Source organism: Crossiella cryophila, from assembly GCF_014204915.1.
Classification (GTDB): Bacteria; Actinomycetota; Actinomycetes; order Mycobacteriales; family Pseudonocardiaceae; genus Crossiella; species Crossiella cryophila.
In genome coordinates this window covers 3,506,395-3,564,065 of the sequence record NZ_JACHMH010000001.1, presented here as the reverse complement: position 1 = coordinate 3,564,065, position 57,671 = coordinate 3,506,395, and the positions used below count along the sequence as shown (strand labels likewise).

Sequence of the window (57,671 nt, the reverse complement as noted above, 5' to 3'; positions counted from 1 at the left end):
ACATTAGCGGTCAGCCAAGCGCCTGATACCCATTCTCCGGAGTTCCGGGTCTTCCTCGTGGATCCGCAGCCGATCGTGGCCGAGGGATTGCGCGCGGTGTTCCGGAATCAGGCGGACATCGACCTCGTCGGCTGGGCCGATGGCTGGGAGCAGGCCCTGCACGGGCTGACCGCCGAGGCGCCGGATGTGTTGCTGGTCGAGGTGGCGGCCGAGGGGCCTGGTGGGGATGGGGTCGAGGTCATCCGGCGGGCGTCGCGGACGTTGCCGGACGTGCCGCTGCTGGTGTTCTCCAATGCGCGTAACCAGGTGGTCAGGGCGCTGGAGGCGGGGGCGCGGGGGTTCATTCTGAAGTCCTCCAGCAGTGAGTACCTGGTCAGCGCCGTGCGCGGGGCGTGCACGGGTGGCACGCCGATCTCCGCTGATCTGCTGCCCCAGTTGGTGGCGCGGGTCCAGGACGGCGGGGGCACGCCGCGGCTGTCCGCGCGGGAGCTGCAGGTGCTGCGGCTGGTCGCCACCGGGAATCGGACTCCGGAGATCGCGCAGCGGCTTTCGGTGACCGAACCGACGGTGAAGACCTATTTGCAGCGATTGTTCGGCAAGCTCAAGGTGAGCGATCGGGCCGAGGCCGTGCTCGCGGCCCGCGCGGCGGGTTTGCTGCCTTAGCGGGTTTGCTGCCATAGGCAGGGGATCGCGGGACTGGCGACTCCGGGTTTGCTTGGCAATGCATGTGGATTCCGGGTGAGTCCACCGGCTGGCCAGTCCCGATCGAGGTCATCGATTGCGCGTCTCCACTCAGGAGAAAGAAATTCGGGGCTGCCGGCTAACTGCGGGCACGCTGCTTCTCGGCGGACTTCATTGAAAAACTGATAGCCAGCAGGGCCACGCCCGCGATCGCGCAGACCACCGCGGCACCGGGCTGGTACTCGGCCAGCGGGCGCATCAGGAAGCCCCAGTCCTGGCCGTTCATCATCCGGTTCAGCAGCGAACCCACCCCGTTGACCAGGGCGATCCACCCGAAGACCTCTAGCGTGATGCGCATGTGCACTCCCTAGCCGTTCCGCTTGTTGTCGCGGCCAACGCTAGGCAGCGCGGGGGTACGCCCGAGTCCACAGCGAGGTGGATTCGGGCGTCATCTGCCAGGCGTACGCCGGGCAGCCCCCGGTACGACTACGCGTCCTGCTTGCGCAGCACCTCGAAGGTGCTGGCGAACCCCACCTTGCCGTGGCCCGCCTCGACCGTGCGGCGGAAGACATCCGCCACCGCGGCCGGCAGCGTGGTGTCCACCCCGGACTCGGCCGCGGTGTGCAGCACGTGGTCGGTGCTGGCCGAGTTCATCAGCATGTTGGCCAGCTCGCCCGGATACGTGCTGGTGTCGACCTCCACGGCGGTCTCCGGCATGAACATGGTCGCGATCGCGACGGACCGCTGCGCGTAGGGCAGGAACTCCGCCGCGCTGATGCCGTTGGCCTCGGCCATGGCCAGGGCCTGGAGGTAGGCGAGGTTGTTCGTCCAGAAGATGGTCATGCCGAGCTGGTAGTACAGCGCGGCCAGGCCCTGGTCCTCGCCCCGGTGGTCAGCACTGGTGATGACCTCCAGGGTTTCCCGGTGCTGCTCGAAGACCGCGAGCGGGCCGCTGTAATAGGTGCCGGACTCCGGGGAGCCGATCATGGTGGGCGGGACCTGCACACCGCCGCTGAGGTAGTCCGCGCCGTGGCCGATGGCCCACTCGGCCGCCGCACGCGAGCGCGACGGGGTGTCCGAGCTGAGGTTGACCAGGGTGCGGCCGGGCAGCGCGCCCACCGCGGGCTCCAGGATCTTGTACATGATCTCGACGTCGGTGAGGCTGAGGATGATCGGCCCGCCGGCGCCCAGTGCCTCGGCCACCGTCTCCGCGCGGTGCGCGCCCTTGGCGACCAGCGCGTCCGCCTTGCTCGTGGTGCGGTTCCAGACGGTCACCTGGTAGCCGCGGTCCAGGTAGGTCGCTGCCATGGCCTGCCCCATCGGCCCGAGTCCGATGATCGTCACTGCCTTCCGCACAGGTGTACCCTCTCTAAAACGAACGTTCTACTTAGTGACCTGAACGTAGCACAGACTAGAACGAACGCTCTACTTAGTAAGCTGGGCTGGTGACAGAGGCACTGGGCACCAGGGACCGGATCGTGCACACCACGTCCAAGCTCATGCAGCGGCAGGGCTACGAGGCCACCGGCATCAAGCAGATCGCCAGGGAGGCCAGTGCGACGCTGGGCTCGGTGTACCACTTCTTCCCCGGCGGGAAGCAGGAGCTGGCGGTGGCCGCGATCCGGCACGCGGACGCGGAGTTCGCCGAGATGCTGACCGCGATCCTGGCCAAGCACCCGGATCCTGGCGAGGCGGTCTACCAGGCCGCCGCCGAGACCGGCGTCTACCTGCGGGAGACCGACTGGGCCGAGGGCTGCCCGGTCACCGCGACCGCGCTGGAGACCGCGGGGCGGGTGCCGGAGATCCAGCGGGCCTGCGTGGAGACCTTCGCCAATTGGGAACGGATTATTTTCGAGAAGTTGAACTCGTGCGGGTTCGCCGAGGAGCTGGCCCGCGAGCTGGCTGGCACGGTGCTCAGCTCGTTGAGCGGGGCCGAGGTGTCAGCGCAGGTGAACCGGGATGTGCAGCCACTGGAGACCGCCGGTCGACACATGCAGCGGCTGATCAACTCCTACCGCTGAGGGCGGCTCAGGCGTCGGCGAAGTTGGCCAGGCTGTGCACGGCTTCCCACAGCCAGCGGGCGTGGTCGTAGCGCGGGCGCAGGTCGGCGGGTGGTTCCGGCAGTTCGTCGTGCAGCAGGACCTCGGGCACCCAGGTCACCGCGTAGGCCACCCGCAGGTTGAACAGCACGGCGTTCCAGTGCCGCAACGTCTCCGGGTTGTCGTGCAGCACGATCGGCGAACCGTCGGTGGGCAGCACCCGCACCGCGTGGTCCACGCCCTCGCGCAGCCAGGCCAGGAAGTCGGGCTCCCACAGCAGTCTGGCTTCCTCGGGCAGGTCCTCCTCCAGGTTCATCCGGAGCAGGAACTCCAGCGCGGGCTCACCGCTGGGACCGGCGGGCAGCGGCAGGCCGAGTTCGGTGCCGAGCGGGTAGTCGGTGGTGTACTGGGCGGTCCGCCAGTCGATCAGGGCGGCGAACTCGGTCAGCCGCTGGCGTAGCCATTCAACCTGGTCAGCCCCACAGTATCCGATGATCGTGCCGTCGACCCGGTCCCAGAAGATCACCACAAGTCCCTCGTTCGCGCGGGTCCCCACCCCAGACTCATTCATACACCTGGCCGCCGTTCGTCGGTTCCGCGGCCACTGTGTGCATCGCCACCATGACGGTATGAAGTGGCATCTGCCCAGTTCGGCACTTGTGGTGGCGGCAGTTCTGGCCTCGCTGCTGACAGTTCCGGCATCCGCGCAACCGGTTGCCGAGGAGTGGCGCGGTCCGTTGAGCACCCGCGGGCGGTACGTCGTGGACGCCGATGGAAACCGGTTTCGGCTGCGTGCCGGGAACTGGCACGGCGCGAGCGGGACCTGGAACGGCAGCGGGGACATCAACGATCCGGCCACGCACCACGCCGGGGAGATGAGTTCGGGCATCCCGCTCGGGCTGGACCGGGCACCGCTGGCCGAGCTGATCGGCAGCTTCCAGGCGTTGGGGCTCAACAGCATCCGGCTGCCCTTCGCCAACCAGATGATCCGGGAGAGCGCGCCGGTGCCCGATCGGGCGGTGGCGGCCAACCCCGAGTTGCGGGGGAAGACCCCGTTGCAGGTCTATGACGCAGTGGTGACCGCGCTGACCTCGGCGAAGTTCGCCGTGTTCCTCAACAATCACACCACGACCTCCCGCTGGTGCTGTGCCGTGGACGGCAACGAGCGCTGGAACACCGCGCAAACGGCTCAGCAGTGGGAGGAGGACTGGCTGTTCATGGCACGCCGCTACCGGTCCAACCCCAGGGTGGTCGGCGCGGACCTCTACAACGAGGTGCGGCGCAACGTCTTCGACGATCCGAACTGGGGACTGGGCGACCCGCGCGACTGGCACGCCGCGGCGCAGCGGGCCGGGGACCGGATCCTCAGCGAGGCCAACCCGGATCTGCTGATCGTGATCGAGGGCATCAACTGGTACGGCATCCCGGTCAACGGCTTCCCGCACGGGCGGCCGACCCTGGAACCCATGCGGCTGCTGTCCAACACCCTGGTCCGGTCCGGGAAGTTGGTGTACGCGGCGCACTTCTACGGCTACACCGGGCCGAATCACAGTGGTGCCACCGGGATCGGCGAGACCAGCGACCCGCGCTACCAGGACCTGAGCCGGGCCGAACTCACCGAGGTGCTGCGGCGGCAGGCCTTCTTCGTCACCGAGCAGGGCCAGCACTTCACCGCGCCGGTGTGGATCAGCGAGTTCGGCGTGGGCGGGCGGGAGGAGAACGGGGCCAAACCGCGGGCCTGGTTCGAGAACTTCGTGGACGAGATGATCAAGGCGGACGCGGATTTCGCCTACTGGCCGCTGGTCGGCTGGCACGAGAACCGGCGCGGCAACGGCTGGGCGCTGGCGCACTGGGACGCCGCCGGGCGGCGGATGTTCCTCGACGACGGCGACGACTGGCGGGCGCCCGCGTGGCGGCGGCTGATCGCGGCAGCCGGCAAGACCGGGCCGGTTCCCGTTGCGCCGCAATGGCGACAGCTGGCCATCGACCACGGCGACCTGGTGCAGTCGGCCCGGATGCGCGGGCTGCCGGACTGGGATCCGGGCGCGCGCAAGGCGGTGTGCCCGGACGGGCAGCGGCTGATCGGGCTGAGCCACACCGGCAACCGCGGCCTGTGCACCGACACCGGCGGCGTCCTGCCCACGCCGGGCACGCACCAGGTGGTCACCGACGAGCGGTTCGTGACCGCGGACTGGGCGAGCGGGTACACCAAGTTCCAGTGCCCGCCGCAGCAGCTCGCGATCGGCTACAGCGTGCGTGGCGCGGCGGTCTCCGCACTGCTGTGCGCGCCTGCCGGACGCGGTCTGGGCGGGTCGGACCGGACGGTCTGGTTCGACCGGGGCGACAACCGGGCCAGTACGGGCGGCGGCGAGTTCGCGCACGGGCGGCACAAGGGGCAGTGCGCGGACGGCGAGCACCTGGCCGGGGTGGCCTGGACCGGTCGGGTCGGCTCGGCACGCACCCCGGACGCCCTGCTCTGCCGGGTTTTCGTACAGCCGGGCTGACAGCCGCCGACACACTTGACGTGGCTCTGACGTACCGAATATTCGATGCCGACTTAGCGTGGGATTCACGTCACGGGCTTAGGGTCGAACCTGGCAGAAACTGCCTGTTATGGTGAATTTCGGTCGTGGGCGGAGTGGCGCAGCTCTCGTCCCGCGTACCGGCTGAGTAGCCCGTCACCCAAACGGGCTATCACTGGGGACTGGGGATGGGGTGAATCCTGCATGGCTTTGGCCGAGCGGGACGGACAGCTTGACTTCCTGCGGCGATTACTGGCCGACGCCTCCGCGGCGTATGGCCGGGTGGCGATGGTCACCGGGCCCGTGGCCAGCGGAAAGACCGAGTTGCTGCACGTGTTCGGCGAGCACGCGCGCGGGGCGGGCGCCCGCGTGCTGACCGCCACCGGGACGCGTGCGGAGCGGAACATGCCACTGGGTGTGCTGCGCCAGTTGCTGCGGGGAGCGGCACTGGCGCCGGAGACCCTGGCCAGGGTGCTGGCCCTGCTCGATGAGGGCCAGGCCACCGCGACCCGCACCGAACCGGACAACGAGGTGACCGAGCGGGTCCAGGCGCGGATCGCGCACGACCTGGCCGACACCCTGCTGGCGCTGTCGGTGGAATCGGTGCTGGTGCTCACCGTCGACGATGTGGACCACGCGGACGTGGCCTCGGTGCGGGTGCTGGTGGACCTGGCCCGCAGGCTGCGCTCACACCGGGTGCTGGTGCTGTTCACCGAGCTGACCGGGGCGAGCCCGGCGCACCCGGCCTTCCGCACCGAACTGCTGCGGCAACCGCACTTCCGGCGGATCCGGCTGACCCCGCTGTCGGTGCGCGGGGTGGCCGAGATGCTGGCCCAGCAACTGGCCGACGGGGCGCACCTCGCCGCCGACTGCCACGAGCTGACCGGCGGGAACCCGTTGCTGGTGCGGGCCTTGGTGGAAGATCAGCATTCGGCGCACACCGCAGGCGGGCTGTCCGTCGGCGAGGCGTTCGGCCAGGCCGTGCTGGCCTGCCTGCACCGCAGCAACCCGCTGCTGCTGCGGGTGGCGCAGGGCATCGCGGTACTGGGCAGCACCGAGGCCGAACCGCTCAGCGGCCTGCTGGACCTGGCCCCCGAGGCGGTCACCCAGGGAGTGGACACGCTGGTCGAGGCCGGACTGGCCCGGCGCGGCGGATTCCGCCACCCGGCGGTGGGCGCCGCGGTGCTGGCCGACGTGTCCCCGGACACCAGGGCCGACCTGCACCTGCGCGCCGCCGAGCGGCTGCACCTGGAAGGCGCGCCGCCGGCCCCGATCGCCGAGCACCTGCTGGCCGCTGGCCGGATCGGCGGTCAGTGGGCGGTGCAGATGCTGTGGACCGCGGGCGAGCACGCGCTGACCGAGGACCGGGTCGAGTACGCGGTGGAATGCCTGGAACTGGCCCACCGCAGCAGCACCGACGACCAGACCAGGGCGACCATCCGGATGATGCTGGTCGGGCTGGCCCGGCGGGCCAACCCGGCGGTGGTGGCCCGGCACCTGGCCGAGCTGACCGAGGCGCTGCGCAAGGGCACGCTCAACACCAGGGACGCGCTGACCTCGGTGCGCTGCCTGCTGCTGCACGGCCGCAACACCGAGGCCGCCGAGGCGATGATCCAGCTCAGCGAGACCGTCGGGCAGACCGACAAGCAGACCGCGCTGGAGCTGGCGATCACCCGCGAGTGGATGTTCAGCATGCACCCGCCGCTGCTGTCCCAGCTGCCCGCGGCCGAGCTGGCCCCGGAATCCGGCGCGGTGCGCGATCCGCGGCTGCAGACCGGGCTGGCGCTGCGCAAGGTGATCGCGGTCGGTCCCGAGGAGACCGCGATCATGGACGCCGAGCAGGTGCTGCAGGGCTCCCGGCTGTCCGAGAAGACCTTCGACGCGCTGGTCTCCGCGCTGATGGTGCTCTACTTCGCCGACCGGCTGGACCGGGCACTGCCCTGGGCGGACGCGCTGCTGGCCGAGTCGGCCGAGCGCAACGCACCGGGCTGGCACGCCATGTTCGCCTCCGCACGGGCCGCGATGGCCCTGCGCCAGGGCGATCTGCCCGGCGCCGAAGCGCACGCCCGCGCCGCACTGCGGCACACCACCCCGCACACCTGGGGGGTCGCGGTAGGGGGTCCCCTGGGGTGCCTGATCGTGGCGCTGACCGAACTGGGCAAGCTGGCCGAGGCCGAGGAACTGCTCAACCTGCCCACCCCCGACGCCATGCTGGAATCGACCTTCGGGCTGCAGTACCTGTCCGCGCGCGGCCGGTGCCACCTGGCCGCGGACCGGTTGTACGCGGCGCTGGGCGACTTCCGGCTGTGCGGGGAACTGATGGCCGAATGGGGCATGGACCGGCCCTCGTTCGTGCCGTGGCGCAGTGACGCCGCCGAGGTGCTGATCCGGCTGGGCAAGCACCACGAGGCCAGGGCGCTGCTGGAAGAACAGCTCGCGATGGACTGCACCAACCGGCCGCGGATCCGCGGCGTCACGCTGCGCCTGCTGGCCGCGATCAGCGAACCGCACCGGCGACTGGCCCTGCTCACCGAGGCCGTCGAGCTGTCCAGGGCGGGCGGCGACCGGTTGCAGCTGGCCAGGGCACTGGGCGAGCTGAGCCAGGCCCAGGTCGAGGCGGACTCCACCCAGGCGCGGATGACCCTGCGCCGGGCCTGGCACCTGGCGCGGGAATGCCAGGCCGCGCCGCTGTGCGAGGAACTGGTGCCGGGTCAGGCCGGGGTCGAGGCCGAGGCCCCGCCCGCGCCGGTGGAGGTGGACGCGGACAAGGTGACCGCGCTCTCCGACGCCGAACAGCGGGTGGCCGCGCTGGCCGCGCAGGGGCACACCAACCGGCAGATCGCGAGCAAGCTGTGCATCACGATCAGCACGGTGGAGCAGCATCTGACCAGGGTGTACAAGAAGCTGAACGTGACCAGGCGGGCTGATCTGCCGTCGGGGCTGCACAGTCCGGACACGGCGGTAAGCGCGTAGGTCGTGTTCGGTGGGTATTGGTCGATGAGCGCCGGAGTCCAGATTGCTTCTGGTCGTGTCGCCGTGGTGGCCTCGTACCGCTGTTGTACGTGGCCGCCGCGGCGGCGCGGCCAGGGGCGATCTGGGCCCGGCGATCGCGACCAAGGTCCACCGAACACGACCTGACACGCCCCCAGGGGTGGGTGAATGGCGAATGGGTTCTTAGGGGCTCGTAGGGGTTAAAAGTAGGGGTGATCCCCGGCCTACGATTTTCCGGAACCAATTCGCCGTTCATTCGCCGTCGCATTGTGCGGCGAAGACCCTGGGGGTTTTTCATGCCCGCCTACCGAAATGATGAAGGCATTCTCGTCGGCAAGGTCGAGCCCTGCCGGATGGTCGACCTGCCCGAGCACAACGACCCGCGCGGCAACCTGTGCGTGGTGGAGGCGGGCAAGGAGATCAAGTTCGACATCAAGCGTGTGTACTACCTGTACGACCTGCCCGCGACCACGATCCGTGGCGCGCACGGGCACCGCAACCTGGAACAGCTGATCATCGCGGTGCACGGCAAGTTCGACATCACCGTCGACGACGGCCAGTACCGGGACCGTTTCCACCTGGACAATCCCAGTCGCGGTCTCTACGTCGGCCCGATGGTGTGGCGGAACCTGATTAACTTCTCCCCCGGCGCGGTCGGTCTGGTACTCGCCTCGACGCACTACGACGAGGCCGACTACTACCGCGAGTACGCCGACTTCCAGCGCGACGCCAGGAAACTCTGATGGCTGTTCCCTTTCTCGATCTGAAGGCGCCGCATGAGGAACTGCGCGCCGAACTGGATGCCGCCTACCGCCGGGTCGTGGACTCCGGCTGGTTCCTGCTCGGGCCCGAACTCGCCGCCTTCGAGGCCGAGTTCGCCGCCTACTGCGAGGCCGAGCACTGCGTGGCCGTCGGCAGTGGCTGCGACGCGCTGGAACTCATCCTGCGTGCCCTGGACATCGGTCCCGGCGACGAGGTCATCGTGCCCAGCGCCACCTTCATCGCCAGCTGGCTGGCGGTCTCGGCGGCCGGCGCCACGCCGGTGCCGGTGGAGCCGGACGAGGACACGCTGCTGATCGACCCCAAGCAGGTCGAGGCGGCCATCACCCCGCGTACCAAGGCGATCATGCCGGTGCACCTGTACGGGCAGCCGGCGGACCTGGACGCGCTGGAAGCGATCGCGGCCGAGCACGGGTTGCACGTGGTCGAGGACGCCGCCCAGGCGCACGGCGCGCGGTACAAGGGTCGCCGGGTCGGGGCGGGGTCCATCGCGGCCGCGTTCAGCTTCTACCCCGGCAAGAACCTGGGTGCGCTCGGTGACGGCGGGGCGGTGGTGACCTCCTCGGCGGAGCTGGCCGACAAGCTGCGGCTGCTGCGCAACTACGGCTCGCGGGTGAAGTACCAGCACGAGATCCAGGCGACCAACTCCCGCCTGGACGAGCTGCAGGCGGCGATGCTGCGGGTGAAGCTGCCCGCGCTGGACCGGTGGAACGACCGGCGCAAGGAGGTCGCCGACCGCTACCTGCGTGAGCTGGCCGATATCGAGGACCTGGTGCTGCCGGTGGTGCCGGTGTGGGCCGAGCCGGTGTGGCACCTGTTCGTGGTGCGCTGCGCTGAGCGGGACGCGGTGCAGGAACGCCTGGCGGGGCTGGGGATCGGCACGTTGATCCACTACCCGGTCGCGGTGCACCGCTCGCCCGCGTACGCCGACGGCTCCTGGGGGGAGCTGCCGGTGGCCGATCAGGTGGCCGAGCGGGTGCTGAGCCTGCCGATCGGGCCGCACATGTCCGAGGACGAGGTCACCGCGGTGATTTCCGGGGTGCGGGAGGCATTCGGCCGGTAGGGGATGTGGGGTGCGGGAGCCCGGGTGCGTGCTGGCACCCGGGCTTTGTGCTGTCCGAAAGTAGGGGGCCGCTTCAGCCCGGGTTGAAAGGGCTGCGATCGCCTGATGCGCCTGCCTACGATCCCGGCGATCTCCGCACCGTGCGGGGCCCAAGATCACTGGGGAGCCGATGAAGAAGCTCTTGTCCACCGCCACGGTGGCCGCCACGGTCCTGGCCGGGGTGCTCGTCGGAGCAGGCACGGCCAGTGCCGCGAACCCGACCAAGCGCTGCGAGCCGAGCGCGTCCCGGAGCTGCAGCCTGCCTTCGGGCTACTTCAAGGGCGGCACCATCTCCATCGACATCGACGCGATCCTGAAGCCGGGCGACCAGGAGACCTGGTTCACCTTCACCATCGGCAACTGCAAGGGCGGCGCCTACGCCAACGACCCGCCCCGGTCCTGGACCTGCGTGCTGCCAGCCAGCTACTACACGCTGACCGCCACGGCCAGCTTCGCCTCCCCCTACTGGGAACTCGGCCTGCGCTGGTAATCCCCCGGACATGCCAAGGAGCCCGGGTATTGCGCACCCGGGCTCCTTGACCAGCGAAATCCTTATGGCAGAACAACCACCGTCGTCTTCAGCGGCAGTTGCGCCGAGGACGGCCCGACCTGGATCGACCGGGTGCCACCCCCAGTGACCCACCGATCGGTCGTGGCGTTCCAGTACTTCAGCCGCTGCGCGTCCACCTTCACCGTCACCCGCTTGGTCTCACCGGGCAACAGCTCCACCTTGGTGTAGCCGGCCAGCGCCTTGTCCGCCTGCGCCGCGGTCACCAGCGGGCTGGCGCCCAGGTAGACCTGCGGCACCTCCTTGCCCTTGTGGATCCCGGTGTTGCGCAAGGAGAAGCTGACCTCGATGCCGTCCGCCACGGTCTTGGTGGCCAGGTCGGTGTAGGTGAAGCTGGTGTAGGACAGGCCGTGCCCGAACGGGAACAGCGGCTTGACCTTCTGCTTGTCGTACCAGCGGTAGCCGACCTGGATGCCCTCGGTGTACTTCTGCTCGTTGCCGATCCCGGGGTAGCGCTCCGGGTTGTTGGCGACGGGGTGGGTGTTCTCGTCCACCGGGAAGGTCTGGGTGAGCTTGCCGCTGGGGTTGGTGTCCCCGAACAGCAGGGCCGTGGTGGCCTCGGCGCCGGTCTGGCCCGGGTACCACATGTCCAGCACCGCGGCGGTCCGCTCCAGCCAGGGCATGGTGATCGAGGAGCCGGTGTTGAGCACGACCACCGTGTTGGAGTTGGCCTTGGCCACCTCGGTGATCAGCTTGTTCTGGCGGCCGGGCAGACCGAGGTTGGCCCGGTCGTAGCCCTCCATGCCGTCGTCGTAGGCGAAGACGACCGCGGTGCGGGCGGTCTTCGCGGCCTGGACCGCGGCGACGATGGCGGCCTCGGCTGCCTCCGGGGTGACCCAGGACAGCTTGGCCGACAAGGAAGATGCCACCGGTGCCGAGCCGGACATGGTGATCTTGTGCGTGCCCGCGGTCAGGTGCACCACGGCGCTGGTGATCTTGCCGTAGACCTCGCCCGCCTCGATCGGCGTCTGGTTGCCGATCTGCACGGTGGCGAAACCGCCGGTGGCCTCGATCGCGATCCGGTAGTCCCCAGTCACCGGAGCGGTCAGCGTGCCGTCGTAGAACTGGCCGGCGGTGCCCGGCTGGAGCAGGACGCCGGTCGGGAAGGCCGGGGTCAGCGTGCCTGCCGGGATGGGCGAGCCGACGAGTTCCTCACCCGCGGAGTAGGTGACCGTGGCACCGGCTCCGGCGCGGGCCTTGATGGTGTCCAGCGGCGCGTTGGCCTTGTCCGGCACCACGTGCGCGCTGCCCAGGCCGGTGACCTTGGGGTCCTTGGCGCGGGGGCCGATCACCGCGATGCTGGCGCCAGCGCCTGCCAGCAGCGGCAGGGCCTGGTTCTGGTTGCGCAGCAACACACCGCCGGCCTCGGCGACCTGCTGGGTGACCGCGTTGGCGGTGGCCAGGTCGCGGGTGGGCCGGGGGCGCGGGTTGGCGCCGATCAGGCCGTGCCGGTCCAGCTGGCCGACGATGCGGCTGACCGCCCTGTCCACTGTGGACACCGGGATCTGGCCGCCCTGCACGGCTTCCTTGAGCTTCTTGCCGAAGTGCAGGCCGCCGGGGATGCCGTGTTCGACGCCCTGGCTCCAGTCGATGCCCAGTTCCTGGTCCAGGCCCTTGCTGATCGAGTCGGTGCTGTGCGTGGCCAGCCAGTCCGACATCACCCAGCCCTGGAAACCCCACTGCTCGCGCAGGATCGAGGTCAGCAGCTCCTGGTGCCCGCAGGACGGGGTGCCGTTGACCTTGTTGTAGGCGCACATCACCGAGCTGACGCCGGCCTTGACCGATGCCTCGAAGGCGGGCAGCTCGATCTCGCGCAGGGTCTGCTCGTCGACGGTGACGTTGACGTTTTGCCGGTTCTGCTCCTGGTTGTTCGCCGCGTAGTGCTTGGCGGTGGCGATCAGGCCCTGGCTCTGGATGCCCTTGATCTGGGCGGCCGCGGTGCGCGCGGAGACCAGCGGGTCCTCGCTGAAGGTCTCGAAGTTCCGCCCGGCCTGCGGCACCCGGATGATGTTCATCATCGGGCCGAAGACCACATCCTGTTGCAGGGCACGGCCATCGCGGCCCATGACCTCGCCGTACTTGCGGGCCAGCTCGTCGTCGAAGGTGGCGGCGAGCGCGACCGGCGCGGGCATGGCGGTGGCCGGCTGGTTGTTCAGCCGGATGCCCGCCGGGCCGTCGGCCGAGCGGACCTCCGGGATGCCCAGTCGCGGCACGCCGGGCAGCGAGCCGACGCTGAACGGGCCGGTGAAGGCCACCGTCCAGTGCACGAACGAGAGCTTCTCGTCCAGGGTCATCTGGGCGACCAGCGGATGCACCCCGGTGCGTCCGGCGGCCGGTGCCGCGCTGGCTCCGGTGCTCGCCACCAGGGTGGTGGCGGTGACCAGGGCCAGTGCGGCCAACAGCTTCCTGCGCAGTGTCACTTCACGACTCCAACGAACAGACCGCGACCGGACGGGCCGCCCTCGACGTAGTCCACGGCGCAGCCAGCCCGCTCGAAGGCGGTCTCGTACTGCTCGCGGGTGAACAGGGTGATGACGTGCGTGTCGGTGAAGTGCCGGATGCCGTTCTCGGCGTCGGCGACCGTGTAGTGCACGTCCATGTGGGTGTGGTCGCCCTCGCGGCGGGAGTGCGAGACCCTGGCGATGGTGCGGCCGTCGACCTTGACCACGTCGCCGCCGACGTAGCCGGGCAGGAACTTCTCCGGCGTCCACCAGGGCTCGATCACGATGACGCCGCCGGGCTCCAGGTGCTTGGCGAAGGCGGCCAGCGCGCGGTCCAGGTCGGCCTGGTCGCTCATGTAGCCGATGGAGCTGAACATGCAGGTGACCGCGTGGAAGGTGCGGCCGAGGTCGAACTCGCGCATGTCGCCCTGGTGCACGGTGACCGCGGGGTGGCGGTCGCCGGAGATCCGGACCATCGCCTCGGACAGCTCCAGGCCCTCGACGTGCTCGAACAGCTCGGTGAACGGGCCGAAGTGCGCGCCGGTGCCGGAGGCCACGTCGAGCAGGTCGGTGGCGTCGGCCTTGCGGTCGGTGATCAGCTCGTGCACCTGGGCGGCCTCGGCGGGGTAGTCCTTGCCGCGGCCGCGGTAGATGGCGTCGTAGACGTCGGCCAACTCGGTGTCGTACATGGGATTTCCTTACGCTGTGGGGACCGGGGCACGGTGCCGGGCGACCAGGCGCTCCAGCTCCGGCACGATCTCGTTGGGCTTGGGGTCGGCCAGCACCTCGCCGCGCAGCTTGGCCGCACCGGCGGCGAAGGCGGGGTCGGTGAGCAGGCGGACGAGCTTGTCCCGCAGGGCTTGCGCGGTCAGCTCGGCCGGGCGCACGTACAGCCCGGCGTCGATGCTCTCCAGCTGCTGGGCCTTGAGCACGGCGTCGAACATCTCCGGCAGCAGCAGCTGCGGCACGCCGTAGAGCATCGCGGTGGCCGCGGTGCCCGCGCCGCCGTGGTGGATGATCGCCGAGCAGGTGGGCATCAGCGCGTGCAGCGGCACGAACTCCACCAGCTTGAGGTTGTCCGGCACCGTGGTCGACGCGGTGAACTCGGCCTGCTGGGCCGCGTTCATGGTGGCGATGACCTCGATGTCCAGGTCGGCCATGGCCTGCACCAGGTCGGTGAAGGAGACCGAGTCACCGCCAAGGCTCTCCCGCGCGGACACGCCGAGGGTGATGCACACCCGCGGGCGTTCCGGCTTGGCGCGCAGCCAGTCCGGCACCACGGCCGGCCCGTTGTAGGGCACGTAACCCATGGGCACGATGGGCTGGCCGACCGGCAGCCGGGTGCTGGCCGGGGTCTGGTCGATGGTCCACTGACCGCTGACCAGTTCCTCGTCGAAGCTCAGGCCGAGCCGTTCCATGGTCCAGCCCAGCCATTCGGCCAGCGGGTCGTCCTGGTGTGCCGGGGGCTGCTGGTCGTGCAGTTCCAGGAAGCGGTTCCTGGTGCGGGTCAGCACGTCCGGGCCCCAGAGCAGACGGGCGTGCGCGGCCCCGCTGGCCTTGGCGGCGATGGAACCGGCCCAGGTGAAGGGCTCCCAGATGACCAGGTCGGGCTGCCAGGCGCGGGCGAAGGCGACCAGCTCGTCGACCATGGAGTCGTTGTTGGCCAGCGAGTAGAACATCGGCGTCATCATGGTGTACATGCCGAGCATGTAGTCCCAGGTGAGGATGTCCGGCCTGGTCTCGGAGAAGTTGATCTCCGGGTGGTCGGCCTGCTTCTGGCTGGTGTTCTGCTCGCGGGTCTGGTGGATGACGTGGTCCTCGCCGACCGGGACCGCGGTGAGTCCGGCGTGCGTGATCGCGTCGGTGAGCGCGGGCTGGCTGGCGATGCGGACCTCGTGGCCCGCGGTGCGCAGTGCCCAGGCCAGCGGCACCATGCTGAAGAAGTGGGTGTTGTGCGCGAAGGAGGTCATGAGCACACGCATCGGCGGCTCCTTCCAGAAGCAGGGCAGTGTTGGCCGTTATCGCACGGTGTGTTGGCCGTTCCGGACGGTGTGTTGGCCGATCCGGACGGTGTGTTGGCCGATCCGGACGGTGTGTTGGCCGATCCGGACGGTGTGTTGGCCGATCCGGACGGTGTGTTGGCCGATCCGGGACGGTGTGTTGGCAAAGCGGCGTACCGGTTCGGCCAACACCGTGTACGACAACGGCCAACACGGGGTACGAGAACGGCCAACACGAGGGGTCAGGCGGTGACGGGGAGGGTTAGGGGGCCGCGGAGGACCGGGGAGCGCCTGCGGCGTACCAGTTTTCCGGTTTGGCGGAGTCGGGGCGTGTGCTCCGCGAGCACGCGTAGCGCGGTCTCGGCGTGTACCCGCAGCAGTGGGGCGAGGAGTCCACTGTGGAATCCGCCGGTGAAGGCGAGTGGGGTGGGGCCGGGGTTGCGGGTCAGCTCGAACTCGTCGGCGTCGGCGTAGAGTTCCGGATCCCGGCCTGCCGCACCGGAAAGCACCACGAGCTGGCTGTCCTTGGGGATCTCGGTGCCCGCGAACTCCATGTCGGACAACGCGACCCGGGTGTGCAGCTGGACCGGGGCGTCGTAGCGCAGGGTTTCCGCGATGGCGTCGGCGGCCAGGCCGGGGTCGCCGACCAGTTTCGCCCACTGTTCGGGACGGGCCAGCAGTGCGGCGACCGCGTTGACCACCAGGGTGGTGCCGATCTCGACCCCGGCGGTGGCGGTGATCACCGCGGCGTGCCGGGCCTCGGGCACGGTGCAACCCATGTCGGACAACAGCCTGGTCACGTTGGCCAGTGCGGCCAGCAGGGCCCTGGTCGGGCCGAGCGGCTGCGGGCAGACCAGCGAGTCCAGGGTGGGTCGCAGGTCGGCGCAGAGGCCGGCGAAGTGCGCGCGGTCGGGGTCGGGGATGCCGAGCAGGTCGGCGGTGAGATCGACGGCCAGTGGCGCGGCGAAGTCGGTGACCAGGTCGAACTGTCCACTGTGGCCGGAGATGCGATCCTCGGCGAGGCGGCGGACGTGGGGTTCGTGGATGTGCACGGCCTGCTCGCTGAGCAGGTTCGCGGCCCGCTCGGTGATCCGGGCGTGTTCGGCGGCGCCCAGGCCGAGGAAGGTCTCGTCCAGGGACAGCACCTGCGGCGCCGGCGGTTCGCCGTCGGCCTTGCGCAGGCCCAGTCGCGGGTCGGTGAGGATGGTGCGGCCCAGGTCGTGGTCGGCGGTGACGTACGCGCCGAGCAGGCTCTGGTGCAGCACGCCACGTTCGCGGACCATGGCGTGGAAAGGGGTGGGGTCGTCGGCCTGGGCGCGCAGGATGAGCGCGTACGGGTCGCCGGTGGTGCCGAAGTGCCACTGGAGCCCACGGGTCATCTGCAGGTGCAGGCCCAGTTGGCTCGGCGTGCGGTCGGACATCACGCCTCCTTGGCGCAGAAGGAGATGAGCTGGTCGGAGATCTCGTTGACGACGTCCGACTGGTGGTGGTTGAGGTAGAAGTGGCCGCCGGAGAGGGTGCGCAGCGCGAACTCGTCGCGGGTGTGCTCACTCCAGGTGGTGGCCTCGTCGAAGGTGACCCTCGGGTCGCTTTCGCCGACGATCGCGGTGATCGGGCAGGACAGCGGAACCCCGCCCTGCCACCGGTAGGTCTCCGCGGCCTTGTAGTCGCTGCGGATCGCGGGCAGCACCATGCGCAGCAGTTCCTCATCGCCGAGCAACGCGGAGTCGGTGCCGGAGAGGCGTTGCAGCTCGGCCACGATGCCGTCGTCGCTCTGCTGGTGCACGCGTTCGTCCCGGTGCCGGGACGGGGCGCGGCGGCCGGAGGCGAACAGCGCGGCCGGCCGGAAGTCGAACTCCTGTTCCAGGATGGTGGCGACCTCGAAGGCGATGCTCGCGCCCATGCTGTGCCCGAACAGCGCCAATGGCTTGTCGGTCCAGGCGAGCAGGGGTTTGACGATCTCCCTGGCGAACTCCTGCACGTTCTCGATCCGCGGGTCGGCGCGCCGGTCCTGCCGTCCCGGGTACTGCACGGCCAGCACCTCGATGGAGGGGGTGAGCGCGGCGGAGAACGGGTAGAAGAAGCTCGCGGAGCCCCCGGCGTGCGGGAAGCAGGCCAGCCGGACCTTGCTGTCCTCGACCGGGTGGAATCGGCGCAGCCAGAGGCCGTTGTCGCCGGTGTCTGCTGTCATCGTGGTTCCTGTTCCTACTTCGCTTGTCCGGCGACGGTGGCGGATTCGGCGAGCCAGTCCACAATGGACTGAGCGGTGGCCTGGGCGTGGTGCTGGGTCATGGTGAAGTGGTTGCCGGGCACATCGGCCGCGGTGTGCGGGAACGGCCAGTGCGAACGCCAGTCGCCGGCACCGGTCCACTCCCCCATCGGTTCGCTGGCGCGCACCAGCAGGGTGGGCACGGCCAGTTCGGTCGGCTGCCACCCGGCGAGGTGGCGGTAGTAGGCGCCCATGGCGGTGAGCCGGGTGTCGTCGGCGGGCACGTAGTCGCCCTGGTTGCCGAGCATCCATTCGGTCATCTCGCGCTGCCACTGGCCGATCGGGCCGTTGTGGTCAGGTTCGTAGAGGTCGAGCAGCACCAGTCCGGCCGGCGGGTGCCCGATCCCGGTCAGGTGCGCGGCGAGCTGGTGGGCCAGGATGGCGCCCGCGGAGTGTCCGATGAGGACGAACGGGCGGCCGTCGGCCTGGGCCAGCACGGCGTCGGCCTGGAGCCGGAGGGCGGCGGTCAGCGTGGTGGGCAGCGGTTCGCCGTCGAGGTAGCCGGGCAGTGGCAGCGCGGCCATCGGGTACTGGCCGCGCAGGGCGGTGGCCAGGCGGGCGAACTCGTGCGGGCCGGAGATGGCCGCGGTGCCACTGCATCCGATGAGCACCGGGCCCTCGCCCTCGGCGGACAGGCGGATGGGGCGGGTGAGGTCGGTGCGGTCACTGGTCTCGTCGAAGCTCGGCCGGAATCCGGCGGTGTCGGCCAGCAGGTCCATGAACTGGGTGATCCGTCCACTTCGGACGGACTCCTGGTAGAGGTTGGCCAGCGTGCTGGGCTTGTCCGCCGGGGCCTCCGCGGTGCCGAGGCGGTCACGCAGGTGGGCGGCGAGTTCGGCCGGGGTGGGGTGCTGGAGCAGCAGGCCGGGGGCGAGCTGGACGCCGGTGGCGCCGGTCAGGCGGTTGCGCAGTTCGACGGCGGTGAGCGAGTCGAAGCCGGATTCCAGGAAGGCGCGGTCGATGTCGACGTCCTCGGCGCTCGCGTGCCCGAGCACGGCGGCGGCGTGGCCGCGGACCAGGTCGAGCAGGCGGCGCTGGGCCTCGGCCGGGTCGAGGGCGGCCAGGCGTTCGGCGAAGCCGGGTTCGGGGGTGGGCTGCGGCGCGGGTTCGGGCTTGGCGCGGCGTTGCGCGGCCAGACCGGGCAGCAACTCGGCCAGGGCGGTGAGGTCCTGGTTCTCCACCGCGGTCCAGAACTGCTCGTCGGCGGTGACGCCGGTGGCGGGTTCGAGCCAGTAGCGCTGGTGCTGGAAGGCGTAGGTGGGCAGCTCGACCGGCTTGCCGCCGGTGACCGCGGGTGCGAAGTCGACCGGCAGGCCGCGGGTCCAGGCTTCGGCGAGCGAGGTGAGCACCCGCTGCGGCCCACCCTCGTCACGGCGCAGCGAGCCGACGGTGACGGCGGGGATCTCGGCCCGGTCGGCGGTTTCCTGGATGCCGACCACGAGCACCGGGTGCGGGCTGACCTCGACGAAGCCGCGGTGCCCGGTGCCGAGCAGCCCGCGCACGGTCTCCTCGAACCGGACAGTCCGGCGCAGGTTGGTGTACCAGTACTCGGCGTCCAGGGCGGTGGTGTCGATCAGCCCGGCGGTGACGGTGGAGTGGAACGGGATCCGGGAGGGCTGCGGTGACAGTCCACTGAGGACGGTGAGCAGTTCCTCGCGGATCTCCTCGACGTGTGCGGAGTGCGAGGCGTAGTCCACCGGGATGCGGCGGGCCTTGACGTCGGTGTCCGCGCAGTCGGCGAAGAGTTCGTCCAGGGCGTCCGGGTCCCCGGCGACCACCACGGAGGAGGCCCCGTTGACCGCGGCCACCGAGATCCGCCCGTCCCACCGGGTCAGCCGCTCTTCCACCTCGGCGACCGGCAACGGCACGGACATCATCCCGCCCTTGCCCGCGAGCGCCCGGATCGCCTTGCTGCGCAACGCGACCACCTTGGCGGCGTCGCGGAGTGAGAGCGCGCCGGAGACGGCGGCGGCCGCGATCTCGCCCTGGGAGTGGCCGACCACTCCGGCCGGTTCGACGCCGTGCGACTGCCAGAGCGCGGCGAGGGAGACCATCACGGCCCAGAGTGCGGGCTGCACGATGTCGACCTGGTCGTAGTCGTTGTCGCGCAGGACGTCGAGGAGGTTCCAGTCGGTGAACTCGGCGAGCGCCTCGGCGCATTCGGTGATGCGGGCGGCGAAGACCGGGGAGGAGTCGAGGAGTTCGACGGCCATGCCCCGCCATTGGGAGCCCTGGCCGGGGAAGACGAAGACGACCTTGCCGGGGCGGGCGGTGCTGCCGCGGATGACGGTGGGGGTGATCTCGTCGGTGGCCAGGGCGGGCAGGGCGGTGGCGGGGTCGCCGAGCAGGACGGCTCGGTGCTCGAAGGCGGCGCGGGTGGTGAGGGTGTGCGCGAGGTCGAGCGGGGCGGGGGTGTGGGTGGCGAGGTGGTCGCGGAGGCGGGTGGCCTGGGCGCGGAGGGCGGCGGCGGTTTTGCCGGAGAGGAGGTAGGGCAACGCTTCCGGGGCTTCCGCAGCCGGAAGCTCTTCCGCCCCTGGAGCCTGTTCCAGGATCACGTGCGCGTTGGTGCCGCTCACGCCGAAGCTCGACACCCCGGCCCGGCGCACCTCCGCAGCCCACTCCTGGTTCTCGGTCAGCAGCGACACCGCGCCCACCGACCAGTCCACCTGCCGCGACGGCTCGTCCACGTGCAACGTCCTGGGCAGCACCCCGTGCCGCATGGCCATGACCATCTTGATCACGCCCGCGACGCCGGCGGCGGCCTGGGTGTGGCCGATGTTCGACTTCACCGAGCCCAGCCACAGCGGGGTTTCCCGGTCCTGGCCATAGGCGGCGAGTACCGCCTGGGCCTCGATCGGGTCGCCGAGGCGGGTGCCGGTGCCGTGCGCCTCGACCACGTCGACCTGGGCCGGGGTGAGGCGGGCGTCGGCCAGGGCGGCGCGGATGACGCGTTGCTGGGACGGGCCGTTCGGTGCGGTGAGGCCGCTGGAGGCGCCGTCCTGGTTGACGGCGCTGCCCTTGAGCACCGCGAGGATGGGGTGGCCGTTGCGTTGGGCGTCGGAGAGTTTCTCGACCAGGAGCAGGCCGACGCCTTCGCCCCAGCCGGTGCCGTCGGCGGCGTCGGCGAAGGCCTTGCAGCGGCCGTCGGTGGCCAGGCCGCGCTGGCGGCTGAACTCGACGAAGATCTGCGGGGTGGCCATGGTGGTCACACCGCCGGCCAGGGCCAGGGTGCATTCGCCCTTGCGGAGTGCTTGTGCGGCAAGGTGCAGCGCGACCAGTGAGGACGAGCAGGCGGTGTCGATGGTGAGGGCGGGGCCCTCCAGGCCGAGGGTGTAGGCGATGCGGCCGGAGGCGACGCTGCCGGAGTTGCCGGTGCCGAGGTAGCCCTCGACGCCCTCGGGGACCTCGTGCATCCGCGCGGCGTAGTCGTTGTAGATCACGCCGGCGAACACGCCGGTTTTGCTGCCGCGCAAGGTGGTCGGGTCGATGCCCGCCCGTTCGAAGGCTTCCCAGGAGGTTTCCAGCAGCAGGCGTTGCTGGGGGTCCATGGCCAGGGCTTCGCGCGGGGAGATGCCGAAGAAGGCCGGGTCGAACTCGGCGACGCCGTCCAGGAACGCGCCGTGGCCGGTGTAGGTGCGGCCGGTGGCGGACGGGTCGTCGTCGAGCAGGTCGGGCCAGCCGCGGTCGGCCGGGAACCCGGTGACGGCGTCCCCGCCCGCGGCCAGCAGGTCCCACAGTTGCTCAGGCGAGCCGATGCCACCGGGGTAGCGGCAGCTCATGCCGATGATGGCGATCGGCTCCCGCTCGGCCTCGCGGACCTCGGCCAGTTCCTGCCGGGTCTGCCGCAGATCGGCGGTCACCTGCTTGAGGAAGTGCCTGAGCTTGTCCTCATTGGACACTGTGGTTCCCTTCTCCCCAGTTCCGGAATCCCTTAGGAGATCCCGAACTCCTTGCCAATGAGGTCGAACAGGTCGTCGTCGGTCGCGGTCTCCAGGTCCTCGGCCGCCCTCGCGCCGTTGGCCTCGGTCCACCGGTCCAGCAAGGACTTCAGCCGGAGGGTGATGCGTGCGCGGGACTCCTCGTCCGGGGCGATCCCGGACAGGTCGTCGGGCACGATCACCGACAGGCTGGCCTCCAGCCGGTCCAGTTCGGCCAGCAGCGGGCTGCCACCCGCCGGGGCCGTGTCCTGGGGCACGGTGTCGTCAAGGTGCGCGGCCAGTGCTTCCGGAGTCGGGTGGTCGAAGACCAGCGTCGCGGCCAATCGCAGGCCGGTGGCCGCGTTCAGCCGGTTCCGCAGCTCGACCGCGGTGAGCGAGTCGAACCCGAGTTCCAGGAAGCCCTTGCTCTCCTCCACCGCTTCCGGCGAGGAGTGGCCCAGCACCGCGGCAACCTGCCCGCGGACCAGGTCCAGCAGCACCTCGCGCCGCTGGGCGCCGGTGCGGCCGTGCAGTCGCTGCGTGAGCGCCGTGGCGTCCGGGGCCGCGCCGGTCGCCGTTCGACGACCGGGCTTGCGGACGAGCCCGCGCAGCAGGGCGGGCACCTCGGCCTGTGCCCGCAGCGCCGTGGTGTCCAACCTGATGGGCACCAGCACCGCCGATTCCACTGTGCTGGCCGCGTCCAGCAGTGCCAACCCCTGTTCTGAAGACAGGGGTGCCATGCCCGCCCTGGCCAGCCGCCCCAGTTCGGCCTCGTCCAGGTGGCCGGTCATGCCGCTGGTCTGCGCCCACAGGCCCCAGGCCAGGGACACGGCGGGTTTGCCCTGCTCACGGCGGTAGGCGGCGAGTCCGTCCAGGAAGGCGTTGGCCGCGGCGTAGTTGCCCTGGCCTGCGCCGCCGAAGGTGCTGGCGGCGCTGGAGAACAGGACGAACTCGGACACCTCGCCGGTGAGTTCGTGCAGGTTGACCGCTGCGTCGACCTTGGGCCGCAGCACCTTGGCCAGCCGGTCCGGGGTGAGCGCGGCGAGCACGCCGTCGTCGAGCACCCCTGCCGCGTGCACCACGATCGACAGGGGTTGATCAAGGGTGTCCAGCAGTGCGGCCAGGGCATCCCGGTCGGCGGCGTCGCAGGCCTCGATCCGGACCCGGGCGCCGAGTGCGGTCAGCTCGTCCCGCAGCTCGGCGGCGCCGGGGGCGGCCGGGCCGCTGCGGCTGGTGAGCACCAGGTCGCGTACGCCACGGCTGGTGACCAGGTGCCGGGCGACCAGTGCACCCAGGGTGCCGGTACCGCCGGTGACCAGCGCGGATCCACTCTCTACCGACCGGTCGGTAGAGACGTTGGGGACGCGGGCCAGGCGGGGTGCGGTGAGCTTGCCCTGGCGGATGGCCAGCTGCGGTTCGCCGGTCTGCGCGGCGGCGGCGAGCTGGCGGGCGGAGGCGTCCTGGTCGTCGAGGTCGATGAGCAGGAACCGGCCGGGCTCCTCGGCCTGGGCCGAGCGGACCAGGCCCCAGACCGCGGACCCGGCCGGATCGGTGACCTGTCCGGCCGCGCCCTGGGTCACCAGGACCAGCCGGGAGTGCGCGAACCGCTCCCCCGCGAGCCACCCCTGTACCGCCTCAAGAGCGATAAGGGTGGCGGTGTGCGCGGCCTTGGCCAGTGGTCCGTCCACTGTGGGCAGTGGCAGGAATACCAGCTCGGGCACCTCGGTCAGTTCTGCCAGCGTGGCATGGGTGTCCACCCGGACGCCCGCGGTACGCAGGCCGGCGGCGACGCCGAGGGCCTCGCCGATGACCGCGGCCCGGCCCAGCGGGGTGCCGGGGACGGGCACGGTGGCCCAGTCGAACTGGAACAGCGAGTCGTGGTGGCCGCCGCCGAGGGCGTCCGCGGACAGCGCCCGCAGCACCAGCGAGTCGACCGTGGCGACCGGGTTGCCCGCGGGGTCGGTGACCGCGAGCGCGATGCCGTCACCGTCCACCTTGGACAGTCGGACCCGCAGGCTGGTGGCGCCGATGGCGTGCAGGCTGACCCCGGTCCAGGCGAACGGGAGGCGGGCCTGGTCGGCGCTGAAGAAGCCGCCGAGGCCGATGGCCTGCACGGCAGCGTCCAGCAGGGCCGGGTGCAGCGCGAAGCCGGTGTCCTGGTGGTCCTCGGGCAGGGTGACCTCGGCGAAGACCTCGCCGCCCTTGGTCCAGGCGGTGCGCAGGCCCTGGAAGCTGGGGCCGTAGTCGTAGCCCGCCTCGCTGAGCCGGTCGTAGAGACCTTCCAGGGCAACGGGTTCGGCGCCGGCCGGCGGCCAGGCGCCGACCGCGACCGGGGTGCCGAGGCCGGGCAGCAGGGCGCCGGTGGCGTGCAGCTGCCAGGGCTCGTCCGCACCGGTCTGGGAGTGCACGGTCAGGGTGCGGGCGCCGGTCGGTTCGGGTGCGCCGACGGTGAGGTGCAGGTTGACCGCGCCGTCCTCGGGCAGCACCAGCGGGGCGGCCAGGGTGAGTTCCTCCACCCGGTCGCAACCGGCGGCCGCGGCGGCGTGCAGGGCGAGTTCGACGAAGGCGGTGCCGGGCAGCAGGATCGAGCCGAGCACCGCGTGGTCGGCCAGCCAGGGGTGGGTGCGCACCGAGATCCTGCCGGTGAACAGCAGTTCCTCGCTGCCGGGGCGGGTGATCGCGGCGCCGAGCAGCGGGTGTTCGGCGGCGGTGAGGCCGAGTTCGGCGGCGTCGGATCCGGTGCCGCGCGGGGTGTCCAGCCAGTAGCGCTCGCGCTGGAAGGCGTAGGTGGGCAGGTCGATCCGCCGGGCGCCGGTGAGCACCTGGCCGAAGTCGACCGGCAGTCCGCGCACGGCGGCCTCGCCGAGGGAGAGCAGGAACCGGCCGAGGCCGCCCTCCTCGCGCCGCAGCGAGCCGAGCGCGAGGGCGTTGCCGCCGGTCTCCTCCAGGGTTTCCTGCAGGCCGACCAGGAGCACCGGGTGCGGGCTGGCCTCGACGAAGTAGCGGTAGCCCTGTTCGGCGAGCGAGCGGGTGACCTCGGCGAACCGGACGGTCTGGCGCAGGTTGGTGTACCAGTACTCGGCGTCCAGCGCGACGGTGTCGATCAGCTCACCGGTGACGGTGGAGTGGAACGGGATGTCGGAGCTGCGCGGCCGGATGGGAGCCAGCACACGCAGGATCTCGTCCCGGATCTCCTCGACGTAGGCGGAGTGCGAGGCGTAGTCCACCGGGATCTTGCGGGCCCGGATGTTCGCGGTCTCGCACTCGGCGAACAACTCGTCGAGGGCGTCCGGCTCGCCTGCCACGACCACCGAGGAGGGGCCGTTGATGGCGGCGACCGAGATGCGGCCGTCCCAGCGGGTCAGCCGGTCCTCGACCTCGGCGACCGGCAGCGGCAAGGACATCATGCCGCCCTTGCCAGCCAGCGCCCGGATTGCCTGACTGCGCAACGCGACCACCCGGGCAGCGTCCTGAAGGGACAGTGCGCCGGAGACCGCGGCGGCGGCGATCTCGCCCTGGGAGTGGCCGACGACCACCGAGGGTTCGACGCCGAAGCCGCGCCAGAGGGCGGCGAGGGAGACCATGACCGCCCACAGCGCGGGCTGCACCACGTCGACCCGGTCGAAGCCGGGGCCGTTGCCGCGCAACACCTCCAGGAGGTCCCAGTCGGTGAACTCGGCCAGGGCCTGGGCGCAGTCGGTGAGGCGGTCGGCGAAGACCTGGTTGGTCTCGAACAGCTCCACGGCCATGCCGAGCCACTGGGAGCCCTGGCCGGGGAAGACGAAGGCGACCTGCTCCCCCGCCGCGGCCACGCCGGTGGTGAGGCCGGGCCACGGTTCACCGTTGGCGAGCGCGTCCAGGCCGGTGCTCAGTTCGGCGGTGTCGGCGGCCACCAGCAGGGCGCGCTGGTCGAAGCCGCCGCGGGTGTTGAGCAGGGAGTGCGCCAGGTCGGGCAGGTGGGTCTGCGGGTGGGCCGCCAGGTGCGCGGCGAGCGCGCGGGCCTGGCCCCGCAGGGCTTCGGGGGTGCGGGCGGTGAGCCGCACCGGCACCGGGGTGTCCACAGTGGAGGCTTCGACCGGCTCCTCGGCTGGAGCCGCTTCGATGATGACGTGTGCGTTGGTGCCGCTGATGCCGAAGCTGGACACGGCCGCCCGGCGCACACCCTCGGGCCAGGGCTGGGCCTCGGTGAGCAGCGAGACGGATCCGGCGGACCAGTCGATCTGCGGGCTGGGCGCGTCGATGTGCAGGGTCTTGGGCAGCAGGCCGTGCCGCATGGCCAGCACGGTCTTCATCACGCCCGCGACCCCGGCGGCGGCCTGGGTGTGCCCGATGTTGGACTTCAGCGAGCCCAGCCACAGCGGGGTTTCCCGGTCCTGCCCGTAGGTCGCGATCAGCGCCTGCGCCTCGATCGGGTCGCCGAGGGTGGTGCCGGTGCCGTGCGCCTCGACCAGGTCGACGTCCGAAGTGGACAGTCCGGCGTTGGCGAGGGCCTGGCGGATGACGCGTTGCTGGGACGGGCCGTTGGGGGCGGTGAGGCCGTTGCTGGCGCCGTCCTGGTTGACCGCGCTGCCCTTGACGATGGCCAGCACCGGGTGCCCGTTGCGGCGGGCGTCGGAGAGGCGCTCGACCAGCAGCATGCCAACGCCCTCGGCCAGGGCGAAGCCGTCCGCGGCGGCGGCGAAGGCCTTGGAGCGGCCGTCGCGGGCCAGGCCGTTCTGGCGGCTGAACTCGAAGAACATGTCCGGGGTGGACATGATCGTCACGCCACCGGCCAGGGCGAGGGAGCATTCGCCGTTGCGCAGGGACTGGACCGCCCAGTGCAGCGCGACCAGCGAGGAGGAGCAGGCCGTGTCGACGGTGACCGCCGGGCCTTCCAGGCCGAAGGTGTAGGAGACCCGGCCGGAGAGCACGCTGGCGCCGTTGCCGGTGGCCAGGTAGCCGGAGAGGTTCTCCGGGGCGCCGGCCAGCAGCGGGGCGTAGTGCTGGCCGTTGGTCCCGGCGAACACCCCGGTCCGGCTGCCGCGCAACGAGTCAGGGTCGATGCCGGCGCGCTCGAAGGTCTCCCAGGAGGTTTCCAGCAGCAGGCGGTGCTGCGGGTCCATGGCCAGGGCCTCGCGCGGGGAGATACCGAAGAAGGCCGGGTCGAACTCGCTCGCGTCGTGCAGGAAGCCGCCGTGGCCGACGTAGCTGGAACCGGTGCGGCCGTTGGGGTCGATCAGCGCGCCGAGGTCCCAGCCGCGGTCGGTGGGGAACCCGGTGATGGCGTCGCCACCGGCCTCGATGAGCCGCCACAACGCTTCCGGGCTGGTGACGCCGCCGGGGAAGCGGCAGGCCATGCCGATGATGGCGATCGGCTCGTCGTCGGCGGCCGCGGTGTAGACGGGTCCGGCGATCTGGGCGGCGTGGCCGACGAGTTCACCGCGCAGGTGCTCGGCGAGCACGGTGGCGGTCGGGTAGTCGAAGACCAGGGTGGCCGGGAGCTTGAGGCCCGTGGCGGTGTTGAGGCGGTTGCGCAGGTCGACCGCGGTGAGTGAGTCGAAGCCGAGTTCGCGGAAGGCGCGGTTGACGTCGACGGCCTCCGGGGAGGCGTGCTCCAGGACCGCGGCGAGCTGGGTGCGGACCAGGTCGAGGACCAGCTTGGACTGGTCCACTTCGGACAGTCCGGTGAGGCGCTGCACCAGCGGGGAGGTTTCCACCGCGGCGGCGGGTTCGTCCTGGGTGAGGACCTGGGCTTCGGGGAGTTCGTCGAAGAGGTGGCTCGGGCGGGCCGCGGTGAAGCCGGGCACGAACCGGGCCCAGTCGATGTCGGCCACGGTGAGCACCGGCTCGTCGTGCTCGATGGCCTGGCGCAGTGCGGACAGCGCGAGTTCCGGGTCCATCGCGGTGACGCCGCGGCGGCGCAGGAACTCGCCGTAGCTGTCCTCGGTGGTGGTGTCGCCGCCATCCCACGGGCTCCACGCGATGGCGGTGCCGGGCAGGCCACGGCCGCGGCGGGCCTCGGCGAGCGCGTCCAGGTAGGCGGTGCCCGCGGCGTAGGCGGCCTGGTTGCCGCCACCCCAGATCCCGGCGACCGAGGAGCAGAACACCACGGTCTCGACCGAGTCGTCGAGCAGGGCGTCCAGGTGCGCGGCGGCCGCGGTTTTGGCGTTGACCACGGCGGCGAAGGAGGCCAGATCGGTCTCCGCCAAGGGGTTCAGCGGGACGACCGGCGGGGCGTGCACCACGGTGGCCGGGTTGTGCTCGGCCAGCACGGCACGCAGCGCGGCCCGGTCGCCGACCTCGCAGGCGGCCAGGGTGACCCGGGTGCCGTCGGCTTCCAGTCGGGCGCGCAGGGTTTCCGCGTTGTCGTCGTGGGTTCCGGCGAGCACCAGGTGCTCGATGCCGTTGCGGGACAGCCACTGCGCGACCAGCGAGCCGAGTGCGCCGGAGCCGTCGGTGACCAGTGCGGTGCCGGTGGGCTGCCAGTCGCGGACCGGGGCGGCCGAGCCGAGCGGGGCGTGGCCGAGGCGGCGGGCGAAGACCCCGGCCGCGCGGATGGCGACCTGGTCCTCGTCGGCCGCGGCGAGCACCGCGTGCAGGCGGGCGGCGGTGGTGGCGTCGAGGCGGTCGGGCAGGTCGACCAGGCCGCCCCAGCGCTCGGGGTGTTCCAGGGCGATGACCCGGCCGAGGCCCCAGACCTGGGCCTGGGTCGCGCTGCGGACGCGGTCGGTGGCCGAGGTGGAGATGGCGCCGCGGGTGGCGCACCACAGCGGTGCGGTGATCCCGGCGTCGCCGAGGGCCTGGGTGAGCACGACCGTGCCCGCGAGTCCGGCGGGCAGGGGGTGTTCGGCCAGGGGGGATTCGTCCAGGGCGAGCAGGGACAGCACCCCGGCGGGGGCGAAGTCCAGTGCGGTCAGGCGGTCCGCGAGGGTGGCGCGGTCCAGGGACCCGCCGATCTCCAGGACGTGCGCGCCGGGCAGCACGGTCTCGGTGTGGCCCTCGGGCTGGATGACCAGCCAGTCACCGGTGAGGGTGGCCGCGGGCGGGGTGACCGACCGCCATTCCACCCGGTACCGCCAACCGTCCACAGTGGACTGCTCGCGGCGCTGGCGGCGCCAGGCGGCCAGCACCGGCAGCACGCCGGTGAGGGTGTCGGCCTCCGCGCCGAGGGTGGCGGCCAGGGTGCCGAGGTCCTCGGTTTCCACCGCGGCCCAGAACTCGGCGTCGGCCTGGTCCGCGCTGTGCTCGACGACGGGGGCGCCGTCCTCCAGCCAGAACCGCTTGCGCTGGAAGGCGTAGGTGGGCAGGTCGAGGTGCGCGCTGCCGCCCCACAGGGTGTCCCAGCGCACGGGCAGGCCGCGGACCTGGCCCTCGGACAGGGAGGTCAGGAAGCGGTCCAGGCCACCCTCGTCACGACGCAGGGAGCCGACCGCGACGGCCTCCACGGTTTCCTGGATGCCGAAGGTGAGCACCGGGTGCGGGCTGGCCTCGACGAAGAACCGGAACCCCGCCTCGCCCAGCAGCCGGACGGTTTCCTCGAAGCGGACGGTCTGGCGCAGGTTGGTGTACCAGTACCCGGCGTCCAGGCCGGTGGTGTCGAACCGCTCGGCGAAAACCGTGGAGTAGAACGGGATCTCCGCGGCCTTCGGCTCCAGTCCACTGAGGACTTCGAGGAGTTCGGCGTGGATGGTCTCGACGTGCGCGGAGTGCGAGGCGTAGTCCACCGGGATCTTGCGCACCCGGATTTCCGCGGTCTCGCAGTCGATGAACAGCTCTTCCAGGGCGTCCGGGTCACCGGCGACCACCACGGAGGCACTGCCGTTGACCGCGGCGACCGAGATCCGGCCCTGCCAGCGGGTGAGCCGGGCCTCGACCTCGGCGACCGGCAGCGAGACCGACATCATGCCGCCCTTGCCGGCCAGGGCGCGGATCGCCTTGCTGCGCAGGGCGACCACCTTGGCCGCGTCCCGCAGCGACAGCGCGCCGGAGACGGCTGCGGCGGCGATCTCACCCTGGGAGTGGCCGATCACCGCGGCGGGCTCGACGCCGTTGGCCCGCCACAGCGCGGCGAGGGACACCATGACCGCCCACAGCGCGGGCTGCACGACGTCGACCTGGTCGAAGTCACCGCTGCGCAGGACGTCGAGGAGGTCCCAGTCGGTGAACTCGCGCAGGGCCTCGGCGCATTCGGTGAGGCGGGCGGCGAAGACCTGGGAGGTTTCCAGGAGTTCGACGGCCATGCCCTGCCACTGCGAACCCTGGCCGGGGAAGACGAAGACGACCTTGCCGGTGCCGATGCTCTCACCGGTGACCAGGTTCGCGGCGGGTGTGCCCGCGGACAGGGCGGTGAGGGCGCCGCGCAGGTCGGCGGGGTCGCGGGTGAGGGCGACGGCGCGGTGCTCGAAGGCACTGCGGCCCAGGGCCAAGGCGCGGCCGAGGTCGGCGAGCGGGAGGTCCGGGTTCCGGTCGAGGAAGCCGAGCAGGTTGGCGGCCTGGGCACGCAGGGCCTCGGGGCCGCGGGCGGACAGCGCGATCGGCAGCACCGCCGGAGCCGTTGCGGGCTCGACGGTTTCGGCCGCGGGGGCCTGTTCCAGGATGGTGTGCGCGTTGGTGCCGGAGACGCCGAAGCTGGACACGGCGGCGCGGCGCGGGCGGCCGGTCTCGGGCCACGGCTGGGGCTCGGTGAGCAGCGAGACGGCACCAGCGGACCAGTCGACGTGCGGGCTGGGCTCGTCCACGTGCAGGGTCTGCGGCAGCACCCCGTTGCGCAGGGCCATGACCATCTTGATGATGCCGCCGACGCCCGCGGCGGCCTGGGTGTGGCCCAGGTTGGACTTGAGCGAGCCGAGCCAGAGCGGCTGTTCGGCGGACTTCTCCTTGCCGTAGGTGGCGAGCAGGGCCTGGGCCTCGATCGGGTCGCCGAGCACGGTGCCGGTGCCGTGCGCCTCGACCGCGTCCACGTCCTCGGCGGTGAGCTGGGCGTTGGCCAGCGCGGCGCGGATCACCCGACGCTGGGACGGGCCGTTGGGGGCGGTGAGGCCGTTGGACGCGCCGTCCTGGTTGACCGCGCTGCCGCGCACCACCGCGAGGATCGGGTGGCCGTTGCGCTGCGCGTCGGAAAGGCGCTCCACCAGCAGCATGCCGACGCCCTCGGACCAGGAGGTGCCGTCCGCGGCCGCGGCGAAGGACTTCGAGCGGCCGTCGGGGGCGAGTCCGCGCTGGCGGGAGAACTCGACGAAGGCGCCGGGGGTGGACATGATCGCCACGCCACCGGCCAGCGCGAGGGTGCATTCGCCGTTGCGCAGGGACTGCACGGCCAGGTGCAGTGCCACCAGCGAGGAGGAGCAGGCGGTGTCGATGGTGACCGACGGCCCTTCCAGGCCAAGGGTGTAGGACACCCGGCCGGAGACCACGCTGCCGGAGTTGCCGGTGCTGAGGTAGCCCTCGACCCCGGCGGGCACGCTGTGCAGGCGGGCCGCGTAGTCGTGGTACATCAGGCCGGCGAACACACCGGTCTTGCTGCCGCGCACCGTGACCGGGTCGATGCCCGCGCGCTCGAAGGTCTCCCAGGCGGTCTCCAGCAGCAGGCGCTGCTGCGGGTCCATGGCCAGGGCCTCGCGTGGGGAGATGCCGAAGAAGCCGGGGTCGAACTCGTCGGCGGTGTGCAGGAACCCGCTCTCCCGCACGTAGGAGGTGCCGGGGTGTTCGGGGTCGGGGTGGTAGAGGCCGTTGAGGTCCCAGCCGCGGTTGGCCGGGAAGCCGGAGATGGCGTCGCCGCCGCTGTCCACCAGCCGCCACAGGTCCTCGGGCGAGCTGACCCCGCCGGGGTAGCGGCAGGCCATGCCGACGATCGCGATCGGCTCGCGGTCCTCGGCCTCCACCTCGTGCAGGCGCGCCTTGGTCTGCTGGAGGTCCGCGATGACCCGCTTCAGGTAGTCGCGGAGCTTGTCCTCAGTCGTCGGCGACATGCCGCCCCCTCAGTGTGTCTTGTCGGTGGTCAGTGGACGCCAAGCTCGGAGTCGACGAGGGCGAAGAGTTCGTCGTCGGTGGCCGAGTCGAGCTGGGCGGCGGGGGTCTGGTCGGGCATTTCGTCCACTGTGGACAGCAGCGCCCTGAGCTTCGCGATGGCTTCGGCGCGGGTGTCCCCGGTCAGTGCGGTCACGCTGGCCGCGAGGCGGTCCAGTTCGGCCAGCACCGGGGCGGTGGTCTGCTCGACCGGCAGCTCCTCCAGGAGGTAGCCGGCGAGTGCGACCGGGGTGGGGTAGTCGAAGACTAGGGTGGCGGGCAGCCGCAGGCCGGTGGCCGCGGTGAGCTGGTTGCGCAGTTCGACCGCGGTCAGCGAGTCGAAGCCCAGGTCCTGGAAGGCCCGGCTTTCCTGCACCGCACCCGCGGAGCCGTGGCCGAGTACGGCGGCGGCCTTGGCCCGCACCAGGTCGATGAGCGCGGTGGCCCGGTCGTCCAGGTCGAGTCCGGCCAGCCGCTGGCGCAGCGCGTCCGAGCCGGACTCGGTGGCCTTGCGCGGCTTGGGCTTGATCAGGCCGCGCAGCAGCGGCGGGATCTCCGCGCTGGTGGCCTTGGTGGACAGGCGCATCGGCACCAGCACCGGTTCGCCGGAGCCCAGGGCCGCGTCGAACAGCGCGAGACCGTCCGCTGTGGACAGTGCGTTGACGACGCCGCGGGTGAGCCGGGTGGTGTCCACGCCGTCGGCCATGCCCTGCGCCCACAGGCCCCAGGCCAGTGACACGGTGGGCCTGCCCTGGGCGGAACGCTTGCGGGCCAGGGTGTCCAGGACCGCGTTGGCGGCGGCGTAGTTGCCCTGGCCGGCGTTGCCGAAGGTGGCCGCGGCCGAGGAGAACAGCACCAGGGTGGTGTCCGGGCCGGTCAGCTCGTCCAGGTTGCGGGCGGCGTCCAGTTTGGGGCGCAGCACGGTGTCCAGGCGGGCGGGGGTGAGCGCGGTGAGCATGCCGTCGTCGAGCACGCCCGCGGTGTGCACCACGGCGTTGACCGGGTGCGCGGCGAGCAGGGCGGCCAGGGCCTCGCGGTCGGCGGCGTCGCAGGCGGCGACGATCACGTTGGCGCCCAGGCCGATCAGCTCGTCGCGGAGTTCGGTGGCGCCGGGGGCGTCAAGGCCGCGGCGGCTGGTGAGCACCAGGTCGCGGACGCCGTGCTCGGTGACCAGGTGGCGGGCGAACAGCGCGCCGAGGCTGCCGGTCGCGCCGGTCACCAGCACCGGGCCGTCGAGCTTGGCCGCGGTGCCGGTGGCGCGAGCCAGGCGTGGTGCGTAGATCTTGCCGTCGCGGATCCGGAGTTCGGGTTCGCCGGTGGCCACCGCGGCGCCGATCAGGGCCTGGTCGTCGGTGTCGACCAGGACGAACCGGCCCGGCTCCTCGGCCTGGGCGGCGCGGATCAGGCCGTGTACCGCGGCGGCGGCCAGGTCGGTGTCCGCGTTGGCGGTGACCACGATCAGCCGGTCCAGCGCGAGTTCCGGGTTGGCCAGGAAGTCCTGGGCGGCCTGGAGGATGTGCGCGGTGGCGGCCCGGACGTCGGACTCGGTGCTGTGCACCAGCACCGCGTCGGTCAGCTCGGCCTCCACTGTGGACAGTTCGGTCCAGTCAAGGCGGAACAGCGAGTCGTTGCTGTCCCTGGCGGTCTGGAGCGCTTCGGCGGAGACCGGGCGCAGCACCAGCGAGCCGATCGAGGCGACCGGGTTGCCCGCGGTGTCGGACAGGGTGAGCGAGACGGCGTCGGCGGCGACCGGGGTGAGGCGGACGCGGACGGTGGAGGCGCCGGGCTGGTGCAGGCTGACGTCGTTCCACAGGAACGGCAGCCGGGCCTGGCCGGTGTCGGCGATCAGGGTGCCCAGGCCGACCGCGTGCAGTGCGGCGTCCAGCAGGGCCGGGTGCACGCCGAACGCGGCGCCGTCGTTGTCGGGCAGGGTGACCTCGGCGAGCACGTCGGTGCCGTGCTGCCAGGCGGCCTTGAGGCCCTGGAAGGTGGGGCCGTAGTCATAGCCCCATTCGGCGACCCGGTCGTAGAGCCCGGAGACGTCCACCGGGACGGCGTCAGCGGGCGGCCACGCGCCTTCCGGCTTGGCGGGTGCGGAGTCGGTGGCGAGCAGGCCGCTGGCGTGCCGCAGCCAGCTGTCGCCGGTGCGGGAGTGCAGGGTCAGGCCGCGGCGGCCGGTCTCGTCCAGGGCGGTGACCGCGAGCTGGAGCTGGACCGCGCCGTCGGCGGGCAGCACCACCGGGGCCTCGATGGTCAGTTCGGCCACGGTGTCCGCGCCGAGCTGGCGGCCCGCGTGCAGGGCCAGGTCGACGAAGGCGGTGCCGGGCAACAGGACCGTGTCCAGCACGGTGTGGTCGGCCAGCCAGGGGTGGGTGCGCAGGGAGAGGCTGCCGGTGAACACGAACCCGTCGCTGCCGGGCAGTGGCAGGGCCGCGCCGAGCAGCGGGTGCTCGGCGGTGGTCAGGCCGAGTGCGGCGGCGTCGGCGGGGGCCGCGCCGTCCAGCCAGTAGTGCTGCCGCTGGAACGGGTAGCCGGGCAGGTCGATCCGGCCGCCACCGGCCACAGTGGACAGATCCACCTCGACGCCGCGGACCAGGGCCTCGGCCAGGCCGGTGAGCAGGGCCTCGGGTTCGGCGCGGTCCTTGCGCAGCAGCGGTAGGAAGGCCGCGTCCAGGGTTTCCTGACCCAGTGCGGACAACACGCCGCCGGGGCCGATCTCCAGGAAGGTGACCACCTCGTCCTCGGCCAGGCAGCGCAGTGCGTCGGCGAAGCGCACCGATTCGCGCACGTGCCGCACCCAGTACTCCGGGCTGGTCAGTTCGGCCGAGACCGGCAGGCCGGTGAGCGTGGAGACCAGCGGGATCACCGGGGTGGCGAAGGAGATCGTCTCGGCGACCGCGCGGAAGTCGGCGAGCATGCCGTCCATCAGCGGGGAGTGGAAGGCGTGGCTGACCTGGAGCCGCCGGGTCTTGCGGCCCTGGGCGGCGAACTCGGCGGCCAGCGCGAGCACGGCGGACTCGGTCCCGGAAATGACCACCGAGTCCGGACCGTTGATCGCGGCGATGGCCACCTCGTCCGTCGCCCGGACCTCGTCCTCCCTGGCCTGCACGGCGACCATCGCGCCACCGGCGGGCAGCGCCTGCATCAACCGGCCGCGCGCGGCGACCAGCCTGGCGGCGTCGGGGAGGGAGAACACGCCCGCGATGTGCGCGGCGGCCAGCTCGCCGATGGAGTGGCCTGCCACGACATCGGGGGTGACGCCGAAGGATTCGACCAGGCGGTACAGCGCGACCTCGATGGCGAACAGGGCGGGCTGGGTGTAGCCGGTCTGGTGCAGGTCCTCGGTGTCGAGGACCTCGCCCAGCGGGCGGTCCAGGTGCCGGTCCAGTTCGGTGCAGACCGCGTCGAATGCCTCGGCGAAGACCGGGAACTTCGCGGCCAGCTCGCGGCCCATGCCCAGGCGCTGGGAACCCTGGCCGGAGAACAGGAACGCGGTGCGGCCCTCGGTCACCGTGCCCTGGATCAGGCCGGGGGCGGTGTCACCGGTGGCGAGGGCGTCCAGGGCGGTGCGCAGGGTGTCGCGGGTGTCGGCGAGCACGAGGGCGCGGTGGCTGAGCTTGGCGCGCGCGGTGAGCGTCGAGTAGGCCAGGTCGGACAGGGGCGCGTCCACCTGGCGGAGGGCGGTGGCCTGGGCGCGCAGGGCGTCGAGGCCCTTGGCGGAGAGCAGGATCGGGGCCACGTCGAGGATCGGGGTGCCCGGGGTGCCTGGTTCGGCGGCGGGGGCCTGTTCCAGGATGACGTGCGCGTTGGTGCCGCTCACGCCGAAGCTGGACACCGCGGCCCGGCGCACGCCCTCGGGCCAGGGCTGTTCCTCGGTGAGCAGTGCGACCGACCCGGCCGACCAGTCCACGTGCGGGCTCGGCTCGTCCACGTGCAGGGTGCGCGGCAGCACACCGTGGTTGAGCGCGAGGACCATCTTGATGACGCCCGCGATGCCGGAGGCGGCCTGGGTGTGGCCGATGTTGGACTTGAGGGATCCCAGCCACAGCGGGGTTTCCCGGTCCTGCCCGTAGGTGGCGAGCAGGGCCTGCGCCTCGATCGGGTCGCCGAGGGTGGTGCCGGTGCCGTGCGCCTCGACCACGTCGACGTCCGAAGTGGACAGTCGGGCGTTGGCCAGTGCGGCGCGGATGACGCGCTGCTGGGCCGGGCCGCTGGGGGCGGTGAGGCCGTTGGAGGCGCCGTCCTGGTTGATCGCGCTGCCGCGCACCACCGCGAGGATGCGGTGACCGAGGCGCTGGGCGTCGGCGAGGCGGGCGACCAGCAGCACGCCGACGCCCTCGCCCCAGCCGACGCCGTCGGCGGTGGAGGAGAAGGACTTGCACCGGCCGTCGGGCGCCAGGCCGCTCTGCCGGGAGAACTCGGTGAACGCGCCGGGGGTGGCCATCACCGCGACGCCGCCGACCAGGGCCAGTTCGCATTCCCCGGTGCGCAGCGACTGCGCGGCCAGGTGCAGGGCGACCAGCGAGGAGGAGCACGCCGTGTCGATGGTGACCGCGGGACCGGACAGGCCGAGGGTGTAGGCGATGCGGCCGGAGGCGACCGCGGTGGCGCCGCCGGTGAGGAAGTAGCCCTCCGAGCCGGTGCCCGCCTGCTGGAGACCAACGCCGTAGCCCTGGCCGGAGACCCCGGCGAACACGCCGACCGGCTTGCCGTGCAACGCGGTCGGGTCGATGCCCGCGTGCTCGATCGCGGTCCAGGACGCCTCCAGCAGCAGCCGCTGCTGCGGGTCCATCGCGGCCGCTTCCCGAGGGGAGATGCCGAAGAAGTCGGCGTCGAACTCGGTGGCGTCGTAGAGGAATCCGGCCTCGGTGGCCTGCGGGCCGGTGGCGTCCGCGTCGTAGATGGTGGCCGGGTCCCAGCCGCGGTTGGTCGGCAGGTCGCCGACCGCGTCCACGCCGCCGGTGACCAGGCGCCACAGTGCTTCGGGGTTGTCCGCGCCGCCGGGCAGGCGGCAGCTCAGGCCGATGATGGCCAGGGGTTCGCGGGTGGCGGCGTCGAGCTGCTTGTTGTGCTGCCGCAGGCGTTCGGTCTCCTTGAGCGAGGCGCGCAGGGCCTCGACGACCTTGTCGGTCGGGGTAGCCATCATGGTCTCCACAAGCTCGGTCAGGTCAGGAGTCGGAGCCCTGCAGGGCCAGGCGCACCAGGTCGTCGGCGTCCATCTCGTCGATGGTCTCGCCTTCGTCCACAGTGGACTCAACTGCACTGGGGTCGCCGTCGGCCAGGCGCAGCAACGCGTCCAGCAGGCCGGCGTCCCGGATTCGGGACAGCGGAAGGGCGGCCAGGGCGGCCCGGATCCGCGTTTCGGACTCGTCGGCGCCCTCGACCGCGGGGAACAGCTCGGCGCGCAGGAACTCGGCGAGCACGGTGGGCGTGGGGTGGTCGAAGGCCAGGGTGGCGGGCAGCCGCAGGCCGGTGGCCGCGGTGAGCCGGTTGCGCAGTTCCACCGCGGTCAGCGAGTCGAAGCCCAGTTCGCGGAAGGCGCGGCCGGGGTCCACCGCCTCGCCGGTGTCATGGCCGAGCACCCCGGCCACCTGGGTGCGCACCAGGTCGACCAGCGCGCGCCGCTGCTCCAGCGGGGAGGCGGTGGCGAGTCGCTGGGCCAGGCCGGAATCGGTCTCCGGTTCGGTCTCGGCGAGCAGGGCCTTGACCTCGGGCAACTCGCCCAGCAGCGGGCTGGGGCGGACCGAGGTGAAGGTGGGTGCGAACTTGGTCCAGTCCATGTCCGCGATGGCGATGACGGTCTCGTCCTCGTCCATGGCCCGCTGCAGGGCGGCGATGGCCAGGTCGGGGCGCATTTCCAGGATGCCGCGGCGGCGCAACTGCTCCCCCGCGTCGCCCTCGGCCATGCCGCCTTCGGCCCAGGCGCCCCAGGCCACCGCGAGCGCGGGCTTGCCCTGTGCGCGGCGGTGCTGGGCGAGGGCGTCCAGGTAGGCGTTGCCCGCGGCGTAGCCGGTGTGCCCGGCGCTGCCCCAGACCCCGGAGTTGGAGGAGAACAGCACGAAGGCGTCCAGGTCGCCTGCGAACTCGGCCAGGTGCGCGGCTCCGGCGATCTTGACCGCGGTGACCTCGGCCAGTTCGTCCTGGGTGGTGTCGGTGACGGCGGTGGCCTGCGGGACGCCGGCCACGTGCATGATCGCGGTGACCGGGTGCCGGGCGAGCAGCTCGCGCACGGCTTCGCGGTCGCTGATGTCGCATGCCTCGATGGATGCCTTGGCGCCCAGCTCGCCGAGTTCGGCGGCGAGTTCGAGCGCGCCGGGGGCCTCCGGGCCGCGGCGGCTGGTGAGCACCAGGTGGTCGGCGCCGTTGCGGGCCAGCCAGCGGGCCACCTGGGCGCCGATCGCGCCGGTGCCGCCGGTGACCAGCACGGTCCCGGTGGGCTGCCACTCGCGTTTGGTGGCGCCGCGCGGGGCGTGCGCCAGGCGGCGGGCCAGGATGCCGTTGGCGCGCACCGCGAGCTGGTCCTCCTCCCCCGCACCGGCCAGCAGCGCGGTGAGGCGGTGGATGGCCTGTTCGTCGGCGTTGCCGGGCAGGTCGATCAGGCCGCCCCAGCGGCGGGCGTGTTCGAGTGCGGCGACCCGGCCGAAGCCCCAGACCTGGGCGGCCACCGGTTCGCGGACCGGGTCGGCCGGTCCGGTGCCGACCGCGCCACTGGTGACGGTCCACAGTGGAGCGTCGACGGCGGCGTCGCCGAGGGCCTGGGTGAGGGTGACGGTCAGTCGCAGCCCCCTGGACACCTCGGGGTGGGCCGAGGTGTCCAGGCCCAGCAGGGAGAGAACCCCGCTGGGCGCCACGGGCAGGGTGGCGAGCTGCTGGGCGAGCCCGGCGCGGTCAACGCGGTCGAGCACCAGCTCGGCGACGTCGGCGCCACGAGCGCGCAGTGCGGCCGAAACCGCGGTGGTCAAGGGGTGGTTCTGTTCGGGGAGAACCAGGAGCCAGGTGCCGGTCAGCGGCGCGGCGGCCGGTTCGGTCAGCTGCTGCCAGGTGACCCGGTACCGCCAGCCGTCCACAGTGGACTGTTCGCGGCGCTGCCTGCGCCAGGCGGTCAGTGCGGGCAGCACGCCGCTGAGCGACTCGGTGCCGGTGCCCAGGGTGCCGGCCAGGCCGTCCAGGTCCTCGTTCTCCACCGCGGTCCAGAACTCGGCGTCGGCCGGGTCGGCGGCCACGGCGGTGTGCTCGGGTTCGAGCCAGTACCAGCGGCCCTGGAAGGCGTAGGTGGGCAGGTCGATCCGCTGCGCGCCGGGGAAAGCCGGGCTCAGGTCGACCGGCAGGCCGCGGGTCTCGGCCTCACCGAGGGAGAGCAGGAACCGGTCCAGGCCGCCCTGCTCACGGCGCAGCGAACCGACCGCGACGGCTTCCAGGTCGGTTAGGGTTTCCTGCACGCCGAAGGTGAGCACCGGGTGCGGGCTGGCCTCGACGAAGAAGCGGAAGCCGTCCTGGGCGAGCAGCCGGGTGGTCTCGGCGAAACGCACGGTCTGGCGCAGGTTGGTGTACCAGTACTCGCCGTCCAGCTTCGCGGTGTCGATGACGGCCGCGGTGACGGTGGAGTAGAAGGGGATGTCCGCGGTCTTCGGCTCCAGTCCACTGAGGACGTCGAGGAGTTCGGTGCGGATGGTTTCCACGTGCGCGGAGTGCGAGGCGTAGTCCACCGGGATCTTGCGCACCCGGATGTCATTGGCCTCGCAGTCGGCGAACAGCTCGTCCAGGGCGTCCGGGTCACCGGCGACCACCACCGAGGCGGGGCCGTTGTGCGCGGCGACCGAGATCCTGCCGTCCCAGCGGGCCAGCCGGTCGGCGGCCTGGTCGCCGGAGAGCGCGACCGACATCATGCCGCCCTTACCGGCCAGCGCGCGGATCGCCTTGCTGCGCAACGCGACCACCTTGGCGGCGTCGCGGAGCGAGAGCGCGCCGGAGACGGCGGCGGCGGCGATCTCACCCTGGGAGTGGCCGACGACCGCGGCGGGTTCGACGCCGTAGGAGCGCCAGAGCGCGGCCAGGGAGACCATCACGGCCCACAGTGCGGGCTGCACGACGTCGACCCGGTCGAAGCCGGGGCCGTTGCCGCGCAGGACTTCCAGGAGATCCCAGTCGGTGAACTCGGCCAGGGCCTGGGCACAGTCGGTGAGCCGGTCGGCGAAGACCGGGGCGGTGTCGAGGAGTTCGAGGGCCATGCCCTGCCACTGCGAGCCCTGGCCGGGGAAGACGAAGACGATCCGGCCGTCCACTCCGGACACACCCTGCACCAGTGCGTTGTCGGGCATGTTCGCAGCGAGGGCGCCGAGTCCGGCGCGCAGTGCGTCCCGGTCGCCGGTGGCCAGCAGCGCGCGGTGGTCGAACCGGCTGCGGGTGGCGGCCAGGGAGAAGCCGAGGTCGTTCAGGGAGACGCCGGGGTTGTTGTCCACGAAGGACAGCAGGCGCTCGGCCTGGCCGCGCAGGGCGTCGGCGCCGCGGGCGGCGAGCAGGATCGGCGACACGGTGGTCGCGACCGGTTCGGCCGCAACGGTTTCGACGGCCGGGGCCTGTTCCAGGATGGTGTGCGCGTTGGTGCCGCTCATGCCGAAGGAGGACACCCCGGCACGGCGCGGCTGCCCGGTGTCCGGCCAGTCCAGGCTCTCGGTGAGCAGCGAGACCGAACCGGCGGACCAGTCCACGTGCGGGGAGGGCTCGTCCACGTGCAGGGTCTGCGGCAGCACCCCGTTGCGCATCGCCATGACCATCTTGATCACACCGGCGACGCCCGCGGCGGCCTGGGTGTGCCCGATGTTGGACTTGACCGAGCCGAGCCACAGTGGACGGTCGCGGTCCTGGCCGTAGGTGGCGAGCAGGGCCTGGGCCTCGATCGGGTCGCCGAGCGAGGTGCCGGTGCCGTGTGCCTCGACCACGTCGACCTGGGCCGGGGTGAGGCGGGCGTCGCCGAGTGCCTCGGCGATGACCCGGCGCTGGGACGGGCCGTTGGGCGCGGTGAGGCCGTTGGAGGCGCCGTCCTGGTTGATCGCGGTGCCGCGGATGACCGCGAGGATCTGGTGGCCGTTGCGCTGGGCGTCGGAGAGCCGTTCCAGCACCAGCATGCCAACGCCCTCGGCGAAACCGAAGCCGTCGGCCGCGGCGGAGAACGGCTTGCAGCGGCCGTCGGCGGCGAGTCCGCCCTGCCGGGAGAACTCGACCAGCGAGTTGAGGCTGGACATCACGGTGACGCCGCCGGTGAGCGCGAGCCCGCATTCGTTGTTGCGCAACGCCTTGACCGCCAGGTGCAGGGCGACCAGCGAGGAGGAGCAGGCGGTGTCCACGGTGAGGGCCGGGCCCTCAAGGCCGAGGGTGTAGGCGACCCGGCCGGAGACGAAGCTGGTGGCCGCGCCGGAGAGCAGGTGGCCCTCCAGGTGCTGCGGGGACTGGTCCAGACCCGGGGTGTAACCGGAGAACCACGCTCCGCTGAACACCCCGGTCCGGCTGCCGCGCAGGGAGTTCGGGTCGATGCCCGAGCGCTCGAATGCCTCCCAGGAGGCTTCCAGGATCAGCCGCTGCTGCGGGTCCATCGCGAGGGCTTCCCGCGGCGAGATGCCGAAGAAGCCGGCGTCGAACTTGCCCGCGTCGTAGACGAATCCGGCCTCGCGGGCGTAGTAGGTGCCCAGGTTGTCCGGGTCGGCGTCGTAACGCCCTTCCACGTCCCACCCGCGGTCGGCGGGGAACCCGCCGACCGCGTCACCGCCAGTGGAGACGAGGTCCCACAGGGATTCCGGACTGTCGACCCCGCCGGGCAGGCGGCAGCTCATGCCGATGATGGCGACGGGCTCGTGCCCGGCCTCCTCGACCTCTCGGAGCTTCTTGGTGGTGCGGTGCAGGTCGGTGGTGACCCGCTTGAGGTACTCGCGGAGCTTCTCTTCGTTCGACATCAAGCCCATCCCCAGTTTTCGTACTCCGCGAGTCCGTCCTAATCGGACTGTCCGAACTCCTTGTCGATGAAGTCGAACAGGTCGTCATCGGAGGCGGACTCGATTGCCTCCGTGTCCTCTTCCGGCCCGGTGACCCACCTGGCCGCCAACGCCTTGAGCCGGGGGGCGATCGCGGAGATGTCCGCGGGCGCCACCATGGCCAGTGCCGCCTCCAGCCGTTCGAGTTCGGCCAGCAGCGGGGCCGCGGCAGGCTCGTCGGGCAGGAGTTCGGCTCGCAGGAGTTCCGCGAGCGCGAGTGGGGTCGGGTAGTCGAAGACCAGCGTGGCCGGCAAGCGCAGCCCTGTGGCCGCGTTCAACCGGTTCCGCAGTTCGACCGCGGTGAGCGAGTCGAAACCAAGCTCCTTGAAAGCCCGGTCGGCTGTCACCGCGTCCGGCCCGGCGTGTCCGAGTACGGTGGCGACGTTGCCCCGCACCAGGTCCAGCAGTGCCCGGTCCCGCTCCGCCGCGGGGAGCCCGGTCAGCCGCTGCACCAGGGCAGACACTCCGGCGGTCGCCGATCCGGCCTCCGCGGTCCTCCGCGCCGGGTTCCGCACCAGCCCCGTGAGCAGGGTGGGCACGGATCCCGTCTGTCGCAGGACCGCGGTGTCCAGGCCCATCGGCACCAGCACCGCCTCGTCAAAGTTAAGTCCGGCGTCGAGCAGCGCCAACCCCTGTTCTGAAGACAGGGGGGTCATGCCCGATCGGGCCATCCGCCCCAGTTCGGCCTCGTCCAGATGGCCGGTCATGCCACTGGCCTGCGCCCACAAACCCCAGGCCAGGGCCTGTCCGGGTACCCCTTGTGCGCGCCGGTGGGCGGCCAGGCCGTCCAGGAAGGCGTTGGCAGCGGCGTAGTTGGCCTGACCGGCCCCGCCGAAGGTGGCCGAGGCGGAGGAGAACAGCACGAAGGCGTCCAGGCCGGAGGTCAGCTCGTGCAGGTTGATCGCGGCGTCCACCTTGGGCCGCAACACCTTCGCCAGCCGCTCGGGGGTGAGCGCGGACACCACGCCGTCGTCCAGCACCCCTGCGGCGTGGATCACACCGGTGAGGGGATGTGCCGCCGGGACGCTGTCCAGCAGTGCTGCCAACGACTTCCGGTCGGCGGCATCACAGTTTTCGATGCGAACGGATGCGCCAAGTTCTCTGATCCGCGCGGCCAACTCGTTGGCACCGGGTGTGTCCAGGCCGCGACGGCTGGTGAGCAACAGGTGCTTGACGCCGTGCCGGGTGACCAGGTGCCGGGCCAGCAGCGCACCCAGGGTGCCGGTGCCGCCGGTGATGAGCACGGTGCCCTCGGTGCGCAGGCCGCGCGGGATGGTGAGCACCAGCTTGCCGACGTGCTTGGCCTGGCTGAGGAAGCGGTAGGCGTCCTTGGCCCGGCGCAGGTCCCAGGTGCGCACCGGCAGCGGTCGCAGCACCCCCTGCTCGAACAGGGGTCGCAGTGCGGCGAAGATAGCCGCGATCCGGTCCTCGCCCGCGTCGGTGAGGTCGAAGGCGCGGTAGGTCACACCCGGGTGGTCGACGGCGACCAGGTCGGCGTCGCGGACATCGGTCTTGCCCATCTCCACGAACCGGCCGCCGCCGGGCAGCAGCCGCAGCGAGGCGTCCACGAACTCCCTGGCCAGCGAGTCCAGCACCACATCGACACCCCTACCGCCGGTGACCGCGCCGAACTCGGCCTCGAAGTCGAGGGTGCGGGAGTTGGCGATGTGGTCCTCGGCCAGGCCGAGGGCGCGCAGGGTGTCCCACTTGCCGGTGCTGGCGGTGCCGAAGACCTCGGCGCCCCAGTGCCTGGCGAGTTGCACGGCGGCCATGCCCACGCCACCGGCGGCGGCGTGCACGAGCACCTTCTCGCCGGATTTGAGGCCGGCGAGGTCGTGCAGGGCGTAGTAGGCGGTGAGGAAGACCACCGGCACGGAGGCGGCGGTCTCGAAGCTCCAGTCCGCCGGGATCTTCGTGACCAGGCGCTGGTCGGCGACCACGTAGGGGCCGAAGGCACCGGCCAGCAGGCCCATCACCCGGTCCCCTGGCCGGAGATCGGTGACGCCGGGGCCGACCTCGGTGATCACGCCCGCGCCCTCGGTGCCCATGAGCGCCTTGTCCGGGTACATGCCCAGGCCGATCAGCACGTCGCGGAAGTTGAGGCCCGCGGCGTGGATGGCGATCCGGACCTGGCCCTCGCCCAGGGGTTCGAGGACCTCGGGGCAGGGCAGCAGGGCGAGGTTCTCCAGGGTGCCCTCACCGGCCACGTCCAGGCGCCAGGCGTCCGCGCCGGCAGGTGCGATCAGCGCGTCGGTGCTGGTGGCCCTGGCCAGCCGGAAGGCGTGGGTGTGCCCGGCACGCAGGGCGAGTTGGGGTTCGCCGGAGTGCAGGGCGGCGGGCAAGGCGGCGTAGGAGTCGTCGGCCTCGTCCAGGTCCAGCAGCTGGAAGCGGCCGGGGTTCTCGGACTGGGCCGAACGGAGCAGTCCCCAGACCGCGGCGCCTGCCAGGTCGGTGACGTCCTCCCCGGACTGGGCGGCGACCGCGCCCCTGGTCACCACGACCAGGCGGGCGTCGGCGAGGGCGTCCTGGGCCAGCCAGCCCTGCACGAGTTCCAGGGCGCGGCGGGTGGCCGCGTGGGTGGCCTCGGTGCGCGGGCCGTTGATCGCGGGGAAGGCGACCAGGGTCAGCTCGGGTGCGTGCTCGGCCAGGTCGGTCAGGTCGAGGTGACTGGTGACCGTGCTGCCGCTGCTGGCCAGTGCGGAGCCGACCTTGAGGTCGTCCCGGCCCAGTACCGCGACCGGGCTTGGCTCATCGGGTGCGGTGAGTCCACTGAGGACTGTCCACTCCAGCCGGAACAGGTGGTCCAGGCTGGTGTCCCTGGTGGCGAGTGCGTCGGCGCTGACCTGGCGCAGCTGCAGGGATTCCACCGCGGCGACCGGGGCGCCGGTGGGGTCGGCGACGGTGATGCTGATCGCGTCCTCCCCGGCGGCGGAGAGGCGGACCCGGAGTGCGGTGGCACCCTCGGCGTGCAGGGTGAAGCCGTTCCAGGCGAACGGGAGCCGCGGGGTTTCCGGGTCGGCGAAGAAGTCGCCGAGGCCGATGGCCTGCACGGCCGCGTCCAGCAGTGCCGGGTGCAGGCCGTAGCGGCCCGCGTCCTCGGCCTGTGGCAGGGCGACCTCGGCGTAGACCTCGGTGTCGGTGCGCCAGGCCGCGCGCAGGCCCTGGAAGGCGGGGCCGTACTCGTAGCCGCGGTCGGCGAAGCGCTGGTAGATGTCCTCGACCGGGATCGGGGTGGCCCCGGTCGGCGGCCAGGTGGTGAGGCTCTCCGCCGGGCTCTCGGTGGTGCCGAGCAGGCCGCTGGCGTGCCGGGTCCACGGCTGGTCCGGGTCGGCGGAGTCCGGGCGGGAGTGCAGGGTGAGCGTGCGGGTGCCCGCGTGGTCGGGGGCGCCGAGCACGAGTTGCACGGCCACGCCGCCGGTGGCGGGCAGCAGCAGCGGGGCTTCCAGGGTCAGTTCGTCCAGGCGGCGGCAGCCGACCGCGTCCCCGGCGTGTCCGGCGAGTTCGACGAAGGCGGTGCCGGGCAACAGGATCGTGCCGGACACGGCGTGGTCGGCCAGCCACGGGTGGGTTTGCAGCGAGAGCCTGCCGGTGAACAGGAAGCCGTCGCTGTCGGCCAGGGCGACGGCCGCGCCGAGCAGCGGGTGGTCGGCGTTGTGCAGGCCGATCGACCCGGCGTCACCGGCCCGGCCGGAGCCCGGTCGCGGCCAGTAGCGCTGCCGCTGGAAGGCGTAGGTGGGCAGGGTGAGCAGGCGGCCGTCGGCGATGCGCGGGGTGAGGTCGATCCGGTGGCCGCGGACCTGGAGTTCGGCCAGGGACAGCAGGAACCGTTCCAGGCCACCGTCCTCGCGACGCAGGGATCCGGTGGCCACGCCCTGCTCGCCGAGGATCTCGTTGAGGCCGAAGGTGAGTACCGGGTGCGGGCTGGTCTCCACGAACGCGGTGAAGCCCTGCCCGGCGAGTCCGCGCACGACCTCCTCGAACCGGACGGTCCGGCGCAGGTTGGTGTACCAGTACTCGGCGTCCAGCGCGACGGTGTCGATCAGCTCGCCGGTCACCGTGGAGTGGAACGGGATCTCGGAGCTGCGCGGGTCGAGTCCACTGAGGACGGTGAGCAGCTCGTCGCGGATCTGTTCGACGTGCGCGGAGTGCGAGGCGTAGTCCACCGGGATCTTGCGGGCCCGGATGCCCTCGGACTCGCACTCGGCGAACAGTTCGTCCAGGGCTTCGGGGTCACCGGCGACCACGATCGCGGTGGGCCCGTTGACCGCGGCCACCGAGATCCGGCCGTCCCAGCGGGTGAGGCGCTCTTCGACCTCGGCGATGGGCAGTGGCACGGACATCATGCCGCCCTTGCCGGCCAGGGCCCGGATGGCCAGGCTGCGCAGCGCGACCACCTTGGCCGCGTCCCGCAGCGACAGTGCGCCGGAGACGGCGGCGGCGGCGATCTCACCCTGCGAGTGGCCGATCACCGCGGCGGGTTCGACGCCGTAGGAGCGCCAGAGTGCGGCCAGGGAGACCATGACCGCCCACAGCGCGGGCTGCACCACGTCGACCCGGTCGAAGCCGGGGCCGTTGCCGCGCAACACCTCGAAGAGGTCCCAGTCGGTGAACTCGGCCAGCGCGGCAGCGCAGTCGGCCAGTCGCTCGGCGAACACCGGTTCGGCCTCGGCGAGGTCCAGGGCCATGCCCAGCCACTGCGAACCCTGTCCGGGGAAGACGAACGCGACCTTGCCCGGGGCCCCCGCCAGGCCCTGGACCAGGGCGCCGGAGGGCTCGTCCTGGGCCAGGGCGGCGAGCGCGGCCCGGAAGTCGGCGCGTTCGGTGGCCACCAGCACGGCGCGGTGCTCGAACCCGCCGCGCTGCTCGACCAGCGAGCGGGCCACGTCCACCGGTGCCGAGCCGGGGTGGTTGTCCAGGAAGTCGAGCAGGCGTTCGGCCTGGCCGCGCAGGGCTTCCGGGGTGCGGGCAGCGAGGGGCCAGGACTGCGGACCGTCCACTGTGGAGTGCTCGGCGGAGTCCTCGGCGGGGGCTTCCTCCAGGATGGCGTGCGCGTTGGTGCCGCTCATGCCGAAGCTGGACACACCAGCACGCCGCGGTTCTCCGTTGCTGGGCCAGTCCTGGGCCTCGGTGAGCAGGGAGACCGCACCGGCGGACCAGTCGATCTGCGGGGACGGCGCGTCCACGTGCAGGGTCTTGGGCAGCAGGCCGTGCCGCATGGCCAGGACCATCTTCATCACGCCCGCGATGCCCGCGGCGGCCTGGGTGTGCCCGATGTTGGACTTGAGGGATCCCAGCCACAGCGGGGTTTCCCGGTCCTGCCCGTAGGTCGCGAGCAGGGCCTGCGCCTCGATCGGGTCACCAAGCGTGGTGCCGGTGCCGTGTGCCTCGACCACCTCGACCTGCCGGGCGGACAGCCCGGCGCTGGCCAGCGCCTGCCGGATGACCCGCTGCTGGGCGGGGCCGTTCGGCGCGGTCAGACCGTTGGAGGCGCCGTCCTGGTTCACCGCGCTGCCACGAACCAGGGCCAGCACCGGGTGTCCGTTGCGGCGGGCGTCGGAGAGTCGTTCGAGCACCAGCATGCCGGCGCCCTCGGCGAGGGCGAAGCCGTCCGCGGCGGCCGCGAAGGCCTTGGACCGGCCGTCCCTTGCCAGTCCACGCTGCCTGCTGAACTCGAAGAACATGTCCGGGGTGGACATGATCGTGACCCCGCCCGCCAGTGCGAGGGAGCATTCGCCGTTGCGCAGCGCCTGCGCGCCCAGGTGCAGTGCGACCAGGGAGGCCGAGCAGGCGGTGTCCACCGTCATCGCCGGGCCTTCGAGGCCGAGGGTGTAGGAGATGCGGCCGGAGAGGATGCTCGCGCCGTTGCCGATGGCCAGGTAGCCGTCGAAGTTGTCCGGACCGTCCAGCAGCAGTGGCGCGTAGTGCTGGCCGTTGGTGCCGGCGAACACGCCGACCGGCTTGCCGCGCAAGGAGTCCGGGTTGATGCCTGCCCGCTCGAATGCCTCCCAGGAGGTTTCCAGCAGCAGCCGGTGCTGCGGGTCCATCGCGGTGGCCTCGCGCGGGGAGATGCCGAAGAAGGACGGGTCGAACTCGTCGGCCTGGTGCAGGAAGCCGCCCTCGCGGGTGTAGGAGCGGCCGGTGCGTTCCGGGTCGGGGTCGTAGAGGCCGTCCAGGTCCCAGCCGCGGTTGGCCGGGAAGCCGGAGATGGCGTCCACGCCCTCGGCGACCAGGCGCCACAACGCTTCCGGGCTGTCAACGCCGCCGGGGAAGCGGCAGGCCATGCCCACGATGGCGATCGGGTCGTCGTCGTGCACCACGACCGTGCTGGCCGCGGCCTCGGCGCTGACCCCGATGATCTCGCCGCGCAGGAACTCGGCGAGCACCGTGGCGGTCGGGTAGTCGAAGACCAGCGTGGCCGGGAGCTTGAGCCCGGTGGCGGTGTTGAGGCGGTTGCGCAGGTCGACCGCGGTCAGCGAGTCGAAGCCGAGTTCGCGGAAGGCCCGGTTGACGTCGACCGATTCCGGCGAGGGGTGTTCGAGCACGGCGGCGAGCTGGGCCCGGACCAGGTCGAGCACGGCCTGCGCCTGGTCCGCTTCGGACAGTCCGGCCAGCCGCTGGGCCAGCGGGGAGCCGGTCTGCTCGGCCTCGGCCGCCTCGGCCAGGAGTTCGGCGACCTGGGGCAGTGCGGACAGCAGCGGGCTGGGCCGGGCGGCGGTGAAGCCGGGGTGGAAGCGGGACCAGTCGATGTCGGCGATGGTCACCGCGGTCTCGTCGTGGTCGAGCACCTGGCGCAACGCGGTCAGCGCGGCGGCCGGGGCCAGTGCGCGCACCCCGCGTCGGCGCAGCTGCTCGCCGAGGGCGTCGACGGTGGTACCGCCGTCCCACGGGCTCCAGGCGATCACGTTGGCGGGCAGGCCGTTGGCCCGCCGGTACTCGGCCAGCGCGTCCAGGTAGGCGGATCCGGCGGCGTAAGCCCCCTGGTTGCCACCACCCCAGACCGCGGCGACCGAGGAGAAGAAGATGACCGTCTCGGCCTCGACGGCGAGGGCTTCGACCGCGAGCAGGTCGGCGGTCTTGGCCGCGACTACGGCGGCGAACCCGGCCAGGTCAGTACTGTCCACTTCGGACGGTGCGACCACCGGCGGGGCGTGCAGCACGGTGCTGACGGGGTGTTCGACGAGCACTTCGGCGAGCTGGTCCAGGGTGGTGACCAGCGCGGTCGTCCCCAGTTCGGCCAGCTCCTCGGCCAGGCCGGGGGCCGCGCCGGGCAGTACCAGCGTGGTGACGCCCTGGCTCGCCAGCCAGCGGGCGGCCTCCGCGCCAAGGGGTTCGGCGGCGCCGGTGACCAGCGCGGCCGGGCCGGGCTGCCAGCCGCGGGCGGGCTGGGCGGTGAGCGGGGCCGGGGTGAGGCGGCGGCCGAAGAGTCCGGCCGGGCGGAGCGCGACCTGGTCATCGGCGCCGGTCAGCGCGGCGGCCAGGTGTGCGCCGGTGCGCTCGTCGAGGGACTCGGGCAGGTCGAGCAGGCCGCCCCAGCGCGCGGGGTGTTCCAGTGCGACCACCCGGCCGAAGCCCCAGACCTGGGCCTGCACCGGACTGGTGAGCGTGTCCGTGCCGCCGATGCCGACCGCGCCGCGGGTCAGGCACCACAGCGGAGCGGCGGCTCCGGTGTCGCCGAGGGCCTGGGTGAGTTGCAGCGTGCGGGCCAGGCCCGCGCTCAGCTCCGGGTGCTCGGGGTGTGCGGTCTCGTCCAGAGCCAGCACGGAGATCAGTCCGGCGGCCTCGGCGATGCCCGCGCTGGTCAGGGTGTCCGCGATGGTGCCGCGGTCGCCGTGGATGTCGATCTCGGTGACCTGTGCGCCGTGCGCGGTGAGCGCGGCGACCAGCCCACCCGGCACCGAACCGGCGTGTGCGAGCAGCCAGTTCCCGGTCAGGGTAGGGGCGGTAGGGGTGCTGAGCGGGGTCCAAGTGACCCGGTAGCGCCAGCCGTCCACCGCGGCGAGTTCCTTGCGCTGGCGGCGCCAGCTGGTCATCGCGGGCAGGACCTCGCTGAGCGGGGTGCTGCCTTCGACGGACAGGGTGGCGGTGACCGCGTCCAGGTCGGCGCGGTCCACCGCGGCCCAGAATCCGGCGTCGGCGGGGTCGGCCGCGGCGGCCGGGGCGAGCGGTTCCAGCCAGAACCGCCTGCGCTGGAACGGGTAGGTGGGCAGTTCGCGGCGGCGGGCGCCGGAGTTGGCGAAGACGACCTGCCAGTCCAGTTCCAGGCCGCCGACGTAGGCCTCGGCCAGCGAGGTGAGGCAGCGGGTGAGGCCGCCCTCCTCGCGGCGCAGCGAGCCGACCACGATGGCCTCGCTGCCCGCGGCGTCCACGGTGTCCTGCACGCCGACGGTGAGCACCGGGTGCGGGCTCATCTCGATGAAGAACCGGTAGCCCTGTTCGACCAGGCCACCCACGGTGTCCTCGAACCGGACGGTCTGGCGCAGGTTGGTGTACCAGTACTCGGCGTCCAGCGCGGCGGTGTCGAGCAGCTCGCCGGTCACCGTGGAGTGGAACGGGATCTCGGCGGACCGCGGCTGGATCGGGGCGAGCACCTGGAGGATGTCGTCCCGGATCTCCTCCACGTAGGCGGAGTGCGAGGCGTAGTCCACCGGGATCTTGCGGGCCCGGATGCCCTCGGTCTCGCATTCGGCGAACAGCTCGTCCAGCGCGCCGGGTTCACCGGCGACCACCACGGAGGCTGGTCCGTTGACCGCGGCGACCGAGATCCGGCCGTCCCAGCGGTCGATGCGGGTCTCGACCTCGGTGCGCGGCAGTGGCACGGACATCATGCCGCCCTTACCGGCCAGCGCCCGGATCGCCTTGCTGCGCAACGCCACCACCCGGGCGGCGTCCTGAAGGGACAGTGCGCCGGAGACCGCGGCGGCGGCGATCTCACCCTGCGAGTGGCCGACCACGGCGGAGGGGTTGACCCCGAAGGAGCCCCACACCGCGGCCAGGGACACCATCATCGCCCACAGCGCGGGCTGCACCACGTCGACCCGGTCCAGGGTGGGTGCGCCGTCCTTGCCGCGCAACACATCCAGCAGGGACCAGTCGGTGAACTCGGCCAGCGCGTCCGCGCATTCGGTCATCCGGGCGGCGAACACCGGCGAGGAGTCGAGCAGTTCCAGGGCCATCCCGGCCCACTGCGAGCCCTGGCCGGGGAAGACGAAGGCGACCTTGTCGCTGGGGCGGGCGTTGCCCTGCACCAGGTTCGACGCGCTGCCGCCCTCGGCGAGGGCATGCAGTGCGGTGCTGAAGCCGTCCCGTTCGGCGGCGATGACCACGGCGCGGTACTCGAAGGCGCCGCGGCCGGTGGCCAGCGAGTAGGCGGTGTCGAGCACCGAGAGGTCCGACTCACCGTCCACAGTGGACTTAAGTCGGCGGGCGGTCTCGCGCAGTGCCTCGGGGGTGCGGGCGGACAGCAGCCAGGGCAGCACCTGCGGATCTGCCGAGCGCTCAACGGGTTCGGGTTCCGGCGCGGCTTCGATCACGGCGTGCGCGTTGGTGCCGGAGACGCCGAAGCTGGACACCGCGGACCGGCGTGGCCGTCCGGTCTCCGGCCACGGCTGGGCCTCGGTGAGCAGCGAGACCGCACCGGCGGACCAGTCGATCTGCGGTGAGGGCTCGTCCACGTGCAGGGTTTTGGGCAGCAGACCGTGGCGCATGGCCATGACCATCTTGATGATGCCGCCCGCACCTGCCGCGGCCTGGGTGTGCCCGATGTTGGACTTGAGCGAGCCCAGCCACAGCGGCAGTTCGTCGTTGTGTTCCTGGCCGTAGGTGGCCAGCAGTGCCTGTGCCTCAATGGGATCGCCGAGTTTGGTGCCGGTGCCGTGTGCCTCGACCGCGTCCACGTCGGCGGCGGTGAGTCCGGCGTCGGCCAGTGCCTGGCGGATCACGCGTTGCTGGGAGGGACCGTTGGGGGCGGTCAGTCCGCTGCTGGCGCCGTCCTGGTTGACCGCGGTGCCGCGCACCACGGCGAGGATCGGGTGGCCGTTGCGCTGCGCGTCGGAGAGCTTTTCGAGCAGGATCATGCCCGCGCCCTCGGACCACGACGTGCCGTCCGCGGCGGCGGCGAAGGACTTGCACCGGCCGTCGGGGGCCAGGCCCCGCTGCCGGGAGAACTCCACGAACGCGGCCGGGGTGGCCATCACCGCGACGCCACCGGCCAGCGCCAGGCTGGTCTCACCCTTGCGCAGTGAGCGGACCGCGAGGTGCAGTGCGACGAGTGAGGAGGAGCAGGCAGTGTCGATGGTGACCGAAGGCCCTTCCAGGCCAAGGGTGTAGGAGACCCGGCCGGAGACCACGCTGCCGGAGCTGCCGGTGGCGAGGTAGCCCTCGACGCCCGGCGGGACCTCGTGCATGCGGGGCGCGTAGTCGTGGTACATCAGGCCCGCGTACACGCCGGTCTTGCTGCCACGCAGGGATTCCGGGTTGATCCCGGCCCGCTCGAACGCCTCCCAGGAGGTCTCCAGCAGCAGCCGCTGCTGGGGGTCCATGGCCAGGGCCTCGCGCGGGGAGATGCCGAAGAAGTCCGGGTCGAACTCGTCGGCCTCGTGCAGGAACCCGCTTTCGCGCACGTACGCGGTGCCGGAACGGTCCGGATCGGGGTCGTACAAGCCATCCAGGTCCCAGCCGCGGTTGACGGGGAACGGCGAGATGCCGTCCCCGCCAGCCGCGACCAGGTCCCAGAGTTGCTCGGGGCTGGTGACTCCGCCGGGGAACCGGCAGGCCATGCCGATGATCGCGATCGGCTCCTGGTCACTGGACTCCAGCTCGGCCACCCGGCGCCGCGCGTCGCGCAGATCCACGGTGGCCCGCCGGAGGTAGTCCAGGAGCTTCTGCTCGTTTTCGTTCGACACTGCCCTCAGCCCCCAAAGCCGATACGGGTTGTTGTTGCGTTACAGCAGACCGAGTTCGCGGTCGAGCACATCAAAAAGCTCGTCCGCGGTCGCGGTCTCCAGCGCGTTGTCCGCGTGCTGGTCGACACCGGGTGTCTCGTTCCATTTCGCCAGCACCGCCTGCAACCGGGCGGTGGCCTTGGTCCGGGTGGCCTCGTCGGCAGGCAGCGCCTCCAGGGCGGCGGCCAGCCGGTCGAGTTCGGCGAGCACCGGCGCTGGTGCTCCCTCGGTGACTCCCCCGCTCACGGGGGCCAGCTCCTCGTCCAGGTGCTGGGCGAGGGCCTTCGGCGACGGATAGTCGAAGATCAGCGTGGCCGGCAGCCGCAGCCCGGAGGCGGCGTTGAGCCGGTTGCGCAGTTCGACCGCGGTCAGCGAGTCGAAGCCGAGTTCCAGGAATCCCCTGCCGGCGTCGACGGCGTCGGCTGCGCTGTGTCCCAGCACGGCCGCCGTGTGGGTGCGCACCAGGTCCAGCAGCACCCGGCCGCGTTCGACGGCCGAGGCTGTGGCCAGCCGGTCCCGCAACGACGGGCCCGTGGTCGCCGTTGCGGATACGGCTTCCAGGGTCCGCCGGACCGGGGTCCGGACCAGACCGCGCAGCAGGGCCGGCGCCTCGCCCTGGAACACCGTGGTGTCCCAGCGCATCGGCACGACCGTTGCTGCCTCAACGGTGCGGGCCGCGTCGAACAGATGCAACCCCAGTTCCGAAGTCAGGGGGGTCACCCCTGTCCGGGCCATCCGCTGCTTGTCCGCCTCGGCGAGCCCGGCCGCCATGCCGCCACCGGCCCACGGCCCCCAGGCCAGGGAGACACCGGGTTTGCCCTGCTCGCGGCGCTGCTGGGCGAGGGCGTCCAGGTAGGCGTTGGCCGCGGCGTAGCTGCCCTGACCGGCCTGGCCGAGGGTGGCCGAGGCGGAGGAGAACAGCACCAGGTCGACCTCGGGTCCGGTCAGTTCGGCCAGGTGCCGGGCCGCCTCGACCTTGGGGCGCAGCACCGCGTCCACCCTGGCCGGGGTGAGTGCGGTGAGCACGCCGTCGTCGAGCACCCCGGCGGTGTGGATCACCGCGGTGAGCGGGTGCGCGGCGATCAGCTCGGCCACGGCGTCACGGTCGGCGACGTCGCAGGCGCGCACGGTGACGTTGGCGCCCAAGGTGATCAGTTCATCCCGCAGTTCGGCCGCACCCGGCGCGTCCAGGCCGCGGCGGCTGGCCAGGACCAGGTCGCGCACGCCGTGTTCGACCACCACGTGCCGGGCCAGCAGTGAGCCGAGACTGCCGCTGGCACCGGTGATCAGCACGGACCGCTCGGGATCCCACTGGGGTGCGGCACCTCCGGCCACGGCCTTGGCCAGGCGGGCGGCGAAGAGCTTGCCGTCCTGGATCCGCAGCCAGGGCTCGTCGGCGTACAGCTCGGCCGAGCCGTCGGTCTCGATGACCTGGAAGCGCCCGGGGTTCTCCGATTCGGCCGACCGGACGAGTCCGGCCGCGGCCGCCCCGGCCAGGTCACCGATCCGGGTCACCAGGACCAGGCGCTGCTCCTCGGACTTCTCGGCGAGCCAGTTCTGCAGCAGGGCGAGGACTTCGTGCACGACCGGACCGGTTTCGCCGTCAGGGCAGGGAACCAGCGTGACCGAGCCGCTCGGGGCGGTGGCCGCGACCGGGGCCCAGTCCAGCCGGAACAGGTCCTTGGACGTGCGTCCGGCGGCCTGGATCTGTTCGGCCGCAACGGGTCGCAGGGTGAGCGCGTCGACCGTGACCACCGGGTTGCCCGCGGTGTCGGTGGCCTCGATGCGCACCGTCTCCCGGCCGGCCGGGGTCACCTTGACCCGCAGCGCCGAGGCGCCGGAGCCGTGCAGGGTCACGCCGTCCCAGGCGAAGGGCAGCCAGCCGCCTTCCGGCAGCACCCCGAGGCCGAGGCTGTGCAGGGCCGCGTCCAGCAGGGCCGGGTGCAGCCCGAATCCGGTGGCCGGGCTGGGCAGGGCGACCTCGGCGTAGACGGTGTCGCCGTCCCGCCAGGCCGCGCGCAGCCCCTGGAACATCGGCCCGTAGTCCAGGCCGCGTTCGCTCATGCCCGGGTAAAGCTCTTCCACCGCAACGGTTTCCCCGGCGGGCGGCCAGCTCAGCGAGGGCGCGGGCGTGGTTCCGATGCCGAGCAGGCCACCGGCGTGCCGGACCCAGTCGGCGCCGTCCTCGTCCAGGCGGGAGTGCACGACCAGCGTGCGCTGTCCGGTCTCATCCGCCGCGCCGACGGTGAGCTGCACCCGCACACCGCCCTGTTCGGGCAGTACGAGGGGGGCTTCCAGGGTCAGGTCGACCAGGCGGTCGCAGCCGACCTGGTCGCCTGCCGCGATGGCCAGTTCGACGAAGGCGGTGCCGGGCACCACGACCGAGCCGTGCACCACGTGGTCGGCCAGCCAGGGCTGGGCCCGGCGGGAGAGCCGTCCGGTGAGCAGCAGGCCGCCGGTGTCCGGCAGTGCGATCGCGGCGCCGAGCAGCGGGTGGTCCACATCGGACAGTCCGGCCGCGCCGACGTCCGCGGTGGCCACGGCGGCCAGCCAGTACCGGTTGCGCTGGAACGGGTAGCTCGGCAGGTCGACGTGTGCGCCGCCCTGCTCGGCGAAGACCGCGGCCCAGTCCGGGGCGTGGCCGTGCACGTGTGCGGTGGCCAGTGCGGTGTGCGCGGCGGCCAGTTCGCCGCGGTCCTTGCGCAGCACCGGAACCAGCACCGGTTCGGCCTCGGCCAGGCAGTCCTGACCCATCGCGGAGAGCACCCCGTCCGGACCGAGTTCGACGAACACGCCGACCCCGGCCGCGGCCAGTGCGCGCATGCCATCCAGGAACCGCACCGCTTCCCGCACGTGCCGCACCCAGTACTCGGGTGTGGTCAGTTCGGTGCCGGCGAGCGCGCCGGTCACGGTGGAGACGATCGGGATGACCGGCTCGTGGTAGGTCAGTCCGGCGGCGACGGCCTGGAACTCGGCCAGCATCGGGGCCATCCGCGGCGAGTGGAAGGCGTGGCTGACGGTGAGCCTGCGGGTCTTGCGACCCTGCGCGGCCAGCAGATCGGCCACGTCGGCCACCGCGTCCTCGTCGCCGGAGACGACCACCGCGGCCGGGCCGTTGACCGCCGCGATACCGACCAGGTCCGCGCGACCGGCCAGCAGTGGCAGGACCTCGTCCTCACCGGCCTGCACCGCGACCATCGCGCCGCCGGTGGGCAGCGCCTGCATCAACCGGCCGCGCGCGGCGACCAGCTTGGCGGCGTCGGCGAGGTCGAGAACCCCGGCGACGTGCGCGGCGGCCAGTTCGCCGATGGAGTGCCCGGCCAGGAAGTCCGGGTGCAGGCCCCAGGACTCGACCAGCCGGAACAACGCGACTTCGAGGGCGAACAGCACGGGCTGGGTGTAGCCGGTCTCGTTGATCAGCTCGCCGCCGTCGAAGGCGATCCGCTGCACCGGCTGGTCCAGGTGCCGGTCCAGTTCGGCGGCCACCGCGTCGAAGGCGGCGGCGAACACCGGGAACTCGCGGTACAGCTCAAACCCGGCGCCGACCCGCTGCGCGCCCTGGCCGCTGAACAGGAAGGCCAGCTTGTCGTTGCGTGCGCTGCCGGTGACCAGCTCGGCGGCCAGGTCGCCGCGAGCCAGTGCCCGCAGGCCGTCCAGCTGGGTGTCCCGGTCGCCGAGCACGGCGGCCCGGTGCTCGAACACACCCCGGCTCTTGGCCAGGGCAGCGCCGAGGTCGGCCGAGCTGACGCCGTTGTCCACAAAGGACAGCAGTTGGGCTGCCGAGTCGGCCAGTGCCTGCGGGGTGCGGGCGGAGAGCAGCCAGGGCAGTTCACCCTCGCCGGCCGGCACGGGTTCGGTGGCGGGGGCCTGTTCCAGGATGGTGTGCGCGTTGGTGCCGCTCACCCCGAAGCTGGACACTGCGGCACGGCGAACGCCCTCCGGCCAGGGCTGGGCCTCGGTGAGCAGCGAGACCGCACCGGCGGACCAGTCCACGTGCGGTGAGGGCTGGTCCACGTGCAGCGTGCGCGGCAGCACCCCGTTGCGCATGGCCATGACCATCTTGATGATCCCGGCGACACCCGCGGCGGCCTGGGTGTGCCCGATGTTGGACTTGAGGGATCCCAGCCACAGCGGGGATTCCCGGTCCTGACCGTAGGTGGCCAGGACGGCCTGGGCTTCGATCGGGTCACCGAGCCGGGTGCCGGTGCCGTGCGCCTCGACCACGTCGATGTCCGAAGTGGACAGTCCGGCGTTGGCGAGGGCCTGCCGGATCACCCGCTGCTGGGACGGGCCGTTGGGGGCGGTGAGCCCGTTGGAGGCGCCGTCCTGGTTGATGGCGCTGCCCTTGACCACGGCCAGGATCGGGTGCCCGTTGCGCTGGGCGTCGGAGAGCCGCTCGACGAGCAGCATGCCCACGCCCTCGGACCACCCGGTGCCGTCGGCGGCCGCGGCGAACGGCTTGCACCGGCCGTCCTCGGAGAGTCCGCGCTGGCGGGAGAACTCGACGAACGCGGCCGGGCTGGACATCACCGTGACGCCACCGGCCAGCGCGAGGGTGCACTCGCCCTGTCGCAGCGACTGGGCGGCCAGGTGCAGGGCGACCAGTGAGGAGGAGCAGGCGGTGTCCACAGTGACCGCGGGCCCTTCCAGGCCGAGCACGTAGGAGACCCGGCCGGAGGCGACCGCGGTGGCACTGCCGGTGAGGAAGTAGCCCTCGGCGCCGGTGCCCGCGTTCACCAGGTCCGCGCCGTAGCCCTGTGCGGACACGCCGACGAACACGCCGGTCTGGCCGCCGCGCAGCGAGCCGGGGTCGATGCCCGCGTGCTCCACCGCGGTCCAGGACGCCTCCAGCAACAGGCGCTGCTGCGGGTCCATCGCGGTGGCCTCGCGCGGGGAGATGCCGAAGAAGGCCGCGTCGAACTCGGTGGCGTCGGCGACGAACCCACCCGAGTCGGTGGCGGACAGTCCCGGCCGTCCGGCGGTGCCGAGCAGCTGATCCAGGTCCCAGCCACGGTCCTCGGGGAACGTGGTGATCGCGTCCACGCCACCGTCGACCAGGCGCCACAGGGCTTCCGGTGAGTCGACGCCGCCGGGGAACCGGCAGGCCATGCCGACGATCGCGATCGGCTCGTCGTCCACAATGGACACCGCGGTCGGGCGGTCCTCGACCGGCGAGTCACCGGTGAGTGCCACGTCGAGCTGACGGGCCAGTGCGGCCGGGTTGGGGTGGTCGAAGACCAGGGTGGTGGGCAGGGTGAGGCCGGTGGCGGTGGCCAGCCGGTTGCGCAGTTCGACCGCGGTCAGCGAGTCGAAGCCCAGTTCGCGGAAGGCGAGTCCGGGTTCGATGGCCTCGGTGGTGGCGTGGCCGAGCACCGCGGCGACCTCGGTGCGGACCAGCTCCAGGAGGGCGCG

The 57,671-nt window shown here is 72.1% G+C and carries 19 protein-coding genes and 3 pseudogenes (1 of these 22 running past the window's edge); 7 read left to right on the top strand and 15 right to left on the bottom strand.

All coding sequences use genetic code 11. From position 1 onward, the window contains the following. Window positions 1-57: 57 nt before the first annotated feature. Window positions 58-663, top strand: a complete 606-nt coding sequence (locus HNR67_RS16265; RefSeq protein ID WP_185003020.1) for a response regulator transcription factor — start codon at window positions 58-60, stop codon at window positions 661-663. 157 nt (window positions 664-820) lie between these two features. Here HNR67_RS16265 and HNR67_RS16260 read toward each other — a convergent pair whose 3' ends face one another. Together HNR67_RS16260 and HNR67_RS16255 are read right to left on the bottom strand one after the other, a co-directional pair. Further along, the gene (locus HNR67_RS16260; protein WP_185003018.1) at window positions 821-1,039 is read right to left on the bottom strand and encodes a hypothetical protein; all 219 of its coding nucleotides are present in this window, start codon (window positions 1,037-1,039) and stop codon (window positions 821-823) included. A 128-nt stretch (window positions 1,040-1,167) separates the two neighbouring features. Beyond that, window positions 1,168-2,037 (bottom strand): NAD(P)-dependent oxidoreductase, encoded by an 870-nt coding sequence (locus HNR67_RS16255; RefSeq protein WP_221489923.1) that lies wholly within the window; start codon window positions 2,035-2,037, stop codon window positions 1,168-1,170. A gap of 89 nt (window positions 2,038-2,126) precedes the next feature. Here HNR67_RS16255 and HNR67_RS16250 point away from each other — a divergent pair, with 89 nt between their 5' ends. Then, a complete protein-coding gene (locus tag HNR67_RS16250) occupies window positions 2,127-2,702 on the top strand; it encodes a TetR/AcrR family transcriptional regulator (protein WP_221489922.1) in 576 nt (191 codons plus the stop codon). Window positions 2,703-2,709: 7 nt separating this feature from the next. Here the strand turns inward: HNR67_RS16250 and HNR67_RS16245 are convergent, their stop codons facing one another. Next, on the bottom strand, window positions 2,710-3,276 hold the full coding sequence (locus tag HNR67_RS16245) for a DUF2017 family protein (protein WP_185003017.1): 567 nt from the start codon (window positions 3,274-3,276) through the stop codon (window positions 2,710-2,712). A 73-nt stretch (window positions 3,277-3,349) separates the two neighbouring features. On the opposite strand from HNR67_RS16245, the gene HNR67_RS16240 reads away from it, so the two are divergent. The 5 genes from HNR67_RS16240 (at window position 3,350) to HNR67_RS16220 (ending at window position 10,605) form a co-directional block, all read left to right on the top strand. Continuing rightward, on the top strand, window positions 3,350-5,224 hold the full coding sequence (locus HNR67_RS16240) for a glycoside hydrolase family 5 protein (RefSeq protein ID WP_185003015.1): 1,875 nt from the start codon (window positions 3,350-3,352) through the stop codon (window positions 5,222-5,224). A gap of 222 nt (window positions 5,225-5,446) precedes the next feature. Next, window positions 5,447-8,215: a helix-turn-helix transcriptional regulator gene (locus HNR67_RS45680; RefSeq protein ID WP_185003014.1), complete on the top strand. Its 2,769-nt coding sequence runs from the start codon at window positions 5,447-5,449 to the stop codon at window positions 8,213-8,215. 314 nt (window positions 8,216-8,529) lie between these two features. Then, window positions 8,530-8,976, top strand: coding sequence for a sugar 3,4-ketoisomerase (locus tag HNR67_RS16230; protein ID WP_185003012.1), 447 nt, complete (start codon window positions 8,530-8,532; stop codon window positions 8,974-8,976). Further along, a complete protein-coding gene (locus HNR67_RS16225) occupies window positions 8,976-10,076 on the top strand; it encodes a DegT/DnrJ/EryC1/StrS family aminotransferase (RefSeq protein ID WP_185003010.1) in 1,101 nt (366 codons plus the stop codon). Before HNR67_RS16230 ends, HNR67_RS16225 begins: the two co-directional genes overlap by 1 nt. Before the next feature lie 169 nt (window positions 10,077-10,245). Next, window positions 10,246-10,605 (top strand): hypothetical protein, encoded by a 360-nt coding sequence (locus tag HNR67_RS16220; protein WP_185003008.1) that lies wholly within the window; start codon window positions 10,246-10,248, stop codon window positions 10,603-10,605. Between the two features lie 62 nt (window positions 10,606-10,667). On the opposite strand, the gene HNR67_RS16215 is transcribed toward HNR67_RS16220, so the two are convergent. The 12 genes and pseudogenes from HNR67_RS16215 to HNR67_RS44435 form a co-directional block, all read right to left on the bottom strand. Further along, complete coding sequence (locus tag HNR67_RS16215; RefSeq protein WP_312987377.1) at window positions 10,668-13,103, bottom strand: beta-glucosidase family protein; 2,436 nt, start codon at window positions 13,101-13,103, stop codon at window positions 10,668-10,670. Then, a complete protein-coding gene (locus tag HNR67_RS16210) occupies window positions 13,100-13,813 on the bottom strand; it encodes a class I SAM-dependent DNA methyltransferase (RefSeq protein ID WP_185003006.1) in 714 nt (237 codons plus the stop codon). The genes HNR67_RS16215 and HNR67_RS16210 overlap by 4 nt, the downstream gene beginning before the upstream one ends. A gap of 9 nt (window positions 13,814-13,822) precedes the next feature. Then, window positions 13,823-15,106, bottom strand: a complete 1,284-nt coding sequence (locus HNR67_RS16205) for an activator-dependent family glycosyltransferase (RefSeq protein ID WP_185003004.1) — start codon at window positions 15,104-15,106, stop codon at window positions 13,823-13,825. A gap of 260 nt (window positions 15,107-15,366) precedes the next feature. Beyond that, a complete protein-coding gene (locus tag HNR67_RS16200) occupies window positions 15,367-16,545 on the bottom strand; it encodes a cytochrome P450 family protein (RefSeq protein WP_185003002.1) in 1,179 nt (392 codons plus the stop codon). Beyond that, window positions 16,545-17,315, bottom strand: coding sequence for a thioesterase II family protein (locus HNR67_RS16195; protein WP_185003000.1), 771 nt, complete (start codon window positions 17,313-17,315; stop codon window positions 16,545-16,547). Before HNR67_RS16195 ends, HNR67_RS16200 begins: the two co-directional genes overlap by 1 nt. A 14-nt stretch (window positions 17,316-17,329) precedes the next feature. Next, window positions 17,330-21,292, bottom strand: a pseudogene (locus HNR67_RS16190) (type I polyketide synthase); the annotation flags it as partial. 32 nt (window positions 21,293-21,324) lie between these two features. Further along, window positions 21,325-31,209 (bottom strand): type I polyketide synthase, encoded by a 9,885-nt coding sequence (locus tag HNR67_RS16185; protein WP_407645178.1) that lies wholly within the window; start codon window positions 31,207-31,209, stop codon window positions 21,325-21,327. Between the two features lie 77 nt (window positions 31,210-31,286). Continuing rightward, window positions 31,287-36,392: pseudogene (locus tag HNR67_RS16180) on the bottom strand (type I polyketide synthase); the annotation flags it as partial. Window positions 36,393-36,462: 70 nt separating this feature from the next. Then, on the bottom strand, window positions 36,463-41,256 hold the full coding sequence (locus tag HNR67_RS16175) for a type I polyketide synthase (RefSeq protein ID WP_456064364.1): 4,794 nt from the start codon (window positions 41,254-41,256) through the stop codon (window positions 36,463-36,465). Window positions 41,257-41,279: 23 nt separating this feature from the next. Continuing rightward, window positions 41,280-52,142: a type I polyketide synthase gene (locus tag HNR67_RS46840; RefSeq protein WP_456064363.1), complete on the bottom strand. Its 10,863-nt coding sequence runs from the start codon at window positions 52,140-52,142 to the stop codon at window positions 41,280-41,282. After that, window positions 52,137-52,220 (bottom strand): annotated as a pseudogene (locus HNR67_RS46835) (polyketide synthase docking domain-containing protein); the annotation flags it as partial. The gene HNR67_RS46840 and the pseudogene HNR67_RS46835, both read right to left, overlap by 6 nt. Window positions 52,221-52,259: 39 nt before the next feature. Beyond that, window positions 52,260-57,671, bottom strand: the 3' end of a protein-coding gene (locus HNR67_RS44435) for a type I polyketide synthase (protein ID WP_185002990.1). Its footprint extends 8,514 nt past the window's final position; 5,412 of the gene's 13,926 nt are visible here — the last part of the coding sequence; its start codon lies off the right edge, out of view; its stop codon occupies window positions 52,260-52,262.

Coding starts and splice junctions, on each gene's coding strand:
- HNR67_RS16260 (WP_185003018.1), bottom strand. CDS start 1,039: ATGCGCATCACGCTAGAGGTCTTCGGGTGGATCGCCCTGGTCAACGGG.
- HNR67_RS16240 (WP_185003015.1), top strand. CDS start 3,350: ATGAAGTGGCATCTGCCCAGTTCGGCACTTGTGGTGGCGGCAGTTCTG.
- HNR67_RS45680 (WP_185003014.1), top strand. CDS start 5,447: ATGGCTTTGGCCGAGCGGGACGGACAGCTTGACTTCCTGCGGCGATTA.
- HNR67_RS16230 (WP_185003012.1), top strand. CDS start 8,530: ATGCCCGCCTACCGAAATGATGAAGGCATTCTCGTCGGCAAGGTCGAG.
- HNR67_RS16225 (WP_185003010.1), top strand. CDS start 8,976: ATGGCTGTTCCCTTTCTCGATCTGAAGGCGCCGCATGAGGAACTGCGC.
- HNR67_RS16220 (WP_185003008.1), top strand. CDS start 10,246: ATGAAGAAGCTCTTGTCCACCGCCACGGTGGCCGCCACGGTCCTGGCC.
- HNR67_RS16210 (WP_185003006.1), bottom strand. CDS start 13,813: ATGTACGACACCGAGTTGGCCGACGTCTACGACGCCATCTACCGCGGC.
- HNR67_RS16205 (WP_185003004.1), bottom strand. CDS start 15,106: ATGCGTGTGCTCATGACCTCCTTCGCGCACAACACCCACTTCTTCAGC.
- HNR67_RS16200 (WP_185003002.1), bottom strand. CDS start 16,545: ATGTCCGACCGCACGCCGAGCCAACTGGGCCTGCACCTGCAGATGACC.
- HNR67_RS16195 (WP_185003000.1), bottom strand. CDS start 17,315: ATGACAGCAGACACCGGCGACAACGGCCTCTGGCTGCGCCGATTCCAC.